General features: G+C 62.3%; 54 protein-coding genes and 1 tRNA gene. 14 read left to right on the top strand and 41 right to left on the bottom strand.

What is annotated here, in order from left to right:
- Positions 1-305 precede the first annotated feature (305 nt).
- The 40 genes from GVL12_RS22960 to GVL12_RS22770 all read right to left on the bottom strand — a co-directional run bounded on the left by GVL12_RS22960 (position 306) and on the right by GVL12_RS22770 (position 33,458).
- The gene (locus tag GVL12_RS22960) at positions 306-584 is read right to left on the bottom strand and encodes a hypothetical protein (protein ID WP_159917886.1); all 279 of its coding nucleotides are present in this window, start codon (positions 582-584) and stop codon (positions 306-308) included.
- Positions 581-973: a hypothetical protein gene (locus tag GVL12_RS22955; protein WP_159917885.1), complete on the bottom strand. Its 393-nt coding sequence runs from the start codon at positions 971-973 to the stop codon at positions 581-583. Before GVL12_RS22955 ends, GVL12_RS22960 begins: the two co-directional genes overlap by 4 nt.
- The gene (locus GVL12_RS22950; RefSeq protein ID WP_159917884.1) at positions 973-1,494 is read right to left on the bottom strand and encodes a glycosyl hydrolase 108 family protein; all 522 of its coding nucleotides are present in this window, start codon (positions 1,492-1,494) and stop codon (positions 973-975) included. The genes GVL12_RS22955 and GVL12_RS22950 overlap by 1 nt, the downstream gene beginning before the upstream one ends.
- A complete protein-coding gene (locus tag GVL12_RS22945) occupies positions 1,491-1,790 on the bottom strand; it encodes a hypothetical protein (RefSeq protein WP_159917883.1) in 300 nt (99 codons plus the stop codon). Before GVL12_RS22945 ends, GVL12_RS22950 begins: the two co-directional genes overlap by 4 nt.
- Positions 1,787-2,185, bottom strand: a complete 399-nt coding sequence (locus GVL12_RS22940) for a hypothetical protein (protein WP_159917882.1) — start codon at positions 2,183-2,185, stop codon at positions 1,787-1,789. Before GVL12_RS22940 ends, GVL12_RS22945 begins: the two co-directional genes overlap by 4 nt.
- Before the next feature lies 1 nt (position 2,186).
- Positions 2,187-2,480, bottom strand: a complete 294-nt coding sequence (locus tag GVL12_RS22935; RefSeq protein WP_159917881.1) for a hypothetical protein — start codon at positions 2,478-2,480, stop codon at positions 2,187-2,189.
- Between the two features lies 1 nt (position 2,481).
- The gene (locus tag GVL12_RS22930; RefSeq protein WP_159917880.1) at positions 2,482-2,793 is read right to left on the bottom strand and encodes a hypothetical protein; all 312 of its coding nucleotides are present in this window, start codon (positions 2,791-2,793) and stop codon (positions 2,482-2,484) included.
- 39 nt (positions 2,794-2,832) lie between these two features.
- Positions 2,833-3,459 carry a DUF4376 domain-containing protein gene (locus GVL12_RS22925; RefSeq protein ID WP_159917879.1) on the bottom strand — a complete coding sequence of 209 codons (627 nt, stop codon included), beginning with the start codon at positions 3,457-3,459 and terminating at the stop codon, positions 2,833-2,835.
- Complete coding sequence (locus GVL12_RS22920; RefSeq protein WP_235033960.1) at positions 3,456-12,038, bottom strand: DUF1983 domain-containing protein; 8,583 nt, start codon at positions 12,036-12,038, stop codon at positions 3,456-3,458. Before GVL12_RS22920 ends, GVL12_RS22925 begins: the two co-directional genes overlap by 4 nt.
- The gene (locus GVL12_RS22915) at positions 12,029-12,421 is read right to left on the bottom strand and encodes a hypothetical protein (RefSeq protein WP_159917877.1); all 393 of its coding nucleotides are present in this window, start codon (positions 12,419-12,421) and stop codon (positions 12,029-12,031) included. The genes GVL12_RS22920 and GVL12_RS22915 overlap by 10 nt, the downstream gene beginning before the upstream one ends.
- The gene (locus GVL12_RS22910; RefSeq protein WP_159917876.1) at positions 12,418-12,882 is read right to left on the bottom strand and encodes a DUF1833 family protein; all 465 of its coding nucleotides are present in this window, start codon (positions 12,880-12,882) and stop codon (positions 12,418-12,420) included. The genes GVL12_RS22915 and GVL12_RS22910 overlap by 4 nt, the downstream gene beginning before the upstream one ends.
- Positions 12,879-13,235 carry a hypothetical protein gene (locus tag GVL12_RS22905; protein WP_200844021.1) on the bottom strand — a complete coding sequence of 119 codons (357 nt, stop codon included), beginning with the start codon at positions 13,233-13,235 and terminating at the stop codon, positions 12,879-12,881. Before GVL12_RS22905 ends, GVL12_RS22910 begins: the two co-directional genes overlap by 4 nt.
- Before the next feature lie 2 nt (positions 13,236-13,237).
- Positions 13,238-16,462, bottom strand: coding sequence for a phage tail tape measure protein (locus GVL12_RS22900; protein ID WP_159917875.1), 3,225 nt, complete (start codon positions 16,460-16,462; stop codon positions 13,238-13,240).
- 64 nt (positions 16,463-16,526) lie between these two features.
- Positions 16,527-16,853, bottom strand: coding sequence for a hypothetical protein (locus GVL12_RS22895; RefSeq protein ID WP_159917874.1), 327 nt, complete (start codon positions 16,851-16,853; stop codon positions 16,527-16,529).
- Between the two features lie 37 nt (positions 16,854-16,890).
- A complete protein-coding gene (locus GVL12_RS22890) occupies positions 16,891-17,253 on the bottom strand; it encodes a DUF1799 domain-containing protein (protein ID WP_159917889.1) in 363 nt (120 codons plus the stop codon).
- On the bottom strand, positions 17,205-17,612 hold the full coding sequence (locus tag GVL12_RS22885) for a phage tail assembly chaperone (RefSeq protein ID WP_159917873.1): 408 nt from the start codon (positions 17,610-17,612) through the stop codon (positions 17,205-17,207). Before GVL12_RS22885 ends, GVL12_RS22890 begins: the two co-directional genes overlap by 49 nt.
- A gap of 96 nt (positions 17,613-17,708) precedes the next feature.
- The gene (locus GVL12_RS22880; RefSeq protein WP_159917872.1) at positions 17,709-18,365 is read right to left on the bottom strand and encodes a phage tail tube protein; all 657 of its coding nucleotides are present in this window, start codon (positions 18,363-18,365) and stop codon (positions 17,709-17,711) included.
- Between the two features lie 93 nt (positions 18,366-18,458).
- On the bottom strand, positions 18,459-18,812 hold the full coding sequence (locus GVL12_RS22875) for a DUF3168 domain-containing protein (protein ID WP_159917871.1): 354 nt from the start codon (positions 18,810-18,812) through the stop codon (positions 18,459-18,461).
- Complete coding sequence (locus GVL12_RS22870; RefSeq protein WP_159917870.1) at positions 18,802-19,416, bottom strand: HK97 gp10 family phage protein; 615 nt, start codon at positions 19,414-19,416, stop codon at positions 18,802-18,804. Before GVL12_RS22870 ends, GVL12_RS22875 begins: the two co-directional genes overlap by 11 nt.
- Positions 19,417-19,418: 2 nt before the next feature.
- Entirely contained in the window at positions 19,419-19,646 is a 228-nt protein-coding gene (locus tag GVL12_RS22865) for a hypothetical protein (RefSeq protein WP_159917869.1), read from the bottom strand.
- Positions 19,643-19,978 (bottom strand): phage head closure protein, encoded by a 336-nt coding sequence (locus GVL12_RS22860; protein WP_159917868.1) that lies wholly within the window; start codon positions 19,976-19,978, stop codon positions 19,643-19,645. Before GVL12_RS22860 ends, GVL12_RS22865 begins: the two co-directional genes overlap by 4 nt.
- Entirely contained in the window at positions 19,978-20,307 is a 330-nt protein-coding gene (locus GVL12_RS22855) for a head-tail connector protein (protein ID WP_159917867.1), read from the bottom strand. The genes GVL12_RS22860 and GVL12_RS22855 overlap by 1 nt, the downstream gene beginning before the upstream one ends.
- Positions 20,294-20,686, bottom strand: a complete 393-nt coding sequence (locus tag GVL12_RS22850) for a hypothetical protein (RefSeq protein ID WP_159917866.1) — start codon at positions 20,684-20,686, stop codon at positions 20,294-20,296. Before GVL12_RS22850 ends, GVL12_RS22855 begins: the two co-directional genes overlap by 14 nt.
- 48 nt (positions 20,687-20,734) lie before the next feature.
- The gene (locus GVL12_RS22845; RefSeq protein ID WP_159917865.1) at positions 20,735-21,982 is read right to left on the bottom strand and encodes a phage major capsid protein; all 1,248 of its coding nucleotides are present in this window, start codon (positions 21,980-21,982) and stop codon (positions 20,735-20,737) included.
- 94 nt (positions 21,983-22,076) lie between these two features.
- Positions 22,077-22,856: a head maturation protease, ClpP-related gene (locus tag GVL12_RS22840; protein WP_159917864.1), complete on the bottom strand. Its 780-nt coding sequence runs from the start codon at positions 22,854-22,856 to the stop codon at positions 22,077-22,079.
- Positions 22,837-24,132, bottom strand: a complete 1,296-nt coding sequence (locus GVL12_RS22835; RefSeq protein ID WP_159917863.1) for a phage portal protein — start codon at positions 24,130-24,132, stop codon at positions 22,837-22,839. The genes GVL12_RS22840 and GVL12_RS22835 overlap by 20 nt, the downstream gene beginning before the upstream one ends.
- Positions 24,129-25,808, bottom strand: a complete 1,680-nt coding sequence (locus tag GVL12_RS22830; RefSeq protein WP_159917862.1) for a terminase large subunit — start codon at positions 25,806-25,808, stop codon at positions 24,129-24,131. Before GVL12_RS22830 ends, GVL12_RS22835 begins: the two co-directional genes overlap by 4 nt.
- 31 nt (positions 25,809-25,839) lie before the next feature.
- Positions 25,840-26,061 carry a hypothetical protein gene (locus tag GVL12_RS22825; protein WP_159917861.1) on the bottom strand — a complete coding sequence of 74 codons (222 nt, stop codon included), beginning with the start codon at positions 26,059-26,061 and terminating at the stop codon, positions 25,840-25,842.
- A gap of 625 nt (positions 26,062-26,686) precedes the next feature.
- A complete protein-coding gene (locus GVL12_RS22820) occupies positions 26,687-27,103 on the bottom strand; it encodes an HNH endonuclease (RefSeq protein WP_200844020.1) in 417 nt (138 codons plus the stop codon).
- Positions 27,100-27,342: a hypothetical protein gene (locus GVL12_RS22815; protein WP_159917860.1), complete on the bottom strand. Its 243-nt coding sequence runs from the start codon at positions 27,340-27,342 to the stop codon at positions 27,100-27,102. The genes GVL12_RS22820 and GVL12_RS22815 overlap by 4 nt, the downstream gene beginning before the upstream one ends.
- Positions 27,329-27,505 (bottom strand): hypothetical protein, encoded by a 177-nt coding sequence (locus GVL12_RS22810; RefSeq protein ID WP_159917859.1) that lies wholly within the window; start codon positions 27,503-27,505, stop codon positions 27,329-27,331. The genes GVL12_RS22815 and GVL12_RS22810 overlap by 14 nt, the downstream gene beginning before the upstream one ends.
- A 46-nt stretch (positions 27,506-27,551) precedes the next feature.
- Positions 27,552-27,622 (bottom strand) — tRNA-Gly (locus GVL12_RS22805).
- A gap of 291 nt (positions 27,623-27,913) precedes the next feature.
- The gene (locus tag GVL12_RS22800; protein ID WP_159917858.1) at positions 27,914-28,606 is read right to left on the bottom strand and encodes a hypothetical protein; all 693 of its coding nucleotides are present in this window, start codon (positions 28,604-28,606) and stop codon (positions 27,914-27,916) included.
- Between the two features lie 11 nt (positions 28,607-28,617).
- On the bottom strand, positions 28,618-28,857 hold the full coding sequence (locus tag GVL12_RS22795) for a hypothetical protein (RefSeq protein WP_159917857.1): 240 nt from the start codon (positions 28,855-28,857) through the stop codon (positions 28,618-28,620).
- Positions 28,847-30,232, bottom strand: coding sequence for a DnaB-like helicase C-terminal domain-containing protein (locus GVL12_RS22790; RefSeq protein ID WP_200844019.1), 1,386 nt, complete (start codon positions 30,230-30,232; stop codon positions 28,847-28,849). Before GVL12_RS22790 ends, GVL12_RS22795 begins: the two co-directional genes overlap by 11 nt.
- The gene (locus GVL12_RS22785) at positions 30,229-30,993 is read right to left on the bottom strand and encodes an ATP-binding protein (protein ID WP_235033959.1); all 765 of its coding nucleotides are present in this window, start codon (positions 30,991-30,993) and stop codon (positions 30,229-30,231) included. The genes GVL12_RS22790 and GVL12_RS22785 overlap by 4 nt, the downstream gene beginning before the upstream one ends.
- Positions 30,993-32,057 carry a DUF1376 domain-containing protein gene (locus GVL12_RS22780; protein WP_159917855.1) on the bottom strand — a complete coding sequence of 355 codons (1,065 nt, stop codon included), beginning with the start codon at positions 32,055-32,057 and terminating at the stop codon, positions 30,993-30,995. Before GVL12_RS22780 ends, GVL12_RS22785 begins: the two co-directional genes overlap by 1 nt.
- The gene (locus GVL12_RS26750) at positions 32,054-32,245 is read right to left on the bottom strand and encodes a hypothetical protein (RefSeq protein ID WP_235033958.1); all 192 of its coding nucleotides are present in this window, start codon (positions 32,243-32,245) and stop codon (positions 32,054-32,056) included. The genes GVL12_RS22780 and GVL12_RS26750 overlap by 4 nt, the downstream gene beginning before the upstream one ends.
- Before the next feature lie 143 nt (positions 32,246-32,388).
- Positions 32,389-32,874 carry a phage regulatory CII family protein gene (locus GVL12_RS22775; protein ID WP_159917854.1) on the bottom strand — a complete coding sequence of 162 codons (486 nt, stop codon included), beginning with the start codon at positions 32,872-32,874 and terminating at the stop codon, positions 32,389-32,391.
- A gap of 302 nt (positions 32,875-33,176) precedes the next feature.
- On the bottom strand, positions 33,177-33,458 hold the full coding sequence (locus tag GVL12_RS22770; RefSeq protein ID WP_159917853.1) for a hypothetical protein: 282 nt from the start codon (positions 33,456-33,458) through the stop codon (positions 33,177-33,179).
- On the opposite strand from GVL12_RS22770, the gene GVL12_RS22765 reads away from it, so the two are divergent.
- The 6 genes from GVL12_RS22765 to GVL12_RS22740 all read left to right on the top strand — a co-directional run bounded on the left by GVL12_RS22765 (position 33,433) and on the right by GVL12_RS22740 (position 36,304).
- Positions 33,433-34,191 carry a S24 family peptidase gene (locus tag GVL12_RS22765; RefSeq protein ID WP_235033957.1) on the top strand — a complete coding sequence of 253 codons (759 nt, stop codon included), beginning with the start codon at positions 33,433-33,435 and terminating at the stop codon, positions 34,189-34,191. The genes GVL12_RS22770 and GVL12_RS22765 overlap by 26 nt on opposite strands.
- A gap of 71 nt (positions 34,192-34,262) precedes the next feature.
- A complete protein-coding gene (locus tag GVL12_RS22760) occupies positions 34,263-34,466 on the top strand; it encodes a hypothetical protein (protein ID WP_235033956.1) in 204 nt (67 codons plus the stop codon).
- A complete protein-coding gene (locus tag GVL12_RS22755; RefSeq protein ID WP_159917850.1) occupies positions 34,459-34,992 on the top strand; it encodes a hypothetical protein in 534 nt (177 codons plus the stop codon). Before GVL12_RS22760 ends, GVL12_RS22755 begins: the two co-directional genes overlap by 8 nt.
- 312 nt (positions 34,993-35,304) lie before the next feature.
- A complete protein-coding gene (locus tag GVL12_RS22750) occupies positions 35,305-35,793 on the top strand; it encodes a hypothetical protein (RefSeq protein ID WP_159917849.1) in 489 nt (162 codons plus the stop codon).
- Entirely contained in the window at positions 35,790-36,128 is a 339-nt protein-coding gene (locus GVL12_RS22745; protein WP_159917848.1) for a hypothetical protein, read from the top strand. Before GVL12_RS22750 ends, GVL12_RS22745 begins: the two co-directional genes overlap by 4 nt.
- Positions 36,125-36,304 (top strand): hypothetical protein, encoded by a 180-nt coding sequence (locus GVL12_RS22740; RefSeq protein WP_159917847.1) that lies wholly within the window; start codon positions 36,125-36,127, stop codon positions 36,302-36,304. Before GVL12_RS22745 ends, GVL12_RS22740 begins: the two co-directional genes overlap by 4 nt.
- A gap of 141 nt (positions 36,305-36,445) precedes the next feature.
- Here the strand turns inward: GVL12_RS22740 and GVL12_RS22735 are convergent, their stop codons facing one another.
- On the bottom strand, positions 36,446-37,066 hold the full coding sequence (locus tag GVL12_RS22735) for a toxin-antitoxin system HicB family antitoxin (RefSeq protein WP_159917846.1): 621 nt from the start codon (positions 37,064-37,066) through the stop codon (positions 36,446-36,448).
- Positions 37,067-37,171: 105 nt separating this feature from the next.
- On the opposite strand from GVL12_RS22735, the gene GVL12_RS22730 reads away from it, so the two are divergent.
- The 8 genes from GVL12_RS22730 to GVL12_RS22695 all read left to right on the top strand — a co-directional run bounded on the left by GVL12_RS22730 (position 37,172) and on the right by GVL12_RS22695 (position 42,247).
- Positions 37,172-37,333 (top strand): YlcI/YnfO family protein, encoded by a 162-nt coding sequence (locus GVL12_RS22730; RefSeq protein ID WP_159917845.1) that lies wholly within the window; start codon positions 37,172-37,174, stop codon positions 37,331-37,333.
- A 111-nt stretch (positions 37,334-37,444) separates the two neighbouring features.
- Positions 37,445-37,780, top strand: coding sequence for a hypothetical protein (locus GVL12_RS22725; RefSeq protein WP_159917844.1), 336 nt, complete (start codon positions 37,445-37,447; stop codon positions 37,778-37,780).
- On the top strand, positions 37,777-38,604 hold the full coding sequence (locus GVL12_RS22720; RefSeq protein WP_159917843.1) for a BRO family protein: 828 nt from the start codon (positions 37,777-37,779) through the stop codon (positions 38,602-38,604). The genes GVL12_RS22725 and GVL12_RS22720 overlap by 4 nt, the downstream gene beginning before the upstream one ends.
- A 282-nt stretch (positions 38,605-38,886) precedes the next feature.
- Positions 38,887-39,885: a hypothetical protein gene (locus GVL12_RS22715; RefSeq protein WP_159917842.1), complete on the top strand. Its 999-nt coding sequence runs from the start codon at positions 38,887-38,889 to the stop codon at positions 39,883-39,885.
- Positions 39,882-40,646, top strand: coding sequence for a hypothetical protein (locus GVL12_RS22710; RefSeq protein WP_159917841.1), 765 nt, complete (start codon positions 39,882-39,884; stop codon positions 40,644-40,646). The genes GVL12_RS22715 and GVL12_RS22710 overlap by 4 nt, the downstream gene beginning before the upstream one ends.
- Complete coding sequence (locus tag GVL12_RS22705) at positions 40,639-40,863, top strand: hypothetical protein (RefSeq protein WP_159917840.1); 225 nt, start codon at positions 40,639-40,641, stop codon at positions 40,861-40,863. The genes GVL12_RS22710 and GVL12_RS22705 overlap by 8 nt, the downstream gene beginning before the upstream one ends.
- On the top strand, positions 40,863-41,075 hold the full coding sequence (locus GVL12_RS22700; protein ID WP_159917839.1) for an excisionase: 213 nt from the start codon (positions 40,863-40,865) through the stop codon (positions 41,073-41,075). Before GVL12_RS22705 ends, GVL12_RS22700 begins: the two co-directional genes overlap by 1 nt.
- Positions 41,076-41,086: 11 nt before the next feature.
- Positions 41,087-42,247: a site-specific integrase gene (locus GVL12_RS22695; protein ID WP_200844018.1), complete on the top strand. Its 1,161-nt coding sequence runs from the start codon at positions 41,087-41,089 to the stop codon at positions 42,245-42,247.
- The last annotated feature ends 185 nt before the right edge of the window (positions 42,248-42,432 follow it).

Below are 42,432 nucleotides of genomic sequence, written 5' to 3'. Positions count from 1 at the left end.
TTTAAGTCCTGGCGGAAACGGAGGGATTCGAACCCTAGGGGCTGACCATTCCAGACCATCCTAGCCAGAGAGGCGCAGCGGCGTCACATGGCATATTGGTGCTGGAATGGTCCCGTATTGGTGTGGATATTGGTGTGAGTTGGTTGCTGCAGTTGGGAACTGGGCGGCGCGCACCTTTGCCGCAACATCCTGCACGAACGCACGCCTGCCTCGCGCTGCAGCGGCGCCAGAGCGAGGCGCACGCCACCCTGGCCCGGCTCCCCTGCGCCTGCTGCGCCTGCTGCGCCTGCTGCGCCTGCTGCGCGTCACTCTCGCAAAGTGAGCGGGCGCTTGCAATTCTCCAGCGCTGCGACCAGCTTGATCTCATAGCCCTCGCGTCGGTCGATCTCGGCCAGTGACGCGCGCAGCAACTCGAACGGATCCGCATCGTCGGCTAGGGACTCGGTTGGCATGCTCGGGCGGTCCGGCGTGGGCTCGCGGCACTCCACAGGAACGGGCACCTTGACGGCCTGGATCTCGGCGCGCGGCGCGGTGGCGCAGCCCCCCAGCGTCAGCACGCACAGCAGCAGTGCGGGGTGCTTCATGGCTTGGCCCTCCCCTTCAGCCAGGCCGCCCCCAGGGCCTGCGCGCTCGCGCACGCATCGCCGGGCGCGGCCGGCGCCGTGGATAGCGTGTAGTCGGCGCGCTGGTTCAGCGCCAGGGCCTGCGCGGCCGCTGCGGCGCGCGCTGGCTCGGCCTTGGCGTGCCGCTGCGCCGCCGCACTCTCCAGCCCCTCCACACCGTCGCTGCATGCCTGGGCCGCAGCGCGCGCGCCGTCGCGCTCACGCTCCACGCCAACAATCGAGGCCCGCGCGACCGCCGCCGCGTCGCGCTGCCCGAGATAGGCCCAGCCCAGCACGCCATTGCCCGACAGGCTGGCCAGCAGCAGAACGGCCAGGAGTTGCCAGGCGTAGGCTTTGATTCGAGCAAACATCAGTTGTCCTCCGCTGCAAACAGCAGGTTCTCGGCGCCGCGATTCGTCCAGCCACGGCCAAAGGCGTCGAACTTTTGCAGGCTGGCCCAGAACTTGAAGCGATAAGCCAGGAAGCGCAGCAGCACGTCGTTATGGCCGTTGATCCGCTCCATGCGATCGAGCGATGCCTGGGACAGCGGCCCCCAGGCGCCGTCATCGGCGGCGCGCACGGCGCGCTGCAGGATACGCACCGCATTGCCGCGTCCGTGGTTCACTGCGGCATCGAACAGCTGGAACTTGACCGCGCCGTGGGCCTGGCCGATCACATCCCAAAAATCCTCCAGGTAGATCGCCTTGGCTTGGTCCACGGTCAGATTCTTGATGTCCAGATGCGGGTAGGTGTTGGCGGCAATGCCGAACTTGGTGCCCTTGAGCTCGCCGCGGCCCTGCTTGCCCCCTGTCCAGTTGCCGTCGTCCTTGGGGTTGTCGGTGAACTTGCCCTCATGGCCGATCAGGCGCTCGAATGCTTTGTCGAATGTCATTGGTCTTCCTTTCTTCGCATTGGGCGGGCGTGGCCATACCAGCGCACCACATTGATTCCCAGGCCCGCCAGCACACAGCCGGCAAGCAGCACGCCGCCCACCGTGGGCCAGGAGCCCCACAGCGCGGGCTGCATGCCACTGGCGAGCGCACCGGCCAGAAGCAGCGAATACTTCGCGCGCGCCGCGCGGTGGCGCCGGCAGATTTCCGAGTTGAGCCGGCAAATGCAGGCCCAGGCGATGCCGAAGCAGATGACCAGGTTGAGCACGGCCAGCAGTTGATGGGTTTGCCACGTCATGTCGAGCCTCCATCGCCGCCAGCGCGGCGCTCAAAGAACCGAAGCCACCGCATAAAGAGCCAGCGGCACAGCCGGGGCCAGTCGTCGCCCACGCCGCCCACGATCAGCGCAATCGGGGCCAGCAACCATGAGTTGTCATCGCCTCCCAGCCACCGGCCCGTGAGCTGGGCCAAGCCCACGGTCACCACGGCTGCCGTGGCGTTGAGCCGCAAGAAGTACCAGGCCGCCGACAGACGCGCCGCGGGGTCGCGCCGGCCCAGGGCCCAGCCGGCGCCCACGGTGCAACTGATGAAGATCACGGCATAGGGGCCGATGACGCCGGCCAGGGCCGGGCCGAACAACACCCCAGCCAAGGCAATGGCCACCGATACGGGATCAAGCTGATTTGCGCCCATGTCAGACCCTCCCCATAAAGGCCCACACGATCAGGCATACACCCGCCGGCACGACCCAGTCCAGCACAGACCCCGCAGTCCAGACAGCCGAGTCAAAGCCGCCCCACCACGGCATATCGATGCGCTTGCCATCAGTGAATTGCGCAATCCATCGGTACTCGGCCTGCGTGTGCTCGCGCGCCATCCACCAGGTGCAGGCCAGCGCGGCGCCCAGCCACCAGTTGCCGCTGGCCAGGCCGACCGCCACCTGGCAGGCCACGGCAATCAGCGCATGCAGCAAAGGCGTCCAATCCATTTCAGATCCCTTCTGCAGCATTCACAGGCACTGCACCGAACAAGGCGCCCTCGGCGAGCGGAACTTGCTCATACAGCCACTGCAGCGCGTCGACGCCCTCCGGAACGCCTGTGGGGATCTCGACAGCAATGTGCGACAGCGCCCGCTTGCCCGTCTCATATGCAGACTGGCTGACGTAGCCCTGCAGCAGGGCTTGGCAGCCTGGCGAATTGAGGGTTCGGACGGTGTACTGTGCGACGACGAAATGAGTAACCGGCGCGCCGGTGTCGGGGTCTTCAAGCGATGCGTGCAGTGCAATGGTTTTGTTGGTCATGGTGATTTCCTTTTGAATGTGCGGATTGCCCGCGGGTGGTTAAACGATGGGGTCAGGCCAGCGAATGCCGGCCAGTTGTGCTGCATTGGTCGCAGCATTTATCTGCATGCGCAGCTCGCGCGCCAGCGCATGCTGACGGTCTATATGCGCATCGAGGGCCGCGACGACGGCCGTCATGCCTGCGGCGTTGAGCTCGCGAAAGGTGTTGTCGGCCAGCGTCCAGACGCGGGCGAATGTAGGGAGTTGGGCAGCCTCCTGCGCCGCGCCACGCAGCCGGCTCTGGCTGACGGCATCGCTGTCGAAACGCGAACCGGCCCACACAAAGCCGCCGAACTCCGCTGCGTCACGGGCCAGCTTTATCTCGTCCCAGCGCGCGGCCCGCAGTTCGAGAAGCGTGCGCGGGTCGGACCATTCCTTTTTGGTGTAATCAAATATGTGCGCACTGGAAGGACGCAAAGGCATATCCCAAACCCTCCCTGCCGAAACATATTGGGCTCCGAAGCTCGAAGCCTCTCGAATAACCATTTCCCCTTCCCTGGCCTGAATATCCACCTGATCTTTAGGCGCTGTGCCAGACCTAATAATCTCGCCTTCATACGTGTAGACGGTGAAAGGGGAAGATTCTTGGGGTTGATTTTCTTCAATTATTTCTTCGTTTTCCATCATCGTTTTGTCCCAAGAAGCAGCAGGGCGAACGAGCCCGTGTAATCAGAAACATCTATTTCGTATGTGTGCACCCCAGCGCCTGGATTATCGATTGCAATTGCCGTCCCCGATCTTTCGGTACTACCTATAGTGAGATTCGAAGTGTAAATAACACTACCATTCCGATATAGGCGTAGCTGGGCACCAGCACCAAGGCTAACCGCGGCGGAAAAGAATCCAAATATAGTCACACGCCCAGCGGTCGCCATATTTATGGATGCTACTTTCCCTCTTACTGCCACTGGGACAGTAATCGCGTCTCCCGCTATGTTGATAGTATTGACTGCATTAACTGCAGCAGCCGTTAAACTTCCAGAGAAAGTCCCTCCGACTGCGTTCAAGTTTCCAGAAAAAGTCCCGGTAGCTGCATTCAAAGCCCCGGAAAAAGTCCCGGTAGCCCCATTCAAGGCTCCAGAAAAACTACCAGTTGCGCCAGATAACTGCCCCGAGAATGTTGCCGAACCATTCGCCAGAATAGTCAGCCCAGCCAGCATCAGGACCGGGTTTGTACCAGTAGCCCCCAAGTGGAATATCCGCGTGTTATCTGAATTACGCGCCTCCAAATCGCCAGCGGCAGTAAGATTCACCCCACGACTGCCCGCGATGTAATTGGTGCTGCGGAAGTAGTTGGAGCCGATATTGAAGCCGCCGATAGTTCCAGCCGTTGCGTAAATCGTGCCGCGCACAACCACGCCCGAGAACTCGGCCGTTCCATTGGCATTGATCCGCCAGCCAGCAGAGCCCGCGACGTAGCTGGTGCTCTGGATGTACTGGCCCACGGCCAGCGAACCCGCGACCAGCTTCGCGACAGACAAGCTGACGATGTGGCCATCGTCCACCTGCAGCTTGCCGATCTTTGCTGTCGTGATCGTGCCGTTGCCGATAAATGCGTCTTGGAAGTAGACGCCTGCCGGCACGGCCTGGCCGTTGATCGTCGTCGCTGCGGTGCGCACGATGAACAGGTTTGGCGAGGTCAATCCGCTGCCCGCTGGCGCGCCGACCCAGAAAGTGTTCGCCATGACGCCAATATCGATGGTGGGGCCCGCGGTGCCAGCGCTTGTGCCCTGGATTGCAATGCCACCGACCGCGGTTTTACCGTTCGAGGCAACCTGCACCTTCATCGAATACTGCGCAGCGACATACCCGTTCACACCAGCCTGCGCCGTCGCGTTCTGCTGAATCGCAGACGTGTTGCCCGCAGCCGTGGCCTGCACAGTATTGAGTTGGGTCGACAACGCCGTCTGGCCATCGGTGCGCGCGTTGCGCTCTGTGACGATCGCAGTTTCAGCAGTGCCAACCCGCGTCGTCAGCGAAGTGATCTGCGAGGTGTGACCACTGATCAGGCCTTCGGCCGAGGTCACTCGCGTGGTGAGCGCGGAGGTGGCTGAGGCGTTCGCATCCACGGCAGAAGTGAGTTCGGCCACGCTGGGCTGCCATGACTTGGGAGGAACGACTGCGCCCTTATATAGGCAGGCCCAGTGCACCGTAGCGGCGCCCGAGGTGACTGTGTTCGGGTAGTAGTAAAACGAGACGTTTGTCCCCAAACCGACCTCGGTGCGAACAAAGGTGGCGGTGGCGATTACCCTCGTACCATTACGCACCAGCGCGGAGTTAATACCCGGCGACCCGTTGAGCCAAACTCCAACCGAGGAAGTCGAATCACCAGCCGCTGGCGTGTGCGTAATACATGCAACCAGCGTGTATTTCACCCCTACTTCAAGCGGTTCCGTAAAACCGTAGCTACCGAAAAAGTAGGCCCCGGCTGGCCGCACCATTTCGACGTTGCTGGCTTTCAGCAAATTGTCGCCAGCGCCTTCCAGCGCACCGATCGAATTGGTCAGCGAGGTGATGCTCGAGCCATGACTAGTGAGGGACGCGCCTTGACTGCTCACCGTGGACTGCAGGCTCGCCAGCGCGCTCGCATCCGCCTTTCCAGCGATCGAGTTCTGCAAGCTGGTGAGGGACGCGCCGTGGCTTGTGATCGCCCCCTCAGTAACCGTGACCCGGTTTGTCAGGCCCTGCACAGCCATTGCGTTCGCATCGGACTTGACGTCGGCTGCACGCCCCTCGGTGACGTCGATCGCCACAACGTCGTCGTAATAGATGACAGCATCTGTGGGGACCGCTGAACTCATCCAGATATAGCTGCGGATTGCTACGCAGTCGGCATCCGTCGTCACATAGCCCGAAACTTTAGTCCACTCAGTTGTGGAGAGGCTTGCAGCAGCGATGTTGGGGGAGCTCTTGTAGCTGTTGGCCGCACCCACCCTTACGCCGTTTACGCCGACCGCCACGGCCCCCGCAGCGATCGCGGACTCTGGCTGAACCCACCCCTCGACGTAGTAAGTGCGCGCGCCAGCGGCCGGCACATTCCCAAATTCGCTGTAGACGTTGGACGCAGCGCTGCCAAGGTTGCGCGGCATCCGAAAGCTCCTGCTGCCATTGCGCGAGCGGGTCGAGACGACTGCGCCGTAAAGCCGCTGGAACGCTATCTCGTTTTCAAACGACCCACCCGGAACTGCACTCGCGCCCCCGATGTTCTTGACGTTCGACTGCAGCGTTGTGATGCTGGAGCCCTGGCTCGTGAGTGCGCCGCCCTGTTGGGTCACGCTGCTTTGCAGCGCCGCCAGCGCCGACGCCTCGGCCTTGCCCGACTGCAAGCCTGTGATCGAATTCTGCAGATTCGTCAGGGCTGTGCCTTGCGAAGTGTTTACCCCCTCTGCCGCGGTCACACGACTGGTCAAAGCCTGGACAGCAGACGATTCCGCCTTGGCATTAACAACAACCTGCAGATCCCGAACGTCATTCTTCCAAGCCGACCAAGTTTCTAAGCCAGTGGAATAGCGCGTGTTTTGATCCAAACTGTTATCGGTCGAAAACACCTGGATGATCGGGCCGCCCGACGAATCATTCCATTTGACCGTCGTCTCCAAGATGCCGTAACTCGACGCCCCAGGCGCTCCAATTACGCCGCGACCTTTAAATTCTCGAACCGTGCGGCGCTTGTAGTTGTTCCAGTAATAGGACGGCGGGCTGTTAACGTTTCGCGTATCGGCCACAGTCAGCAGTTCGTCGACCGTAGAGACGGAATTGCTCAAGGAGGTGATCTGGCCACCTTGGCTGCTGAGCGCGCTACCTTGCCCTGTGACGGTACTCTGCAGTGACGCCAGAGCTGACGAATCTGCTTTGCTGGATTGCAACCCGGTGACGGAGTTCTGCAGGTTCGTGAGCGCCGTGCCTTGGGAGGTGTTCACACCTTCGGCAGCCGTAACGCGCCCGTCCAACGACTGGAGTGCCGCAGCCGTCGCGAGCTGCCCACTCCCTACTGGCATGCGCGCCTCGAGCGCGGTGGCGCGCGACGCCAGCGCACCGTCCGCGCTCGCCCGAACCGTAGCCTCTGCAGTCAAATCTGCAGCCACCTTCTCGGCACCGGTCACGTCTTCAAGAGTGACGAAGTCGAATTCCTGCGTGCCCGAATTGGCGTTGTAGTTGGCCAGAATCATCAGGGAGAGATGCGCGGCCTTGTTCGCGAATATCCATGGCGACGCAATCGTGCCGCCGCCCCCCATGCCCCCCGCAGATCGCCCCCTGAAGTAACGCTCAACGGTCTGCCACTCGTTGAGCGCAGGCGTTGCGTTCGAAACCGCGTAGTGAGCGCCAGAGGGGCTTGTCGTTTCTACGTTAGCAGAGCTCACGAACCGGCTCTTATCGGCGTTCCGCGCAGCGATTCCAATGTAGAGCCCGCCAGCCCCAGCGGTACGCCGGAACCGGGCGGTGATCTTGTACAGCCGTGTTTCGTCCAGCGGCAGCGTGGCGCTGTGGTGAAGCCAATGCATGTCGTTGCCGCCGGTATTCCCACCTACAACAAGCACAGAGCCCGCAGCGGCATCGGCAACAGCCTTGGTCGTCCGCGATACAGCGCCGCTGCTGTAGATCAACCATTCCGACTCTGAGCCAAGGGCGTTCATCGCTTTCAGGCCTTCGGAAGCCGCGCCGACCGAAGCCTGCAGCTGCGTGATGCTGCCGGCCTGGCTGGTGAGCGCGCCATTGATTGACGTCACGCTCGACTGCAAACCGCCGATTGCCGAGCCCTGCCCCGCAACCGTGCCTTGCGTCGATGTCAGGTCGGTGCGCACGCCCTGAATCAACGACGCATTTGCGTTGTCGCCAGCGACCCGCGCCTGCTGCTCTGTCACCACCTGGGCGCTGGTGGCCAGCTGACCCGTACCAACCGGCAAACGAGTCTCAATCAAGGACGCGCGACTACCCAGTGCAGAGTCTGCCGAAGCGCGCGCTGTGGCCTCATCCGTGACGCTGGCCCCAGTTGCAAGCACACCCATCCCTGTGGGCATGCGCGCCGTCACGGTCTGGATGGCCGATGCATTGGCGCTGTCGCCAGCGATGCGCGCCTGCTGTTCAGCCACAACGTCAGCCGCAGCGGCCACGACGCCGGCGCCTGCAGGCATGCGCACGCTGACAGCCTGGATAGCGGACGCATTGGCGCTGTCGCCGGAAACCCGCGCTTGGCGCTCGCTCCAGACCAGTCCGGACGTGACCTGACTCACGTCGGCGCCCGTATAGCTGCCGCGCAGCTGAGCAGCGAGCGTGCTGCGCGCAGTGACCTCTGCGGTCAGGCCCTGCTCGGTTTGACCGATGCGCACTGCATGTTCGGCCAGCGCCGCGGCATGTGCGGCCACGGCTTCGCCAATGCTTGCGTAGTCGCCGACCAGCACCCAATATGCAGCCGCGGGCGGCGGATTGCCAGCAGGGACCGCAACCTTGGAGCGATACAGCTTGCCCTGCTGCTTGACCAGTTGGCCTGCGTCGTAGGACTTGCCGGGGTCGTAATCGCCGGCACCGATGATGTCAGCGACCTGAGCATTGACCGCATCGATGTTGCCTTGCAAGGCTGCAGAGGCAGCCTGCAGATCCGCAGCAACCTGCGCGAGCGCCGCTTGGCGCGCAGCAGCCTCTGCAGCCACATCAGCCGCCCGCGCTTGAGCCTCTGCACCAATATCCTGCGCACGAGCCTGAGCTTCCAGCGCAACAGCCTGGGCACGCGCCTGCGCCTCTGCGGCGACTTCTTGCGCGCGCTCCAGCGCCTCAGCAAGCAGCCGCGCATTCACGCTGCCGATGCCGCCACCGCTGATCAGCTCGATTTCTTTCGCGAGGTCCTGGTACAGCTGGCTTTCGGTGATTTGCCCATCCAGGACCTCGAGCAACTTTTCGACGTCCTGGCCCGTGGTGACCGTGACCGGTTGGCCAGCACTGACAGAAAGCACGCCATCGACGCTTTGATGTTTTGCCCAGAGCTTCCAGGTAGTGGCCGGCTCGCTGCCAAAAGACACGGGGCCGCCGAAGGCCTCTGCCACCTGCTGCGCCTGCGCGAAAGTGGCGTCCGCACCCTGCGCACCGTAGATGATGGTCCGGGCATGGCCGTGCCCTTGCTCATAGATCGCTGCGTCCCAGTTGACCTGCACGTTGGACAGCATCCCGATGGCAGACAAGCCAGTCACCGCGGGCGGTGGCGTGAGATCCGGCTGCTGCACCTGCTCGAAGCTATCGCCCAAGTTCGCCACAAAGCGCACCACGCCGTTCGCCAGTTGGCCCGACGTATCGATCGCACGGCAGCCGAACGTCCACAGACCGGCTTGCGGCCGCGTGGTTTCAAACTGCGCACGATAGACGTCGTCGGCTTCGCCCAAGGGCTGCATGCCATCCCAGTCGGCAACGCTGAGCTGCACGTCACCTGGCAGGTAGCGGATCTGCACCCCGGCGAATGCGGGCGGGCGATCGCCGACGTACTGCCATGCAAACCGGCGCAGGCCACCGGCCACGCTCTGCACCACGAAATCATCGACATTGCGCGGCGGCAGCTGGGTCATGCTGGTGATGTAAAGCACCGTGGCCGACTGCCCCACCAGGCCCGACGCGTTGAACGGGCGCACCTCGACCAGCCACTCGCCCGCGCCATCGATGCGGAACTCGGCACGGCTGCCCACGGCGCTGCCGTCGACCAGGCGCAGCTCGGAGCCGTCGCGGCCCGCCCAGACCTGGGCATGGTCGTAGTCGCCCTCGACATCCCACACCAGGCCCAGCGAATACCACTCGGTGTCGCCCTGCACATTGACCTTCTCGGTGATGCGCAGGTTCGAGACCTTTGGGCGGCCCAGCTGCGGCAAGCTCGATTGGTTGGGCGCCGGCGTATAGGTGCCGTTGAGGACGTAATCCCAGAACTCGGGGCCTTCGGGCACGCAGGTCACCTGGGCGCCTTTCAGATCGGCCTCAGGCTGCATGCCGACCACACGTACGCGGTAGCCAGGTGTAGCCTTGAAGTCATAGCACCAGAGGGTGTCGTGGGCGGGGTTGTCAAGATCTGCACCGGGGAACTTCACGCCGGCGGGCCAGGCACCGACCAGGGTGACCCATTCGGACTCGGCCTCGAGCGCCTCGACCTGAAACACGCGATAGTCACGCGCGCCGGGCACGCGCAGGCCGACATAAGCCTGCGGCATGGGCGGCACGGGTTCGTCCAGCTGCAGCACAACCTTGTCGCCGTCGCGCTCGGCGTGCATCACGCGGCCGCCGAAGCCCCACTGCGTCAGGTCGTGGCTGACCGACAGCACCGACAGGCGTCGGTATGCCAGGTGCTCGATGTCGGCACCGAAGTCGATGGTCTTGTATTGATAGAGCGACTGCGCCAGGTGATAGCGCGCCAGTACCGCGGCGTGGGCCTCGCTGGTCACGCCCTCACTCGTGATGCGCGCGGGGCTGAGCATCGTCGTCACGCCGGGCGCGGCCACGCGCAGGGTCTGCGTTTCCCAATTTCGGTCACGGTCAACATACTGGTATTCAATGCCGTCGGCGGCGTTGGCCAGGTTGTATGCGACGGAGAACGAGCCCTTGAGCATGTTGGCCATGTTGACCACGCCGCTCAGGGGCTGGCCGCTCGACACAAACACGGCAGTGGGCCGGCCGCCATCCGTCCAGCTGAACTCGCCCATGCCGGCCAGGGCCACTTCGTCGCAGAACTGGCCCAACGACATCGAGCCAGTGATCCAGCGGTCGTAGTTGTAGCCGCGCGCTGTGCAGTGCAGCATGAAGGCCTTCAAGCCCTCGATGTCGATCTGTTCGTCGGACATGCCGAAACCGAACTGCAGTCGCGGCACCCCGTTTTCGTCGGGCGCGTACACGCCGCGCAGCGTCTGCAGCAAGATGGCACCGCAGTTGCTCAAGCCTTCGGCGCGCGTGGTCGCAGTGATCCATTCCGTGCCGTTCCAGACCGGCAGCGGCCGCGCGCGATAGGTTGCGCGCAGCGTGTCCAGGCTGCCCGATATCTGACCGGTGGCCTTGATCTTGATACCAATGCGGCCCCAGCCGCTGTAGTCGGTCGCGTCCGGCTGGATGCTCTTGAGCACGTTCCAGGCGAACTTGCACAGGTCCTTGCCCTCGCCCTCGTCGTAGGTCGGCTTGCCCAGGCGCACGCGCGCCTCATGCTGGCCCAGTGCTACGGGCACGGTAAAGGTGCGTCGCACTACATCCGCTGTGGCATTGGTCAGCGTGGTGCTCAGCGCGGCCTGCCATGCGCCGCCGCCCACGGGCCGCGTCTCGATGAACAGCGGCACGCTGTTGACAAGCGTATTGCCCTTGTTGTCGACGTCGTAAAGCTGGCCCTCGATGTCAAACTGCAGCGTCACCGTGCCCGGCGAGCTGGTGCGCGCGACCCAGCCGCCATCGTTTTCCAGTTCGCCGCCGGCGATGCCATCGACGTTGCCGTACAGCGGCACGTCCTGGCTGGGCATGCCCGAGAAGCCATTGAAGAACGTCGATACTTCCTCGAAGCTGGTGATCGGCGTGTCGCCGATGGCCAGATCTGCGGCGCTATGCACGTTGACGCCGCCAAGCAGGATAGTGCTCAGGTACTGGTTTTCACCCTCGAACCAGGTATATGAATCGCTGGCAAGATCGGGCAGTACGCGCATCTCGCCCCACAGTGTCGGCAACGGCTCATGGGGGCGCTTTGTGTTGCGCCGGCTGCTCAGGCTGTGGACCTGGCGCGCGGCCGCAGCCTCGCCCATCTTGGGCACCTTGGGGCCCAGCACTTTGTTGATGAGCATGGAGCCGGCAACAAAGGTTCCCATGCCGATAACAGACGCCATCGCGCCCGTACCCGCCCAAAGCGCCAGCCCAGCTCCCATGGTGAACCAGGTGAGCGCGGCCATGGCCACAAGCTGCACCACCTGCTTGCCAACCGAAGCGCGACATGCGATCAGTTGGCCATGCTTTGGCCAAGTGCGCTTCCACATCGCACGCGGCACCATGGCGCCGCCGATCATTACCGTCCACGCGCCGGATTCAATGCCGGGCACATGCCGGCGCAGGAACGCCTCGAGCGTCTCGCCGGGCTGCAGGTCCGCAGGCACGTTGCGTTGACCGTCGCAGGTCAACGCATTGGGCGTGATGACCAGGCGGCCACGGGAGTCCAGCAGATCGCAGGCCACGCCATCCACGGCTGCCTGCTCGGCGCGATTCATTTCCATCGATAAAACCCTTCGAGTGTCAGCCCGGTGGCTGAAAGGTCCTGCATCCGGTGCAGCACGCTTCCGCCCAGATACGCAGCGGTGTGCAGCACGTATGGCGTGAAGCTGAGAAAGAAGTAAGTGCCGATATGGCCGGCAATGGCCGCGCCGACCTCGCGCATCAGCACCGCATCGCCGTCGCGCGGATTGATTACCGGGTCGGCCAGTTGCGCGGTGTAGGCGCGAATGGCCTGGGCCTGCGCGTCGTCGCGCAGCGGCCGCGGACGCTTGCCCGGAAGCAGCACCTCGCGCCCGAAAAGCTCGCGCTGCACCAGCAGGGCCAGGTCGGCGCAATCCATGTGCCGCGCGTCGTAGGGGATGCCGATGAAGCGATCGACATTCATGGAAAGATCCCCGGCAGCGTGAACGGATTCGCAACTTGCTTGCATGCGGACTGGCGCATGAGCGCGTCAACGCCGCAGGTCGCCTGCGCCGTGGCGCCGTTCACGGTCACGCCGGTCATCGGCAGCCAAAAAACATGTTCATGCACATCAGGCGTGTCACGCGCAACGATGATCAGGCGCGCCATGGTGGCCGTGCCGGGCAGCAAGCGCTCGAGCTCGTCGCTGATGCCGCGCCCCACGTTGTCCATCGCCAGCTTCATGCGCGGCGCGCTGCCACTCTGGTCCTCGGGCAGGGTGAAGCCAAACGGCAAGCCGATGTAATCCACCCCCTGGCTCACGAAGTCCTGCACGTCGTTGCAGATGCGCATAGGGCCAGAGAAACTGGGATTGGTGACCTCCAGCAGCTCGACATGGCCAACTTTGTTGGTGATGCGCTGGTTGCGCTCTTGAAAAACGGTCATCGCAGGTACTCCAGAGTTGCAGTGCGCTTAGAGGCGGCAAAACCAGCCTTGAGCGGCACCAGTTCGCCCAGCACGCCCCCCTTGAAACGGACGGAATGAACCTGTCCTGTTCGTGGGTTGCGCCAATCGAAAAATCCGGCGCGGCCGATGACTTCGAAGTACCAAGTCTCGAACGCAACGGATTCCGCTTTCGTGCGAAATAACAGGGTGACCGGCACGTTGGCCTTCACGCGGTGCTCCGTGATGCGGGTCTTGCCCAGGCCTCTTTCCATCTCGGAAACAAGAACGCCAGGGTCGAATCCTTCCCTGGCGTCGTCTCGGAGCAACTTCACGTAGCTCGGTAGTGTTGGCATATTCAAACCCTCATGCGTTCGCGCTGGTTGGCGCCTTGACCCACCGGCCCATAGCCCTCAGCCAGTTGACTACCGACCTCGGCGACAGCTTCCTTCTTAGCTTGCTCGATCACCGCACGCACCAGCAAGCCGCCATTGGAATCAAGGCTGAGGCTTGCGCCCGTGACCTCTGCAGGCTGACCGCTGTTCTTGTTGATGAGCTCCACCCGAAGCGATGGAATAGAGAGGCTTGGCGCCAGGGCGTGCCCGCCACCGAAGGCGCCGGAGCTAGAGATGAGCGGCGCGGCGCTCTCCACGTAGCCGCCCGACGCATAGCCGCCCAAGCTGTTCAGGTAGTCCAAGTAGTCCAGTCCCAGCATCTTGGTGGCGCTCGCCTTGAGCACGTACTCGCCGCCGTGCACGATGCCCTTCGGCTCGTACTTGCCGCCGTCGCCCGTATAGCCGCCGCTCGACATGGGAGCGAGGCCGATTGCGTTTAAGCCGACGTCTTTGACAAAGCTCGTGCCGAGCGATGCACCAGCGATCGACATAGACCCCAGACCGAGCGCGCCCATGACGTTGCCAAAAAGCCCGGAAACCGCCGCGCGCGCCTGGGTTCGGACAATGTCCGCGATCATCGAATTCGCCAAGCTCTTGAAATTGAGCTTGCCGGTCATCGCAAAGCTGACCATGGCGTCTTCCATGCCCTTGAAGGCATTGCCAAAAAGGTCGGCCGACTGCTGCGCTGCATTGGCCGCGCTATAGGTGTAGTCCTGCCAGGCGCGGTTGACGCCGTTGAGCCAATTCCCTTCCGCAGCCAGGCGCCGCGCGACGCCGGTCTCATAGGAGCCCAGCGCAAGCAGCTCATAGCGGTCGATGATCGACAGGCGATCGTCGTAGAGCTTGGCCTGCTGCGCATTCAGCTTTTCACCGGCCTGGAGTTCGGCCTGGGCGCGCTGGATCTCAAGGTCATAGCGCTGCTGCGAGTAGCGATCCCCGATCTGTTGGCGGCCGGCTTCGGTGTTACGGCGCTCCGAGCCCCACCCCACGGCCTGGACATTGCGATCGAACCCGCGCTGCAACGTCGCCAGGTATTCGGCGGCGGAGCGCTCCGCGGCATCGAGCGAGGCCTTTTGCGCATTGATCGTGGCAGTGGCCTGCAGGTCCAGCACCTGCAGCGATGCGGCGCGATCAGTGCGCGACTTGTCCAGCTTGGCCTGGGTGTCGGCAATGCCCTTCTCCACCTGCAGCCGGTTGTCCTTGGTGACCTTCTCCTGCTTGTAGCGCTCCTGTTCTTTCTGGAGCAGATTGTCCTGAGCATCAGCCTCAAGGTTGATGAAGGCGCGCCGGGCCTCAAAGTATTCCTTGTCGTCAAGCGCGCCCGCGCTGCGCTGGGCCTCCACGATCTTTTGCGCCGAGGTATACGCAAAGGTCAGGCTCTCCAAATCCTTCTTGTAGGCATAGACATCAATGGACAGTGCGTCACGCTGAGGCTTGGATAAGCCCTGCTTATCCGCGTACTGCTTCTCGATCGCCGCCACGATGGTCTTGTACTTCGCCTGCTCTTCGGCCAACTGCTCAGCCGAAAGGCGATTCGTCTCGACCAACTCGTCAAATCCGCGCTTTGCCTCGGCCAGCGCCTCATTCTTCTTGACCGAGTTCGGCTTGTGGCTGCTGTAGACCTTGTCGAAGGCCAATCGCGCCTCCAACCCCTTGCGTTCGGCATCCTTGACGATGATGCCCAGATCCTCGTCATTGATGGCGTTCATGAGCTCCCACTCACGCTGCCGAAGCTCATTAATGTCCTTCCGCACCCCTTTCCCAGCAACGGTGTTTTCGTAGGAATCCAATCCGAATTCCTTATTCGCAATCTCCGTGCGAACACGCAATAGTTCATCCTCCTTGGTGGGCGGGCGGCCCACGTTCTTCATCGCATCGATTGCGGCGGCTGCCTCGCCTTTGATGCCCCGCCATGCGCGTTCAATCCAGCCCAGGCTTTCCTCAATGCTCTTGGCGCGCTGCCGCATGGTGTCATCCAAGGCACCCATAGCCACCTCAGCGGCCTCAGTCTCCTTGCCCTGATCCTGCAGCGCCTTGATCTGCGAGTACACCGAAGCCGTCAGAAAGTTCATGCCTTCGTTCAGCTTCATCGCCGCTGTCAGCGGATCCTTCTGGAGGTCTGAAAACTTGGCCGCCGTCTTGTCCACAGCCTCGCCTGTGACACGCTCCCATTCGATAGCCGTCTGGGTGTAGCGGCGCAGTTGCTCACCACCCTTGACGCCAGCTTCGACAAAAGCGACAAGCCCCTCCGTTGCTTTGGCCTGCGTCCCCACTACACCGGAAATCTGCCGAGAGTATTGGATCAATCCGTCCACCGATGCGCCAGCAGCATCGCCCGTCATCGCGAGCGAGCGGACAAAAGCATCCCGCTCCTTGGAGCCGGAGTAATACACCGCTCCCACTGCAAGCACGGCAGCGCCAGCGACTGTCAAAGGACTCACCAGGCCAAGAACATACCCGCCCAGCGCCCTGGCCGCATTGCCTGCGCCGCCAAACATATCCTTCAACTGACCGCCCTGCTGCAGGAACACTGTCAGGGGTGCTTGACCGCCCTGCAGGCTGACCATGATGTCGGTGAACTGCGCCGGCACGCCGCGCAGGGCCCATTCCATCTCCTTGGCAGACTTACCGACGTTGCCCATTGCGCCCTCGGTGTTGCGCAGCTGCGCAATGTAGGGCTCTGCCTGGCTGGAAAGCCCAAGCTGCGCCGCCTTCAGCTCCAACAGCTCGAGCCGTGTTTTTCCAGCGGCAGAGGCTTGCTCGCGCAGGCCGTCGAGGAAAGCGTTTTGCCCGGCTTGCTGCGACTGCTGAGCCTTGTAGTCGGCCAGCGCCTGCTCGGCTTGGCGCAGCTGCGCGACCATAGGATTCAGGCGGGACATGTCCATGCCGCGGAGATCGGCTTTGATCTCAAACGCCTTGGCCAAGCTATTACCAGCCTCTGCAGCGATGCGCGTCTGCTCTGTCGCGCGAAGCAGCGCCGCGGTCATCCGGCCTTCTTCTCGCGTCAGCTTTTGAGCCGCCGCCTCGGCGCCGTCGCCCATGGCGTTGATCCCACGAGCCGCGCGCTGCCCGGATCGCTCGACCGCTTCTGCCATCTGGGCAGCATCGGCCTTGATCTCCTGAAACGTGCCCTTGGTTTCGTTCTCCGCAACGACCGAGAAACCGACCTTGCGCTGTTGTTCATCCATTGGCGGCCCTTAAACGAAAAAGGCCCGCCATAGGCGAGCCGATTAATAGAGTTTGAATGTTAGGCTACCTACATTCCGAGCTAACAAACCCTAGTTCAAAATCATTACTTCCGATATTTGCATGAAGACCGGCGACTGAAGAAAACTTCGCATACCCAACATATCCGCCCATCTTGTTTTTTGCATTTACTTCACCACACAAGACGTTTCCTTTCACAGTCCACTCAGACCAGCCGAATAACAGCCTTTCATTGCGGAACAATGCCGAATCCGGGTCATTCAATTCCGCCCGAACCGGCTTGCGCAATTCGTGGACCAGATAAGCGCGCCAAGCGAAAACGCCTGCGACTATCAGGACCACGACGGCAAGCGCCATCGCTATTTTTCTCATCCACCCCTCCCTATGCAGCCAAAGAGGATGGATGCTATCAAAGGGCCTTGCCTGGGATGCGCAGGACGGCCTGCTCCATGTGCCGAATTTCGCCAAACAGGCTATCCCATTCCTCGCGATCGCCTTCTGTTGCACGATCCAGCAGCGGATAAACCGCCTCATATCTCAGGCCCAGCCTCTTGCCGCCACCGATGCCTATCGCCGCATTCCACTGGGTTTCCAAGGCGACGAATAGACCGAGCGCGCCGCGGCACTCGGGCCAGACCTCTACCGGGTCTTCCCAATAATCTTCGGGCGCGCATCCTTCCGCTACCTGTGGATCCGGCGCGAAAAAGGCAACAGCGGCGGCGACTAGTTTCCCAGGCGCCCCTCCGTGATGGCCGCGCGGTACGCGTTCCAGAAAGCGCCGGCTGCCGCGGGCTCCTCATCGAACATCTGCACCAGGCCGCCCGCATCGAGCGGCAAGTCCAACGGCCAGCCCTTGAGGAACTTCAGCGTGCGCGCGGCGTGCGTCTCCAGACCGTCAGCGGCCAGACGCGAGAAGCTGAAATCATCGACGCCCGGGGTGGCTGTGCTTGCGGCAGGCGCCGCGAACTCATCCCACAGCGCCGCAAATTCCTTGCGCGTGCGGTACTGGAACTGGCAGTTGATGTCGACATCGGCGCCGGTGATGGACTTGAACTTCACCGGAAAGTCGATGGTCTCGGGGCGCGCGCCGAAGATGAAGGCGGGCGGCTTGGTTTGGGTGTTCTCGGTCATGGGTTTCTTTCAGCGGAGAGGAGGAAGCCCGTGCGCAGCCGCCCGCCCCGCTGAAGGAGCGAAGCGGCTGCGTCGGTGCATAGGGCTGCCTGAGCGTCAGGCGGCGTAGCGGGTGGAGGCGGACTTGCCCGAGATGTCGACGGTCACACGGTTCAGGCTGCCGTCTTGCATCAGCACTTCCTCGTTCATCGCGACCGTGCAGGACAGGTAGGACACAGCACCCTTACGCATCGTGGTGCGCACAACAGTGTCTTGGCCGGTAGCGGTCAGTTCGGCCAGGGCTTCGTAGCCAGGCGTCGAGATTGCGTCCGCATCGAGATCCAGGGTGCGGGATACGGCGCTGAAGCCATCATTGATTTCCTGCTCGTTGTCGCTTTCCAGGTAGCGATACGCTACCTTCTTCGCGGCACCGCCCGAGCTGTCGTTGCGCAGCACCTTGGTCACCTCGACCCAGGTCAGGACCTTTACGAAAGCGCCAACACCAGCGCCGGCAGGGAACAGCGTCAGGCTCGACGTGTTGGCCGCAAGGCCTTCCAGGGTGAAGCTATCCGGTGCAACGACAGCCTTGACGCGGAACACGCGACTGTCGAGGCGAGCCCAGCCGCTTGTCAACGCAACGATGTCGCCCACGACCAGGCCGTGAGCCGCGGATGTGCAAACCGCCTCGACGGCGTTGCTGATTGCTGTCAATGCCTTGGGCTCGGACAGTTCGATGGCCACGGCAATGCGCGAACCAGAAGGGAGGGATGCCATGTGATGGACCTTTCTTGGAAACGAAAAACCCGCCGAAGCGGGTGATGGAGCGCCCTCGCGGGCCGGGCCTGCCGGGCGGCGGGCGGGTGCGGGCTACCGGTCGCCCAGGATCGTGAACGCCTGCAGGTAGCCGCTGGAAACGTCCGCGTCGTCATACGCGGTGATGGGCTCGCCCATGGGCTTGGCCAGGAATGCAGCGCTTGCGCACAGGCGCTGCTCGATGAGCTGGATCAGCGCGAAGGCCTGCAGCGGCGTTTCGTGCCAGGTGTTGATCTGGATCTGCGGGTGGCGCTTGTCGGCGGCCGTGTTGTCCACGTAGCGCAGCGGGTCGCCGCCAATGTGCTGCCAGGTCACGTAGGGCATCGCGGTGCCATATGGCGCTGTTCCGACATGCACCCGTGGGCATTCGCTCAGCAGCGCAGCCATCAGGTCAACTTCAAGCGCCATGGTAGGCCCCCTGTTCAAACAGCCGGCGCCACAGTTCGGCCTCTGCCGCCTTCTGCGCTGCGGGCAGCGCGCTCGAGGCGCTGCGCACAAACGCTTTGCCGGGCACCTGGATGGGCGTGGGCAGCGTCACGTAGTAGGCATCCTTCTGCGCCTGGCTCGCGCTACGCTTGGGGCGGGGCTTGCCGTCCATGCCGGGCCGCACCATGGGGCGAACGCGCCCCTGGCTGTCCTGGTAGTAGCGATAGCGCTGCAGGTAGCCGAATTCCACAAGATGGCCGTGGGGGGCCTTGATGTGGTTCCAACTGACGTTGTACTGCGCGCGCTGGCCGCTCTCCGAGTTCTCGGAGCTGAACGCCTGGTAAATCGAGCGCTCCAGATTCCCGGTCGAGCGCCCGAGCATCGCCACATTCAATTTCACCCGCTCGTAGATCACCTGCGTGGCGGCCTGCGCCGCAGGGCGAATTGCCGCCTCGGCGCCCTCCTCGAGCTGAGCCAGGAGGGAATCCAGCCCTGACAGCTCGGAGGCGATGCCAAAGGTGCCGGAGCCCTTTAGCACCCGCCTGCGGCCATTACTGCCCGGCCTGGAAAGCGTGCGCGTCGCCATGGCTACCCCCGGTAGCGCACGACTGCAGCGCCAGCACGCCGGGCCTCGCGCACCTTGGCCGCGTCCGCCTCCAGCCAGGCCCGAGCCTCGACCACATCAAGCGGCACGCCCTCGATGATGATGCCCGCCGCGTAGCTACGCGCGCCGAAGCGCCCCGGGGCCGTGGTCAGTGCTGCCGCAGCAGGCAACGCCTTAGCCTTCGGCTCGGTCGATTTCTTTTCGGTGGTCATTGCTGGATTCCTTTGATCTGCTTGCAAACCAGGTCGATGTACTCGCGGGTTTCGCCGGGCAGCACGGCCTCGATGTCGTACAGCGTGAACATGAAGACCACGCGCATACCGGCGTCGACGTCAGTGCGGCGCCGGATGCGGATCGACGCGCGCACGATGGAGACCTCGGCATCCGCCTTGATCGCGCCAAGCCCCGAGCGGTGCCGCACATTGGCCGCGAGGCGCTGAGCGGTGATGTCCTCCCAGGCCTCTGACAAAGGTGTCCCCCAGTCGTCCTTGCCACCCGTTTTGCGCTGAATATGAATTCGGTCTTTAAGGCTTCCGGCTTTCATCAGAACCCCTTCGACGTATCCACATAGGGCAACAGCAGCCATTCCGCGCCCATAGGGATCGTGGCAGCCTGCCCTGGTGCGACTTCCTCCCGGTTGACGTAGAGGTGCCCCAGAATGAGCTGCGCGGCCGCATGAATGACCTCATCAATCACCACGCCTGTTCTGCCCTCCGGGATTTCGGCCTCGCCCTCGTAGAGCTTGCTGAAAATCTTGCCCTCGATCGCCAGATACGCCGCGGCGATCCAGCCCTCGATAAGCAGATCCTCCTCGACGTCATCCTCGGCCATCCGCAAATGCAGCTTGGCGCGCGCCAGGTCAATCTTCTGCATGGGCCTGACCCGGGAACGGCTTGACGGGCGCACCGATCGAGCGCGCGTACGCCACTGCATCAGGATGCGGATCCACGCTGCCGGCGTAGGCCTGGGCCACGCCCTGGGGCACGCCTTCGATCAAATCGTCAGGATGAAAGCGCTGTTCAGCGATGGTCACGGCCGCCAGAACGCGCACATCCACCAGTGCCTCAGGCTCGGGATTGGAACCACCCTGCAGCACGTCACCAGCACCAGCACCTTCGGATGCGGCCCCAGCCATCGCCGGGGCCTGGCCCGCGTGTTCCTGCCCGGCTGCTGCATCGCCCTGCTGCTGATCCTGGACCAGGCCGCCTGCCGGCGCACCGTCTGCGCTGGTCTTGGGTTGAGCTTTTGCCATGTCAATTCCTTCGGATGCGGCCCCAGCCATCGCCGGGGCCTGGGTTCATCAGGTCGCAGAGTTGACGTAGGCCTTCACGGCGCCGCCCACATCCAGCAGGTTGCCGCCCGAGCGGCAGAAGGCCAAGAAGCCGACTTGACCCTTCTCGGTGTACTTCGAGTCGGTCATGCGGAACAGCGTCACATCCATCACATCGCGGATCAGGTACTTGCTGAAGTCGCCGTATGCGATCGACTTCGCGTTCGCCGCCATGGGCGCCATGTTCTGGTTGATGTTGATGGCGCGGTTCATCAGGCGATCGGGCGCGCCGCCCGGGTTGCCCTGCTCGTAGCCCGGCGTAAAGATGGGGCGACCCTGGCCGTCCTTGATCTTGCGCAGCACCTTGAGTGTGTCATCGTGGAACATCCAGCCAGCGCGCGAACGGTAGATCGGGTCCACCGAGTGCTCCAGATCCACCAGGTCGTCATAGGTCACGACGGTGGTCTGTCCAGTGGCACCCGTCTTACCCACCGCGGCGCGCATTATCAGGCCGGGAGGCTGACCCACACCCGTTCCCACGGTCTGGTGGCGGTTCTGGATGCGACCCAGACGCAGCGCCAGCAGCGACTTGATATAGGCCTCGATGTCGATGAACGAGTCCTGCAGCAGCTCGAACGGCAGCGCGATGCTCTTGGAGCTGTATTTGTAGACGTCCAGAGAGGCTTGGCCGAAGGTCGTTTCACCGGTGCTCACCGATGCGTTCTGGCCCACGATCTCGCCTTCCTCGGCCGTGGCGTCGGCAGTAGGAAACAGCATTTGCGCGCCGGTCGCCGTCTGGATCGCGCTTGCCACGGCGCGCACGCCGCCCATCTGCTTCATGGCTTCCAGCAGGGTGCGGCTGAACTCGGTGGCCACTGTGTAGCCACCCTCGGAACCGGTCGTGGTGGACATGGCGCCTTGAATGTCGCCGGTCTGGCGCGCACGCATGGCGTTGCGCTGCTCATCGGAGAGATTCGAGAGCCCGCCCTTGAGCATCGCGCGCAGGGCGCCGGCCTCGGGGTTCTTGGGGTCTGCGCCCGTGCCAGCAGCCGCATTCATCGCAGCCTCATGCTCGGCGCGTTCGTCGCCGGCCACTTGGTTCAGGCGGTTTTCGCGGTTGATCTCGCCGTCGATGGCCTCGATTTCGTTCAAAACGGCGTCGAGCGCCGACGCATCAGCCGCGGGCATGCGCTGATCGGCAGGGGTCTTGGCGTTCAGATCGGCTGCGGCCTTGGCCTTGGCATCGCGCTGGGCGCGCAGTTGTGCAAGTTTGCTCATGATGAGTCTTTCGTTCAGGTTTGACCGCTCGCGCAGGTCGTTTCGGACATAAAAAAACCGCCTCAAGGGCGGCGATCACAGTTGCGCGAGGCGCTTACTGAGGGGCTACGCGGGCCAGCATGGTCAAGCGTTGCTGCTGGCGGGCACGGTGGTCGGTGGAAGCGAATGCGGCGTCGCTCGTCGGCGCGGGAGTTTCCCGGGTAGGTGTGGCGGCAGGAGCGTTGGCGTAGGCAGAGAGATTCCAGGCCATGGCCTTAACGCTCGCTTTGGCGTCGGAGTCCGCGATGGATGTGGCGAAGCCATGCTCCAGCGCTTCATCGGCCGTGAACCACGTTTCTTCCGCCATCCAATCGGAGATCTGCGCCACCTCCTTTCCGGTCTTGGTGGCGTAGGTCTGGGCCAGAGTGCCGTCGATCTTGTCGAGCAAGTCAGCTTCCTTGCGCAGGTCGTTGGCGTTGCCCCACATGCCGGTCCATGCCTTGTGAATCATGAACATGGCCCCCTTGCCCATAATCACTTCCTCGCCGGCCATGGCGATGAACGTGGCCGCAGACGCTGCCAAGCCGTCGATATGCACGATCACCCCGCCCTTGTGATCGCGCAGGGCCTGCTCCATCGCGCGGGCAGCAAACACCGAGCCCCCCGGGCTGTTGATGCGCAGGTGAATCTTCGCGCTGGGGTCGACCGAGTAGACCGCCTTGACGAACGATTCGGGCGCCACACCACCCCACCAGTCGGCCTCATCTTCATTGGAGACAATGTGGTCGTACAGGAAGATCTCTACATCGGCTGAGTCGGCCTTGGCGACCACTTCGAACTTGCGGGCGCTGGCACGGCGGTTGTCCGCATACAGCTTATTGAGTCGGTTTTTCATCTTTTTCCTTCCCGTCGTCTTTGCCAGGGTTACGCAGCAGGCTTGCGTTCGATGGCAGGTTCTCGCGGCGGCGAACCTCGTTGGCGTCCATCCATGGCATCTCGCCGGCCCGGCCCATTGCAATGCGGTAAGCCTCGTAGCGGGTTTTCAGGTCGGCGCGCTCCAGCGCCTCGACCATGTGCTCAAGGAACAGTTGTTCACGCGTGGGCCAGAACTTCCGGTTGAGCTCCTGGCGAATCGGCGTAAGGTGCCGCTGCAGCGTGTAGCGAACGAAGCCGATGCCCTGCTGCTCGATGCCAGTACCGAAGCTGGTCTGTTTGTCGGTGTGGCCAATCATGTGCGGCGGCACGCCCAGAATCCGCGAGATCTCCTCAACGCCGAAAAGGCGTGTCGCCAGGATTTCCGCATCTTTGCTGTTGATGGACAGCTGCGCCGGCTCAAGGCCGCCCGAGAGAATCAATGGCCCGCGGCCGCCGTTCATCGCGCGCGCCATCAAGGAGGCCTTGAGATCGTCTAGCTGCTTTCCCGAAAGCCGGCCCGGGGCCTTGAGCGCATAGTCGATGTTCGCGCCAGAAGCAAAAAAGCGGCTGCTGTGATCCTGGGCGGCAATCGCTGCGCCGATAGCCTCTCGACCCGCGAAGGTGATCGGACTGGGGCTGCGCAAGCCGTCAAAGCCCAGGCTCGGAATGTGCAGCATGTCCGCGCTGTCCAGCGTGTACGACGGCCCGCCGTCCGCAGGGTTCACTCGGTACAACACCTTGTCGCCCTTCTTGAAGGGATCGACGCTCAACGGGTGTAGCGGTTTGAGCGCGAGGATCTTGGAGCTGCGCACGCTCGAGCGCACCAGCTCCGCGAAGCCGTCACCCTCGAACAGCTTCGAACTCATGAGGTATTCCCAGAACGTGAAGGCGGTCCAGACACCGCCCGCGCTCTCGTTCAGCAAGTACCAATATTCGTGGTCCACCTTCTCGCGGCTGGCGCGCTCATAGATGGAGATCGGCAGCGAAGCTATGGCACCCGCCACCAGCGACACCGCGGCATAGACCACAGAAACGCGCATTGCCGCGTCCTTGGTCACCCGCACACCTGCTGCGGAGCGGCTCGACGCACCCAGCAGGCCCGCCAGCTCGGCCATTGTGGTGCCGCCGCTGGTGACCTCGCTCTCACCCAGCGCCAGCAGGCCGGCGCGCTCCGCCGCGCCCTCGCGGCCGGCGATCCAGCCACCCAGCACACGGCTACCGTGCGCCTGTGCGGTCATATTGAAAGTCTGCGTCATCCCAGCTCCATTGAGTAGATAGCCGGGCCGGCCTTCGCCTCCGGGTTCAGCGCCATGAGATACACGGCATCGAAAAGGGCCATCAGCAAATCGATCTTGCCGACGCCGCTGGCCTGCTTGGTGATGGTCACGGCATTGCCCTGCATCACCGTCTTGGCGTTGCCCACACACCAGGCCATCAAGGCGCTGCCGCCGTGGACCAGCTTCTTGGCGGCGACGCGGCGCTCGGCCGTCTTGATCGCGCCGTTCATCTGGTAGCCCTGCGGAATGCCTACCACCTGATCCGGCAGGATCGGGCCCGGCTCGTCGTCGGTGCCGACCAGTGCGTCATAAATGGCGCCCAGGCCCAGGCGGTCAACGCCAACCTTGTCGAGCAAGCCCGTTTCCTCTATTTGCTCCACGATCTGGACCACCTCGTCCACGTCTTGGCCCACCTCATCCACCAGCACCAGGTCTCCGGCCGCGATGAAATCGCGGTACTTCGCTTCCTCGGACTTGCGACGCTCCAGCGCAATCGGGTGGATCCATCCTCGAGACCAGCTGAGCCAACGACCTGTATCGATCTCCCGCCCCACCACCGACAGTCCCAGCAAGTCATCAAGGCCGCCGCCATCAATCCCGACCGTCACCACCTCGCTGCGTTCCAGCAGCTCCTCCAGCGTGGACATAGGGATTGCCGCAGCCTCCCAGAAATCCGCACCCGACCATCGATCGGACCGCAGATTGAGCCCAATCTCCACGTTCAGATGCTTTGCCCAGAACTCCTTGAGCCCGGCCTCGCCTTTTGCTACGGCTTGGCCGTGCAGTTGGCGGATCCGCTCGATGTCCACGGACGCACCCCAGTTCGGGTTGGTCACATGGGCATTGTTCAAATCCTTGTGCGCGCCCTCTTTGAGCATTTCCGTGGGGAACTCATAGATCAGTGGCAGAAACTTGGGATCAACAATTTCTCCATCTCGCACCTGGCGCGCATAGTCGAGCTTGTCTTTGAACACCCCTGCAGGTGGCTCCTCCGACTGCGTTGTGGCGTAAATGACGAAGCCTTCGGGCCGCGATGTCAGCCCGCCCGTGGCCTCCAACAACATGTTGGACGCCCGCCCCTTCTTGCCGAACTCATGCAGCTCATCCACAAAGACGAAGCTGGCCTTCTTGCCAGTGACCGTTGCCTCATCGGCGGCAACCACTTTGAGGAACGCATTGGAATCCTTGTGGGTGACCAGGCGGTGATAGTCCTGAACCCTCAGCATGTCGGCCAGCTCGTCGTCGGCTTTGATGAAAGCGCTGATCGGCTTGTAGCTGTTGTTGGCAACCTCAATGGTCGGGCTGAGGATCAGTAGCTCGGCCTCATCGCGCCAGTTCATCAGCAGCGCCGTCAGCATGATGGCCGCGGCGATCGTGCTCTTGGCGTTCTTCTTGCTGACCATGAAGAAATACTCGTTTATCAGGCGCCGCCCCTCCGGGCTTTCAGCCCCGAAGATGGTTCGAACGAAGTCACGCAGCCAGGGCCGCGCCACCTGACCAATCGTGGGGCGCCCCGTGACATCGGTCAGGATGAAGCTACTGCAGATGGTCCAGGCCTCATCCGCCACATCGGGGAAAAGCGGGGGCGACACGATCAGGCTCTGGCCTGCAACGATGCGTTGCTCCCAGTCCGTGCAAGCGGTTGTCCATTCCATGGCAGTCTCCAGCGATCACGCCAGATGCTGGCTATGTTTTCCCACCCTGCACGGCTGTGAGGGCTGGCGGTTGTCGTCGCCCGAACCGCCCAGTTTTGGCGGCCTCCTTGCGGGCGGTTTCGGCTTCCTTCTTGGCGCTGGCCTCGCCCTTCTTGGGGTGGCAGTAAGGAGCGGCAAGCGTGGCGGCCTGTATGCGCCGACCCTTTTCCTCCGCGGCATCGCGCATGACCTCCAGCAGGAAATCAAGCGGCATGAGATTGGACAGGTCGGCGGGCGGCGCAGGCGGCGCAGGCGGCGCAGGCGGCTCTTTTCCAAACGGCCAATTGGGCGGCGCGGCCTCGGTCTTAAACCCATCCGCGTCAACTGCGGGCGGCGCCGATCTCTTCGCGTACTTCCTCGCCTCAACGGGCGTTGCCGGCGCCGCGGGAGCTGCCGGGGTCTTCTTTGGGCGGCCAGCACCAGGCCGCGACCCACCTCTTGCCATGGCTCACCTCTTTGAATCTTTGATTTCTTTGATTTCCACGCACTCCACGAATTCAAAGATGCAGAAACCTATTTAATGACAAAGGGTTACGGCCATTTCTTCAACCAACCGCCCCACCCAAAACAATCAAACAGAGGGCTTTTTTGTACGCGTGAGGAACAGTGCGGTATCCGGGAAAAGGGCCTTCAGCCTTTGACCCGCCCCCTCCCCTCAATGGCCCTCGACCCCACGACCGATGGCCCAGAAGCGCGCGAGACGGCCTCAGGCGAGGCGCGCGACCGGGGCCGTACCCATCGCGCCCCCGCCGACGCCGCGCGCGTCCTGGCCCCTCTCATCGCCTCAACCTCATTCCGCTAAGCCCTCTCCGTACTTTTGCGCTTACACGGTGTAAGGCTTAGAGGGTGTAAGGCGGCGGCTGCCTTTGCCCTTGGGGTACGGCAGGCAGGCCTTGACGCGAACGCTCAGCCGCCTCGCGCGCCGTCTTCTCGACGTGGCAGCCACGCTTGCAGCCCTCGGCGTCGTAGGTGACGCACAGGCACTGCCTGTTCTCGTCGGCGTCTTCGCCCCCCTGCCAGAGCGGCACGATGTGATCCAGCTCGAAGGGCCGCGCCGTGCCGGGCGTGATGTCGACCAGCTCGCCGCAGCATGCGCACTTCGGCCCATCACGCAACCAGACGCGCAGCCGGGCATCCTGTCGGGCTCGACCACGAGCGCGGCCAGTAGCCCCAAGGCGTGGGGCCTGCCGTAGTTTGCGGGCACCGACCATCTGCACGCGCGTGGGGGCCGCAGGGATGCGGGGGCGGTGACTCATTGCAACCTTCCATAGCAGTGCACCAGATACGGCCGGAAGCTTCCCGCATAGATCGGATGGACAGCGCGAAACCGAAGGACGAATGTGTCGATGGTGCCGCGCACCTTGAGGTTGGGGCGCAACGGCCAGTGCTGGCAGACAACCTCGCCGCGCTCCGCGTCGATGGAAACGACTCGACGCAGGCGCTCCCCGGTGTCCATGCAGATCACATCGGTGGTTCTTGCATCAATCTTGGCCATTTGCTGCACCCTGCAAGAAAGTCAACCGCGCGGAAAGGCACGCCTCCGCCTGAACGCGCGCCGAGTTGACCGGCACCAACTCGGCCCGAAGTTCAGCGACATCTTTTGCCAGCGCCTTGACTTGCAGTTTCAGTTTGTGGGCGGGGGCTTGGCGCTTTGGCATCTCAACTCCTAAACGGAAGTCCCACGTCTGCGAGACGGAGTGGTGAAGCGGCCTCCGGGAATCGAACCAGGCTCTGCAGCTTGGAAGGCTGCTACCCGACCGATAGGCCAAGGCCGCGAAAATCGGTTGCCCCATCGGACTACGCCCCAGAGGGACGCTGAGGCTTGCCGTTCGCTGTCCAGCTCCACAGCTTGCGGAGAGACTGACCCTGCGCGCCACTCCCGAAGCGCGCTCCCCGGCTGGCTCGGGGCAAAAAGAAAAGCCCGCAGGGAGTGAACCTTGCGGGCTTGGGATGTTCGGGCGCGCCTCCCCATCGCTGACATGTCGATCCAGGCTCGCCGCCTGGGGACTGGTACGGGGTGATTGCGGCGGTTTGGTTGCGCCTGCGCTCTAGGGACGCATTGTATTCTAACTCTGCCCGGATGCAAATTTTTTCAGCGCCTTCATGCGCTTGAGGACTGCAGCCGTGCCAGCGCGCGAGGCATCAACCTCGGCCGCGATGTGCTCCGAGATCCGCAGACCGTCTGCGCCGTGCGGCACATCCCGGGTGCCGAATCCATGGCAGACCTTGCAGGTCTTTCCCTTGGCCAGATTCGTTCCGCCGCAGGTCTGACACCGGCGATCGCACCACCAGAGCAGCACATCGACCAGCTTGCTGCGCGCATCCTCTATGCCCAGCGCCAGCACCCATGGCCTGAAACCGGCGTGCCGGTCCATGAGCTTGCGAAACGCGGGCAGCTTCTCCAGGATCTCCCGACGCTGCTGCTGGTGCCACAGTGCAGCCGAAGCACGAGCGCCCGCGATATCCAGCGACTCCGTGACCCGCTCGCCGCGGCGGTCTTTGGTCTTTTTCACAAGGCGAGGCATCTGCTCGGCCACGCGCTCAATGTCAGCGTCGGTCAGCGCGCGCGGCTTGAGCCGGGCATCCCATTCGGACATCAATTGGTACACCAGGCGGCCCAGCTTGGCGGGCTGGATGCCGCTGGAGATCAGGTAATCCGCATCGGTGCGGGTGTCGACATTCACGGAAAGGTCGCGGCTGTTGCTGGCGCTGGCGAGGCGCTCGGCGAGCGTGGGCTTGGTCGGGGCTTCGACGGTCATTCGATCTGGACTCACTGGGGATTGGATTTACGCTCTTGGCGCTCGCGCAGCGTCGGGCGCACCTGTTCCGCGACTTCGCGACAATGTTCCTCGCTGCCGAAGGCGATGGGCACATAGTCCATGCGACGATCGTCCGCAAAGGCTTGGCGGTTCTCAACCAACATGTCCTCGATGGGCTCGATGTGCAAAGCGCATTGGCTTTGGCTCCAGAGGAGCGCGTAATGAGTGGTCTGCTTTTTCTCAGTAGTCATCCGGATACCTCTTAGGTTTGCCGCGCAGGAGCGCGTTCTCAGGGTTGGAAAGGGATTCAGTGGATTCGGACCACCGCTGGTATTTGCCGTCGAAGTGCAGTGCCATTTCGCCCTGCCCCACATCGCGGCCTTTGATGGCAGCCAAGCCCTTGATGGATGCCTCATCAATCGCGCCTTTGCGATGGTCCCACAGCGCCAGCACGATGTCAGCATCCTCTTCAATGGCGCCGCATTCCTTCAGATCGGCGAGCGTCGGGCGCGGGTTGGTGCGCTTTTCCACGTCGCGATTGAGCTGGGACAGCAGGACGATAGTGATGCCGAGCTGGCCAGCGAGTTGCTTCAAGCCACGGGTGATCTCCTGCAATTGGACGCGGCGATCCTGGCGCTCGTTCGAGCCTTGCATCAGTTGCAGGTAATCCACCACCAGGAACTTCACGCCGTGCTTGCGCACCACCTTTCGCGCCTTGGCGCAGAGCTGCACCAGCGTCGCACCGGGGCAGTAGTCCAGGTAAAAAGGCAGGTCGCGCAAGTACTCCATGGCTTCCGGCACACGGGAAAACTCGTCGGCGCTCAGCTTTCCGGTCTTCAGGCCTCGCAGCGGCACCCGGCCCAGATTGGCCACCGTGCGGCGCATCAGCTCCTTCTGCGTCATTTCCATGCCGATGAAGGCGGAAGGCCAGCCGCTACGCGCTTGATTCAGCGCCAGCTGCTGCGCGAATGACGACTTGCCCACCGATGGCCGCGCCGCAAGCACAACCAGGCCGCCGTCGTACCAGCCGCCGGCCAAGACTTCATTAAGGCGCGGGATGCCAGTTTCGCGGCCCAGCTCGACCTTCCCGTCTGCCATATCTTGGAGCTCGTCCAAAAACTCCACCGCGAAAGACTCCACCGGCAGCGGATCGGAATCCACGCGCTCATCCAGCACCAGCTCGAACCGCCCCACGGCGCGTGCCAAGCGCTGCTCAATCGTCAGATCAAGGGCATCCACGTCGCCCAGGGCCTGCCGCGCAGCGACTGCCAAGCGCCGGTGCGCAGCAGCACTGGCAACGATCTCAGCGTGGACCTTGAGCCCATGCATGGACCCGCACGCCAGCGCGATCTGGTTGATGTACCTGGGCTCCACGCGCCCTTCGAGCCTCTTCATCACCACGATGGCGTCGACATCCTCGCCCGCCAGGATTGCCGCCTCTGCAGCGCTCCAGATTTCTTGATGCTGACGGTCGAGGAAGCTGCCCGCCTTGAGAATCCCGGCGATCAGGTCATAAGCCACGGCACCGAGGCCCACCACCCCGCCAAGGACGCTTTGCTCAGCCTGGAGGGTGATCTGCTCGCCCAAGTCGACCTCATCGACTCCGTAAAACTCTGGGGCGTTCAAGAGCACTCCTCCGCGCGGCTGCCGGGCCAGTTGCACACCAGCTGCTTTGCGCCTTCACGCAGGCGGTCGTAGGTGCGATCGCCAAGGATGGGCTTCATGTCCGATGCTTTCAGGTTGGAGAGAACCACCGTGGGGCGACCCAGCTTGTAGCGCAGGTCGATCACGTCGAAGAGTTGCACGCGCTCGGCGTCGGTGCTGAATCCCACGCCGACTTCGTCCAGCACCAGCAGGCCGGCGCGGCCCAGGCGCTCGATCACATCGCCCTCCGCCTCTTCCGCCCCCTCGCCGCGGGAGCCCCAGCTTGCGCGCAGCATGCGCACGATTTCGCGAGCGCTGAAAATCGCGGCCGCCGTGTCACGCTCGTGGATGAAATGCCGCACCATCGCGCTGCCAAGATGGGTCTTTCCGGTGCCTGGTTGGCCGATGATCCACAGGTTGCGGCTGTCCTCGAGGCCGACAGACTCGGCGAAGGCTTGGCAAGCTTCCAGCACTGCGCGCTGGCTGTCGATTTGCGCCACAAAGGTGTCAAAGCCAGCGCGCAGCATGCGCCCCTCAAGACCGCTTTCTGCCATGCGCCGCTCTGTCACGGCCTGCCTGTGACGACGCGCGTCGTCCTGCTGGGCCTGGGCGTCCAGCGCCAGCAGCTCAGCCTCGATGCATGCCCAGCACCGGGTCCACTTGCCGGACTTGGCATGCAGGCGCGAGCGAAACTCGCCATGGATCTCGCAGATCTGCAGACGGTTTTCAGACGGGTTGTCCATCAAAACCCCCCTGCATCGGCGTAGTAGTCCGCGGTGAAGCCGGTGTGCTTGCCCTGGGTCTGCCCGCCCTGCCGCGAGTGCTGGCGCTGGCGCTGGCCGGCAGCGTGCTGGCACGTTGCCTTCAGGTACTCCCGAGCGTCTGCCGGCTGGGCGGTCACGGCGGCGGCTATGGCGTCCCGGACGATCTCTTGGCCGTAGTCCTTGACCAGCTTGCCCATGAAAGTCCGAGTCTGCGACGTCGGGCATCCTCCCTGCTCCAGCACAGAGACGGCCGCCCGCCAAAGCTCGGCCTTGGCCATCTCCTCCGGGGTCTTCTCCTTGGTAGGCTTGGCAGGATCGGCGAGAGGCGGGAACGCAGGAGGGGCCGGTGGCGCATCGCCGCCGTCCGTAGCGTTAGCTACGGAATGAATTAAATATCCCTGTCCCTGTCCCTGTCCCTGTCCCTGTCCCTGTCTTAGCCGTGACTCGTCCGTATCTGTCACGCCGTTTTCGCTGACCTGTCCGCGTGACAGGTCACGCTGGTTTTGACCTTCGAAGCCTTCGCCCAATGGGGGCAGGCTCGTCACAAGCCGGCGCAGTTCTGTGGTGGTGATATTCCATGGAGGGGTCTGGCCTGCATCGCGCAGCTGATCGAACATCTTTTCGCGGTCTTCGCGCTCGCGGCGCTTGCGTTCGCTCTCATGGTCGGCGCGGGTCTTGCGCTCCATTTTTGATTTCCAGCTCTCCACGGCTTTCTCCGCAACAACGGGGTGGTAAAGGCGTCCGTCGCTGCACTTGACCCATCCTCGCAAGGCACCAGCGCGCACACCCTTCCATGCCTTGTCAATCTTTCCGCGCAGCTGATAGCCTGCGACCTTGGCAATCCACATGTCGTCATCCGGTATCGATGCAGCTGGCACCTGATGCCAGGAGGCCGCCCATAGGAGCACGGCGGCCCAACAGGCTTCAGGCGTCTCGATCGCGGCAAGGTCCGAATCGCGCAGGCGCCCAACATCCAGGGGCATAAATGCGAAGTCCTGGAGGTTGCATTCCGCCGGCGTCATCGGTTCGGGCAACTCGCTCATGCAGGCTCCCTTGTGCCCGGCGTCGCGTGCTTTGCGCTTCGGATGGCGCGGATCAGCGCCTCGGCATGGACTGGCCAGACCGTAACGCATTCATGACCATCGTCAGGGAGCGCCTGCATGATTACGATGGCCCCGTCTGCTCTGACGTAGACCTCAATTTCATCTTGTTGTTGAACTGCTATTGCCATGTGTCCACCACTGAAAAGGAAGGGCACCACAAGAAGAAAGCCAACGGCCGGCAGGTGGTGGAAACTGCTTTTCGGGAGCTACCCGGGCCGTTGGCAAAACGTGCTGCAGGCGTGCGCATGGCGCGGCAGGCAGCGATAAGGGATCAGGAGACGGCAGCGGCCATCCGGGGCTTTCCAGCGGCATTCACGGCGCGCGCGGCCTGGCGCAGCTTGCGCAGCACGTCCTCGGCCTCGGCTATCTCGCGCTCGATCTGCGCCAGCTCGTTGTCGGAGATCACACCGTCCTGCATTGCATCGATCACGGCACTGGTGATGTGAGAGGTCTCCAGAACCAGCTTGGACACCTTGGCCACGGGGCTGGCAGCGCCAGCGCCTGGGTCGTGCAAAGGCTCAAAGCGCCCCCCGCATTCATGGGCGACATAGGCGGCGTAGTCGTAGCAGTGGGGCGTTCCGGCCTCGCATGCCATCGCAGCGATCGCTAGGGCATCGATGGCGCCAAGCTTGTGAGAAGCACCCCCTGCGATTTCCTTGCGCAGGACTTCGTCGGTCTTGCCAAGTCGAATAGCCACGACAGCGCGGCCACCGGGAACGTGATCTGCGCCGCGGCGCAATGCGTCAAGAGCGCTCATGTCCGGCTCCTCAAAAGTTGGACGTGGACGGAAAAGAGGGGAAGGCCGAACATCGAGGCCATGAACACACCAACACGCCCCACCACTGCCGCCGTCCACGAATCCGTCAGGACCGCCGTTTCCACCAACAGAGACCCGGAGACCGGTGCGCAAACGCAACTGCTCACAACCAGCCGGCTGCGGATGGACTGGGAGCATGGGGAGTTGCGAGTGCGCTTCGGGTGCAGCCGCGTCGCATTGGATGGGAGTCGCACAGAGCGAAGCGCTCGGCGGCCGAATCGGGCGTGAGGCGAGGCCATGGGTCAGGCCTCCTGGGTAGTGGCCAGCGCCAGCTCGGGCACAGCTTCGGGTCGATTAGCGCTGAGCATTGCCCGTCGCTCATCTGTAATCCACGGGTTGTCGCGCTCTACCGAAGCGGGGATGCCACGCCCTTTCCAGTTCTGGACACGCTGAACGCCTCCGCCCTTGATCGGAAAGCCAAGGCGCGCAGCCAATTTCGTTGCCCCGCCAAAACGCCCGATGAGTTGTGTGTCTGGATGCATGGCGAAATTAAACACCATGTTTAAACAAAAGTCAAACGTCACGTTTAACAACGCTTTGTTTAGTAATCAGAAAATTTCGACCATGCACCCCTCCATCGAAAGGCTCTATCAGGCCGCTAAGCAAATCCGAGACATCACCGGCCAATCCGCAGTGGCTCGCCTGTTAAATGAATCGCCTCAGACGGTGAAAAATTGGGAGACCAGGGGCGTATCGAGATCCGGCGCATTGACGGCTGAGGCAACCCTAGGGGTCCGTGCCGCTTGGCTTCTGGCTGGCGATGGAGAAATGCTTACTAGGAGCACGGCTCCCGCTGTGATCGAGGCACATGCGCCCGCCTGTCCTGAAGACTCGGTGCGCATCCCGCTGCTGGCCAATGGCGGCAGCATGGGTCCAGGCAACGATGTGCTGGACGTGGATTACGTGGTCGGCGACCTGACTCTCTCATCGCACTGGATCAACCAGCAGATCAGGCCAGCCAACATCCAGGAACTCCGCTTCATGCATGCCCATGGTGAGTCCATGGCGCCAACATTCAGCGATGGCGATGTGCTCTTGGTAGATGCAGGCGCGCGCGACCCGTCAAGCATGGAAGGCATCTATGTTTTGGAGGTGCATAGCAAGACGTACATCAAACGCGTCCGCATGCGCATGGATGGCTCGCTGGAGGTCAGCAGCGACAACGCAAACATCAAGACGGTGGATGTGCTTAATGGCGACCATGAGGTGCGCGTGATCGGCCGCGTGGTCTGGGCTTGGAACGGGCGGAAGCTGTGAGCATCAATCGCGTAGCCGGCGCCGTGGGTGCGGTCGATGGTGTTTTGATAGAAGAACGTACAGGGAGCGTCATGCACGAAGACAATGAACTGGATGCTTATCGCAGCAGCTACATCAAAGTTGCACAAGCTGCGGTCAAGGCGATAGAGGCATGCCCAGCGGCCATTTCAAGCGGAACGCCAGCAGGCGATTCCGCAACAGTAGCCCTATTGGAGCTAGCGGCCGCACTGGAGGAATCAAAGGCCACGATTTTGAAGGCGCTCAGCCATGGGTAGCGGGCTAATTGACGCGTCAGGATTTAGAAAATTTCTAACCCAGCTGCTGCCATCTGACGTGCAGCCGCCAGACGAGAAAAGCCTTTCTGGCGATAATGAGCGCATGTCAAGCATTACACGCGAAGAAATCAACGCCAAGCTCGAAGCAACCGAAGCGCGGATGGACGCGCGTTTCTCTGGCATGTCTGCAAAGCTGGATACAGCCTTGGCGGAGATGCGCGCCGATCGCGAGGCAAACACCATCCGGTTTGCCGCCATGGCCAAGGACATTGGCGACATCAAGGGCGATCTGAAAACCGTTGCCGCAGACTCTAAAGCGCAGTTTAAAACCGTCATCGGTAATGTGTGGGGGGCATCGATTGCGACCATAACTGTGGTCGGGGCGACTCTGGCGATCGCCATATCGTCATTTGACTCGGGACGCGAAACTTCCAAGAACATCGCCGAGGCAACGGTCCGCATGGAAAAATTGCAAGCCCAGCTCGAAGCGCAGGCAAGCAAAGTGACCACCCCCCCAGCCAAGTAAGCAACGCACCTCCCCCACCAAGCCACCTTCGGGTGGCTTTTTTGCGTCTGTCCGCAGACGAGCCGCCGCCGTTCATGCAGTTCCACGCGCCCAAATTAAACAAAATGTTTGACATTTGTTTAAACATTGCGTTTAATTCATCCCATCGCAGCAAAACAGCGAACGACCCCGGCCAGAGATACGACAGCCGGTAAGCCCAACAGGATGCAGAGGGCGGGTCGAGGGCAGCTCAACACATCGAGCCGACCACGCGAGGTTGCTGCAGGTAGGTGCCGACAGAGGCGCCCGTACCTCAACAAGTTGGAGTGAACGATGCCGAATACAGCGGCCCGCCAGGGCCACACCGCAGCAAAGCGCAGCACTGCCGCCAGGAGTGCTGCGCCAGCCATCGCCCCCGCGCACTTCCTTGCGCATGGCCGCCTCCATCGGGCCATCGTCTCGCTGCCGCAGCATATGTGCCCAAGCGACGAACCACTGCATGAGCGCATCGTGTTTTTCGATGTCCCATCACCTGGCAACGCGGGGTTGTACCTGGTCACGCTTCTTGCTGCCGCGTGGAACGTAGATGCTGAAGACTGGCGGGAAAACGGCCTCGTTTACAACGTGCGCCCAGCCCGGGACCTGTTCGAGGAAGGAATGAGCGCCGATGAGAACGCCCGCCTGTTTGAGATGGGCTGGGACGGGCCGCAGGGTGTTAGCTATGCAGAGCCACGCCGCGTCGATCTGTTCGTCGCGCCAGCGCTGAAAGCGCGACTGCAAGCGACCATCGACCACTTGGCGCGCGAAGGACTCGCAGCATGAACATCGAAGCCTTCATTACCGCTGGTCAGGCGAAGACCGTAAGCATGGACAGCGCGATGCTCGCCGCGGCCGGGAAACGCGCCCAGCTCGCCATGCAATGGGGGCTCGCGGCCAACTACTTCGACCAGACCGCCGAGGCCTTGCCGCGCGACCCGCACACCGACGCCGAAACCATCCAGGCCCAGGCCCACCGCCGCAGCGCCGCCACTTGCCGCGCCCTGGTCGGCACCGCCGCGCGCAATCGGCTGCTGCGCGACTGCCCCGAGTACGGCGCCATTGAGCGCGCCGCCGTCAAAGAGCACCCCCGCGAATGGCGGGAATGGAGGAATTCATGAACCAACTCGCTTGCCTTTTCCGTCTCGCAGCGATGCGCCGCCGTGCTGGCGCTGGCATCCGGCAATCCCTGTCCTGGGCCGTGGATCTGTTGTGGCGCGACCACCAAGCAGGCAAGCGGCGCCAGCATATCGAACGCCGCGCAGAGGTTGAGCGCGCCGCGCGCCAACGCCTGTGATGACAGCCAAAACCAATTACTAAAACGTTTTATTTAGCCCCCGAACAACACCATCGAGACACTGAAGCCATGGAACTAGGAATCACAGGCGCCGAGACCGCCGATCAATCAACTGGTGCCGGGCTTTTTGGATCCTTGCTGCTACGAGGATGGAGCGTCATCACTCTTCATCACACCCTCCAATCGATTGAAGGCAGCACGCACTTTTTCTCTGCTGAAAAGCTCCAGTGCAAAGTCATCACCCATAGTCTTAAGAACAGACAGGAGATTGGAGGATTGGGACTTTATGGCGGCAGGAGCTTTCGCCCACGTAGTGGGTTGATCGTCAGGCACGAGCGTCAAATTCCCTTGTTTCAAGCCGCGTTCTATCAAGCCAGGAATCTGGGTCAAGCCAAGGATGGAGTGCTCCATCATGTCGAGCATGATTTCGCGCTCTTGAGCTTTGATGCTCATTGCAGCGCCAGCCAAAGAAGGCTTCGCGGCCAGTTTCTCGGGATCCACCAAGTCCACCAATTGCGCTGCAAGCAACTTGGCTCCAAGCCCGTCATTTCTCTCTTTATGGGCAGTCAAGCGCGCAAGCTCAAGATCCTTGTACAGGGACTTGAGAGCTTCGCCTTCGGGCGCCTCCAAGCTGCCTTGCAACCGCCCAACGATCTCCGCATTGAGGCTCTTCGATGTCTCGTCCGCAGCGGAACCAAGCTTTTGGTGCAGGTCCTTCGGGATGCGCAGTGTTATGCGGGTGTAGCGATCATCGTCATTCATAGCCGCAATTTTCCACCAAAACAGTGTCACTGGCTATTGACACCAAAACAGTGTCGAGCCCAAAATACTTCAACGACACCAAAACAGTGTCTAAAGGATTGAACCATGAGCGAGCCGATCACGCAACAGATCAGGATCACCTTGAGACTGCCGCAGCACATTCAGGAGCAGGCCAAGCAAAGGGCCGACACGCAGCACATCAGCTTGAACAGCTTCATCGTGCGTGCAGTCGAGCGCGCCATGGCTCAAAAACCCATGCAGCAATGAGCGCGATAAATGTCGCTGCACAGACATTCCAGTAACGCAAACGCGCCTCTTGTGTGTGTCGCAATTTTTCCTAAATCAGCCAACAGTCAGCCCCAGAGAAAGGAACTCGCAATGAGCCTCGCCACCCTCGCCGAGATCGGCATAAAGGCACTGCGCCTGCAGGAAGCCACGGACAAAAAGCGCTCTGCCCGCGCAACGCTGCTCGAAGCCTACGCGGCATATCGCCAGCGTCACGGCGACGGCTCGTACTTCGCCAAGGAAAGCGATCGTTATGCCCAGATGCTGGCAGCGACGTCTCGCGAGCATTCGATGTTATGCAGTGCGAAGTACGACCTGGCTGCCGCGAGTCGCAGCCTGGAACGAGCCTGCAAACGCGCCCAGAAGGAACTGAAAGCCGGCGCATCTGCGGAAGCTGCAGTCCGCCGCATCATGGAGAAAGCAGCATGAGCAACATCACCCCGTTTTTCTTCAAGGGCCACAACGTCACCGTTATTTCCGACGACGATGGCAGCCTGCACTTTGTAGCAATGGAGCTCGCTGAAGTTCTCGACTACTCTGATGCTGAAGCCCTCACGCGCCGCTTGGACGACGACGAGAAGCAAAACCGACAAATCGTAGGTTTTGGAAATCGCGGAGTCACCATCATCAGCGAGTCTGGTTTGTACGCCGCCATTCTCGGCAGCACCAAGCCTGAAGCCAAGCCATTTCAGAAGTGGGTTCGCAGCGAGGTGCTTCCCAGCATCCGCAAGACCGGCGGCTACAGCATGGCGGTGTCTGCCTCTGAAAAGATGCAAAGCCGAAGTGGGCTGCCTGAGTTCCGCCGAGCCCGTGCGCTGGATCTGGCGACTAAAACGGCTGAACGCATCGTGGCTCAGTTCCCGAACTTGAGCGAACAATCGCGGCAAACCGTCTTTGCCAAGGTCATCAACCCAGTTGCAGGCACGGAAATCCTGGCGCTGCCTCATGTCGAGCACAAAACCTACTCGGCAGAGAAGGTGGGGGAGAAGCTCGGCATCAGCGGCAACATGGTTGGTCGCATCGCCAACGCGCACGGCTTGAAAACCGATGAGTACGGCAGGTATCAGCTCGACAAGTCCCGGCACTCATCCAAACAGGTCGAAGCGTTCGTCTACAACGACATGGGCGTCGAGGCAATCAAGCGTCACCTGGGTGCCGAAACGTCAAATCTTGCGCCTAAACGCCAGCAGCCGGGGAAGCCTTTCGTTGGTCTGCCTGCACGCCAGCCCCAACCTCAGGAGGTACTGCTGTGATCCACGCACATCAATCATTGGAGCGCGTCATTTACCGCAAGCGACCTGCCAGAGGCAAAGTGACCTCTGAAAAAGCAGCACCTAAATATATCGAATTCGTCATATTTAAGCCCCCCGCATCGAACCTCGACAGCCTAGGATAAATGCCATGCACTCAGCGACAGCACCACCCGAAAGAAAAAAGGCCAGCAGCCTAAGCCGCTAGCCCCTTATCCGAAGTCCCGAAGCAGGTGAGAGCGCTTTGGGACCTCTAGACCCACCCACATCAAAAGGATCAGATCCATGCCTGAGGTTAGCACGCGCCCACACGCTGGCGCAACAAAAGCCCGCAACACCCAATCCGTCCCGACACAGGGAGCAGCGCCTATCGCGGCCGAGCACACCAGTCTCAGCCAGATCACCCTCTACCTGCGCCCCAAAGGCGCCCGTTTCCACGAAGGCCCGATCAGCCGCGCCTATGAAGCGGGCTTTGAGTCGCTACCAGGTCGATTTGTCGCCGGACTGGTCTCTCGGGACACCGGGGAAACCATCGCGACGTTGACCCCAGATGGAAATGGGCTGAACCACCCTGTTCGAGAGATTAAGCTGAGCATTGATCCCGAATCCTGCGCCATTGAATGGCAGGCCGGAACCCGCTTGGCAAGGGTCGCCGGTGAGTACGCGATCTTGATCGGAGCCAAGGTATGCGACGGCTTCGGCAAAACCCTCTCTCCTGACGGGCTGGGCGCGATTGGGAGCCACATCGACAAAGTGATCAATCGCCGCCGCGCCGAGGCCCGGAAAGCTCGAAAGATCAAATTGCCCAGCGGTGAACTTCGGGAGCTGGGCGAGCTGTCCTTTCAACATGCGGTGGTCAGAGAAGCAGGGTCCCGCAAGAGCGTTTGGCGATCGGTGGATTTCGACTGCCAGCCAATGCCGTACTACCAAGGCTATGTACGCGGGGTTGAGATGGCCGAAGAAGTCATCGCTTATTACAAGAAGCACAAAGAACCAGACCTGCATATCGAGCACGTTCTGGAGGCGGCATTCCGTGCGAAAACCGAGAAACGATCTTGCGAAGGCGATTCCAAGAACGGCCAGGCGCAAGGGTTCTTGACGGTGATGGCTGTATTGATACGCGTGGGCGCTGGCAACATCAACCCAAAATGGATTGCGCAACAGAAGGAGAGAGCAGTCGCGAGCCATGAGTCGATGGAGGCGTACGGCCGGCTCAAAAAGGCTGAGTTTGTCGCCCGGATGCGTGCCGCGCGCGAAGCAAAGAAGACGCGAGGTGCAGCATGAGCGACGTTCTCGAAAAGAATGGCACCGCCACCAGCGCCAGCATTCAAGTAGACGCGACCCACGTCGCAAAACAGCATGAGGACATCGATCGTCATGTCGCAGTCATTGCAAAGCAGGTCGACCTCCTGATCGAGCCCATCATGACCGCTTGGCCCATGCCCGGCAGTTTCCCCGGACAAGATCAGCTGGTGGAGGCAGATGATCTGCTGTCGCACCTGGTCGACCCCGCCACGGAATGGGACCAGGATCGGCCAAAGCCATCGGCGGGCGAGCTCATAGCCGAGGTTCAGGGGTGGCTCGAGCAGGCAATCGAAGCAATCGATACTCGCGATGCGCTTGAAGGGCACGACGCGCGCCGCCTTCTGACCCGCGAGGCATTGACCAGGACAAAAGCAGCAAGCTTCCGGTGCATCGACTCGCATGCACGCGTCGAACGTGAAGCGGCCAAAGAGTTTGTCAGGGGCGCAGCACCTTCAGCACCTGCAGCGCCCGCCGAGACGCCAGACGCTGCCGATCAGCTGATTGCGCAGCATGCCAAGGTGTTTGGCGGTATCGCCCTGCAAGCAAGCATCCTGCTGCGCTTGGTCGACGGCGCATGCGCATCCACCGATTCCGGCGAACTGATGGGCGCCATGGATGCAATCCGCATCATCGTTGCGTCCATCGGCAGCCTTGCCGACGGCTTCAACGGCGAGGACCAGCGAGGCAATCAATATGGCTGGCACCTCAGCGAGAACATCAGCGGAGGCGCTCATGAGTAAGAGCAATCCGATCGTGAAGCCGTCCAACCTGCTCAAAGCCGAAACCGTGGCGCTCTGGTACGCCGTGGACTGGATGGCGCTGGTTTTGCAGGAGTGGCGCCGCGATGGCTTCAAGGACGCCCAGGACCAGGCCCAGTACGTCGGCCAGCGCCAGCGCCTGAAGCTGGCCAAGCAGGCGCTGCGCAAGGTGAACCGATTGAGAAAGGAAGGCCTCTGATGGCTGCACGTTTCGTCCGTATTCCGAAGTTCTGCGAAGACACGGGATACACCAAGGATGCGGTGAACACCAAGATTTCACGTGGCGTCTGGATTGAGGGGCGGGAATGGATCCTGGCCCCCGATGGCAATCGAATAATTGATATGGAGGGGTACAACAGATGGGTCGCAAAGCAACATCCGGAGGTGTTAGGCCTAGCGGAAACCGCATAGAAGTGCGGTTCATGTGGCAGGGCAAGCTGGTTGCGCCATCGCTCGACCTGCGCCCTACCGCAGCCAATCTGAAGCACGCGGCCCGCCTGCGCGCGCAGATCGTGGAGGAGATCAAGTACGGCCGGTTTAACTTCGCCGAGCACTTCCCCGACTACAAGAACCTGAAGCGGCACCAGCCAGAAGCCGCCGCCAAGCTGCGCACGCTCAAAGAATGGGCGCTGGTCTGGCAGCGCGTGTCGACGCGCACGCTGGAGCATTCCACGATCGACATCTACATGCGCCACCTCAATGCCTACTGGCTGCCAGCGTTCGGCCAGATGGTGCCGGAGCGCGACGCCATCACGCACGACATGGTGCTCGAGCGTCTGGCCGAGCTGGCCGTGCCTAGGCTGGACATGGAGACCGGAAAGACGAAACGGGCGCTCAGCCGCAAGACGCAGAACAACATCCTGATTCCTCTGCGCGGGGTGTTCGAGTTGATCTGCAGGCCGCCCCGCAAAGTAGTGGACCCCACGGACGGAATCGGCAACCAGAAAATCCAGCGTGCACCGCCGGACCCCTTCGCCCCGGACGAGGTGGAGGTAATCCTGCACGCGATGCTGAAACGAAACGGCCCGGAGTGGGCCGACTACTTCACGTTCTCATTCTTCGCCGGGCTGCGGGCCAGCGAACACATCGCGCTCCGTTGGGAGGATGTGGATCTGCGCTCCAAGACCGTGCTTGTGCGTCGATCGCGGGTGATGACGGTCGACAAGGACCGCACGAAAACCAACGTTGAGCGGACGGTGGAATTGAACGACCGGGCCTTCGCTGTCATCCAGCGCCAGCGCGCCAGGACGGCGATGCGTGGAGCCCAGGTGTTCTTTAACCCGAACACCGGGGAGCCGTTCCACGATGAGCAGTCGCAGCGTCGCGCCTGGACCATGGTGCTGCGCGGCACTGGGGTGCGCCACCGCGCGCCAAAGGAATGCCGCGACACCAGCGTCACCCTTGCCCTGATGGCCGGCGCAAATCCCATGTGGGTTGCGCTGCAGCACGGCCACTCAGTGCAGGTGATGATGCGGGACTATGCGAAGTGGATTCCGGGAGCTGACCGCGGGGCCAATCTGCGAGCGGTGAACGCTGCGATCTCGGGCCCGCCCGATAGCGATATTGGTGTGCAATTGGTGTAGCTCGCGGGCTTCCATCGCACCAAAGGAAAAACCCCTAAGTGAATCAATCACTTAGGGCTTTAAGTCCTGGCGGAAACGGAGGGATTCGAACCCTAGGGGCTGACCATTCCAGACCATCCTAGCCAGAGAGGCGCAGCGGCGTCACATGGCATATTGGTGCTGGAATGGTCCCGTATTGGTGTGGA

This window comes from Pantoea sp. 18069 (assembly GCF_902706035.1).
Lineage (GTDB): Bacteria > Pseudomonadota > Gammaproteobacteria > Burkholderiales > Burkholderiaceae_C > Comamonas.
Note: the sequence above shows the minus strand (reverse complement) of the source record. Positions and strands in the feature narration are given on the sequence as shown.

Excerpts from the sequence above, each read along its gene's own strand:
- GVL12_RS22960 (WP_159917886.1), bottom strand. The coding sequence starts at position 584 with ATGAAGCACCCCGCACTGCTGCTGTGCGTGCTGACGCTGGGGGGCTGC.
- GVL12_RS22955 (WP_159917885.1), bottom strand. The coding sequence starts at position 973 with ATGTTTGCTCGAATCAAAGCCTACGCCTGGCAACTCCTGGCCGTTCTG.
- GVL12_RS22950 (WP_159917884.1), bottom strand. The coding sequence starts at position 1,494 with ATGACATTCGACAAAGCATTCGAGCGCCTGATCGGCCATGAGGGCAAG.
- GVL12_RS22945 (WP_159917883.1), bottom strand. The coding sequence starts at position 1,790 with ATGACGTGGCAAACCCATCAACTGCTGGCCGTGCTCAACCTGGTCATC.
- GVL12_RS22940 (WP_159917882.1), bottom strand. The coding sequence starts at position 2,185 with ATGGGCGCAAATCAGCTTGATCCCGTATCGGTGGCCATTGCCTTGGCT.
- GVL12_RS22935 (WP_159917881.1), bottom strand. The coding sequence starts at position 2,480 with ATGGATTGGACGCCTTTGCTGCATGCGCTGATTGCCGTGGCCTGCCAG.
- GVL12_RS22930 (WP_159917880.1), bottom strand. The coding sequence starts at position 2,793 with ATGACCAACAAAACCATTGCACTGCACGCATCGCTTGAAGACCCCGAC.
- GVL12_RS22925 (WP_159917879.1), bottom strand. The coding sequence starts at position 3,459 with ATGATGGAAAACGAAGAAATAATTGAAGAAAATCAACCCCAAGAATCT.
- GVL12_RS22920 (WP_235033960.1), bottom strand. The coding sequence starts at position 12,038 with ATGGAAATGAATCGCGCCGAGCAGGCAGCCGTGGATGGCGTGGCCTGC.
- GVL12_RS22915 (WP_159917877.1), bottom strand. The coding sequence starts at position 12,421 with ATGAATGTCGATCGCTTCATCGGCATCCCCTACGACGCGCGGCACATG.
- GVL12_RS22910 (WP_159917876.1), bottom strand. The coding sequence starts at position 12,882 with ATGACCGTTTTTCAAGAGCGCAACCAGCGCATCACCAACAAAGTTGGC.
- GVL12_RS22905 (WP_200844021.1), bottom strand. The coding sequence starts at position 13,235 with ATGCCAACACTACCGAGCTACGTGAAGTTGCTCCGAGACGACGCCAGG.
- GVL12_RS22900 (WP_159917875.1), bottom strand. The coding sequence starts at position 16,462 with ATGGATGAACAACAGCGCAAGGTCGGTTTCTCGGTCGTTGCGGAGAAC.
- GVL12_RS22895 (WP_159917874.1), bottom strand. The coding sequence starts at position 16,853 with ATGAGAAAAATAGCGATGGCGCTTGCCGTCGTGGTCCTGATAGTCGCA.
- GVL12_RS22885 (WP_159917873.1), bottom strand. The coding sequence starts at position 17,612 with ATGACCGAGAACACCCAAACCAAGCCGCCCGCCTTCATCTTCGGCGCG.
- GVL12_RS22880 (WP_159917872.1), bottom strand. The coding sequence starts at position 18,365 with ATGGCATCCCTCCCTTCTGGTTCGCGCATTGCCGTGGCCATCGAACTG.
- GVL12_RS22875 (WP_159917871.1), bottom strand. The coding sequence starts at position 18,812 with ATGGCGCTTGAAGTTGACCTGATGGCTGCGCTGCTGAGCGAATGCCCA.
- GVL12_RS22870 (WP_159917870.1), bottom strand. The coding sequence starts at position 19,416 with ATGGCGACGCGCACGCTTTCCAGGCCGGGCAGTAATGGCCGCAGGCGG.
- GVL12_RS22865 (WP_159917869.1), bottom strand. The coding sequence starts at position 19,646 with ATGACCACCGAAAAGAAATCGACCGAGCCGAAGGCTAAGGCGTTGCCT.
- GVL12_RS22860 (WP_159917868.1), bottom strand. The coding sequence starts at position 19,978 with ATGAAAGCCGGAAGCCTTAAAGACCGAATTCATATTCAGCGCAAAACG.
- GVL12_RS22855 (WP_159917867.1), bottom strand. The coding sequence starts at position 20,307 with ATGCAGAAGATTGACCTGGCGCGCGCCAAGCTGCATTTGCGGATGGCC.
- GVL12_RS22850 (WP_159917866.1), bottom strand. The coding sequence starts at position 20,686 with ATGGCAAAAGCTCAACCCAAGACCAGCGCAGACGGTGCGCCGGCAGGC.
- GVL12_RS22845 (WP_159917865.1), bottom strand. The coding sequence starts at position 21,982 with ATGAGCAAACTTGCACAACTGCGCGCCCAGCGCGATGCCAAGGCCAAG.
- GVL12_RS22840 (WP_159917864.1), bottom strand. The coding sequence starts at position 22,856 with ATGAAAAACCGACTCAATAAGCTGTATGCGGACAACCGCCGTGCCAGC.
- GVL12_RS22835 (WP_159917863.1), bottom strand. The coding sequence starts at position 24,132 with ATGACGCAGACTTTCAATATGACCGCACAGGCGCACGGTAGCCGTGTG.
- GVL12_RS22830 (WP_159917862.1), bottom strand. The coding sequence starts at position 25,808 with ATGGAATGGACAACCGCTTGCACGGACTGGGAGCAACGCATCGTTGCA.
- GVL12_RS22825 (WP_159917861.1), bottom strand. The coding sequence starts at position 26,061 with ATGCCGCTTGATTTCCTGCTGGAGGTCATGCGCGATGCCGCGGAGGAA.
- GVL12_RS22820 (WP_200844020.1), bottom strand. The coding sequence starts at position 27,103 with ATGAGTCACCGCCCCCGCATCCCTGCGGCCCCCACGCGCGTGCAGATG.
- GVL12_RS22815 (WP_159917860.1), bottom strand. The coding sequence starts at position 27,342 with ATGGCCAAGATTGATGCAAGAACCACCGATGTGATCTGCATGGACACC.
- GVL12_RS22810 (WP_159917859.1), bottom strand. The coding sequence starts at position 27,505 with ATGCCAAAGCGCCAAGCCCCCGCCCACAAACTGAAACTGCAAGTCAAG.
- GVL12_RS22800 (WP_159917858.1), bottom strand. The coding sequence starts at position 28,606 with ATGACCGTCGAAGCCCCGACCAAGCCCACGCTCGCCGAGCGCCTCGCC.
- GVL12_RS22795 (WP_159917857.1), bottom strand. The coding sequence starts at position 28,857 with ATGACTACTGAGAAAAAGCAGACCACTCATTACGCGCTCCTCTGGAGC.
- GVL12_RS22785 (WP_235033959.1), bottom strand. The coding sequence starts at position 30,993 with ATGGACAACCCGTCTGAAAACCGTCTGCAGATCTGCGAGATCCATGGC.
- GVL12_RS22780 (WP_159917855.1), bottom strand. The coding sequence starts at position 32,057 with ATGAGCGAGTTGCCCGAACCGATGACGCCGGCGGAATGCAACCTCCAG.
- GVL12_RS26750 (WP_235033958.1), bottom strand. The coding sequence starts at position 32,245 with ATGGCAATAGCAGTTCAACAACAAGATGAAATTGAGGTCTACGTCAGA.
- GVL12_RS22775 (WP_159917854.1), bottom strand. The coding sequence starts at position 32,874 with ATGAGCGCTCTTGACGCATTGCGCCGCGGCGCAGATCACGTTCCCGGT.
- GVL12_RS22765 (WP_235033957.1), top strand. The coding sequence starts at position 33,433 with ATGTTTAAACAAAAGTCAAACGTCACGTTTAACAACGCTTTGTTTAGT.
- GVL12_RS22760 (WP_235033956.1), top strand. The coding sequence starts at position 34,263 with ATGCACGAAGACAATGAACTGGATGCTTATCGCAGCAGCTACATCAAA.
- GVL12_RS22755 (WP_159917850.1), top strand. The coding sequence starts at position 34,459 with ATGGGTAGCGGGCTAATTGACGCGTCAGGATTTAGAAAATTTCTAACC.
- GVL12_RS22750 (WP_159917849.1), top strand. The coding sequence starts at position 35,305 with ATGCCGAATACAGCGGCCCGCCAGGGCCACACCGCAGCAAAGCGCAGC.
- GVL12_RS22745 (WP_159917848.1), top strand. The coding sequence starts at position 35,790 with ATGAACATCGAAGCCTTCATTACCGCTGGTCAGGCGAAGACCGTAAGC.
- GVL12_RS22740 (WP_159917847.1), top strand. The coding sequence starts at position 36,125 with ATGAACCAACTCGCTTGCCTTTTCCGTCTCGCAGCGATGCGCCGCCGT.
- GVL12_RS22735 (WP_159917846.1), bottom strand. The coding sequence starts at position 37,066 with ATGAATGACGATGATCGCTACACCCGCATAACACTGCGCATCCCGAAG.
- GVL12_RS22730 (WP_159917845.1), top strand. The coding sequence starts at position 37,172 with ATGAGCGAGCCGATCACGCAACAGATCAGGATCACCTTGAGACTGCCG.
- GVL12_RS22725 (WP_159917844.1), top strand. The coding sequence starts at position 37,445 with ATGAGCCTCGCCACCCTCGCCGAGATCGGCATAAAGGCACTGCGCCTG.
- GVL12_RS22720 (WP_159917843.1), top strand. The coding sequence starts at position 37,777 with ATGAGCAACATCACCCCGTTTTTCTTCAAGGGCCACAACGTCACCGTT.
- GVL12_RS22715 (WP_159917842.1), top strand. The coding sequence starts at position 38,887 with ATGCCTGAGGTTAGCACGCGCCCACACGCTGGCGCAACAAAAGCCCGC.
- GVL12_RS22710 (WP_159917841.1), top strand. The coding sequence starts at position 39,882 with ATGAGCGACGTTCTCGAAAAGAATGGCACCGCCACCAGCGCCAGCATT.
- GVL12_RS22705 (WP_159917840.1), top strand. The coding sequence starts at position 40,639 with ATGAGTAAGAGCAATCCGATCGTGAAGCCGTCCAACCTGCTCAAAGCC.
- GVL12_RS22700 (WP_159917839.1), top strand. The coding sequence starts at position 40,863 with ATGGCTGCACGTTTCGTCCGTATTCCGAAGTTCTGCGAAGACACGGGA.
- GVL12_RS22695 (WP_200844018.1), top strand. The coding sequence starts at position 41,087 with ATGTGGCAGGGCAAGCTGGTTGCGCCATCGCTCGACCTGCGCCCTACC.